This window comes from Kitasatospora sp. NPDC058243, assembly GCF_042882025.1.
GTDB lineage: Bacteria > Actinomycetota > Actinomycetes > Streptomycetales > Streptomycetaceae > Kitasatospora.
This window is the reverse complement of sequence record NZ_JBHVWW010000004.1, coordinates 47,739-101,947: the sequence shown is the minus strand read 5'-3', so window position 1 is coordinate 101,947 and position 54,209 is coordinate 47,739. Positions and strand designations below refer to the sequence as shown.

Here is a 54,209-nt window from a genome sequence, read left to right as displayed (position 1 = left end):
CACCCGCCTGTTGGTCCCCCGTGTCCACCTCCCCTACCCTTCACCTCCCCCCCCCCACCCCCACCTCCCATTCCCCCCGCTCTCCCTCCCCTCCCCCCTCCCCCCTTCCCCCCCCCCCCCGCGCCCAGGTGGGTGCTGGTCAGGCCGGGTGGGCCTCGACGACCTGGACGTCTTCCTCTGTGATCTCGCCGTCCACGATGCGGAACGAGCGGAACTGGAACGGGTCGTCCTCGCCGTTGCCGTCGGCGGTGGAGACCAGGACGTAGTGGGCGAACGGCTCGGAGGCGTAGCTCACGTCGGTGCGCGAGGGGTAGGCCTCGGTGGCGGTGTGCGAGTGGTAGACGATCACCGGCTCCTCGTCGCGGTCGTCCATCTCGCGGTAGAGCTTGAGCAGGTCGCCCGAGTCGAACTCGTAGAAGGTGGGCGAGCGGGCCGCGTTGAGCATCGGGATGAACCGTTCGGGCCGTCCGCTGCCGGCCGGTCCGGCGACCACGCCGCAGGCCTCGTCCGGGTGGTCGGCGCGGGCGTGGGCCACGATCCGGTCGCGGAGTTCTCGGGTGATGGTCAGCATGCGGTCAGGATAGCCACGCCCCGGCGGGTGTCCGCCGGGGCGTCCGGAGCGCGGTCACCGGGTGTCCGCCACCTGGGCGTGGCGGCCCGGCGCCGACGGTTCAGCCGCCGTTGCGCACGTGCAGGTGGTCGTGGGCGACGCCGTGGGCGGCCCTCGGGTTGCGGCGCTTGAGCACCTGGTAGCCGATCACCAGCAGGACGGCCCAGCCCGGGAAGACGTACAGCGAGATCCGGTTGACCGAGTCGAACGCGATCAGCACCACGACCAGGGCGAGGAAGGCGAGCGCGGTCCAGCTGGTCCAGGCGCCGCCGGGCGCCTTGAAGGTGGGCGGCGGCAGGTGGCCGGCCCGCCAGGCCTTGCGGTAGCGGATCTGGCAGATCAGGATCATCGCCCAGGTCCACAGGCCGCAGACGGTGGCGACGGAGGTGATGTACTCGAACGCCTTGGCCGGGACGAGGTAGTTGAGCACCACGCCGACGCCCATCAGCAGGCAGGAGAGGGTGATCGCGAAGGCCGGGGTGCGGTGGGAGTTGAGCTTGGTGAGCTGCCCGGGGGCCTGGCCGCGCAGGGCGAGGTCGCGCAGCATGCGGCCGGTGGAGTACATGCCGGAGTTGCAGGAGGAGAGCGCGGCGGTGAGCACCACGAAGTTGATGATGCCGGCCGCGGCCGGGATGCCGATCTTGCCGAAGGCGGCCACGAACGGGCTGACGCCGGGCTGGAACTCGGTCCACGGCACGAGCGAGAGGATGATCACCAGCGCGCCGATGTAGAACAGCATGATGCGCCAGGGCAGGGTGTTGATGGCGCGCGGCAGGGTCTTCTCGGGGTTCTCGCTCTCCCCGGCGGTGACGCCGACGAGTTCGACGCCCAGGTAGGCGAACATGACGATCTGCAGCGTCATCACGGTGGCGCCGATGCCCTTGGGGAAGAAGCCGCCGTCCTGCCACAGGTGGGTGATCGACGCGGTGTCACCGGCCTTGCTGAAGCCGAGGGTGAGCACCCCGATGCCGATCAGGATCATGCCGATGATGGCGGTGACCTTGACCATCGAGAACCAGAACTCGATCTCGCCGAACAGCTTCACCGAGATCAGGTTGGCCGCGTAGAGGATCACCAGGAAGGTCAGCGCACTGGCCCACTGCGGGATGTCGGGCGCCCAGAACCTCACGTACACGGCGGCGGCGGTGGTCTCCGCCATGCCGGTGACCACCCAGAACAGCCAGTACGTCCAGCCGGTCACGTAGCCGGCGAAGGGGCCGAGGAACTCGCGTGCGTACTCGGCGAAGCTGCCGGAGACCGGGCGGTAGGTGAGGAGTTCGCCGAGGGCGCGCATGATCACGAAGATCGCCACGCCGGCGACGGCGTAGGAGAGGATCAGGCTCGGGCCGGACCGGGAGATCGCGGTTCCCGCGCCGAGGAAGAGGCCGGTGCCGATGGCGCCGCCGATCGCGATCATCTGGATCTGGCGGCTTCCCAGCCCCCGGTGATAGCCCTCCTCGTCCGGTTTCGCGTCGACCACGTCGTCGTAGAGCTGCTCGGCCATGGTGCACCGTCCTGGGTGGGTCTCGTGGGGTGGAGAAGTCGTACCACGCAGGGTTCGGATAGCGGTGTTCATCTGAGCGTTATTTGAGCATGACCTGCTAGGGTTTGCCCGATTTAAAGAGAAATGCCCCGGCCATCCGTCCACATATTGGACGAATCGACCGGGGCCTGCCCGGAAGCGGGCAGGATCAGTCCGCGATCGCCTCCAGGAGCGTCTCCTGGAGCGCCCCCAGCCAGACGTACGCCATCACCAGCGGCTTGCGGTCGTCCTCGTCCGGCAGCTCGTAGAGCTCCTCGTCGTCCTCGCTGACCTCCAGCTGGACGCCCAGGGTCAGCCGCAGGTCGTTGAGCGCGCCCAGCCAGCGCAGGCCGTCCGCGGGGTCCAGCTTGACCACCCCGCCCTCGCCGCCGAGCCGGTCGAGCATCCGGACGACGTGCAGGGCGTCCTCACGCTTGCGGGTCCGCAGATCCACCTCGGTGTAGCGGCGGAACTCGCCCGAGGCGGCCCGGCTCTCCTGGTCCTCCGGCCCGGCAGGGTCGCCGTAGGCGTCCGGGAAGAGCCGGGCGAGCATCGGGTTGGCCGGCGCCTCGGTCGGGCCCTCGGCGAACAGCGCGGCCAGCGGATCGCCGCCGTCCCCGCCCGGGCCGGGCCCGATCAGCTGCAGGATCCCCACCTCCAGGGAGCGCAGGATGGAGGCCTCCAGCTCGTCCAGCGCGATCGTCGCGCTCCCGCCGCCGGCACTCTCGAACAACCCAGCCATGTCTATCGGTCAGCCCGTCTTCGTCGTCTCGGGTGGGGTACCGGCTCCGCGGCCGCGGCAACTCGCGCCGCGGCCGCCGCGCTGCGGTCGGTCGTGCTGCGGTCAGTCGTGCTGCAGCGTCGCCCAGAGGCCGTAGCCGTGCATCGCCTGGACGTCGCGTTCCATCTCCTCGCGGGAGCCGCTGGAGACCACCGTCCGGCCCTTGGTGTGCACCTCCATCATCAGCTTCCTGGCCTTGTCCTTCGGGTAGCCGAAGTAGGCCTGGAAGACGTACTGGACGTAGCTCATCAGGTTCACCGGGTCGTTGTGCACGATGGTCACCCAGGGCGTGTCCGGCTCCACCACCGGCAGTCCTTCGACCTCCGGGCGCTCGATCTCCACGGGCGCGACACTCACCGCCGGGTCCTCCTCGCTGCGCGGTCCGTCCACGCCTCTTCAGCCCCATGCTGCCATCCGGGGGACCCCCGGGCGATTCCGGCCCGGCTCGCAGCACGAGAAATCGTCACTCTGACGCTAAGTGGTAGTAGCATCATCCGCATGGACGCCACTTCAGTGCGCGCGGCCGGTTCGACCGCGCTCCTCACCGACCGCTACGAGCTCACCATGCTGCAGGCCGCCCTGCGCAGCGGGGCCGCGCACCGCCGCTCCGTGTTCGAGGTGTTCACCCGCCGCCTGCCCAGCGGCCGCCGCTACGGCGTCATGGCCGGCACCGGCCGGGTGCTCGACGCCATCGAGGACTTCCGCTTCGCCACCCCGCAGCTCGACTGGCTGGCCGGCCAGGGCGTGGTCGACGACGACACCCTGCGCTACCTCGCCGACTACCGCTTCGCCGGCGACATCCACGGCTACCCCGAGGGCGAGGTCTACTTCCCCGGCTCGCCGCTGCTCACCGTCGAGGGCAGCTTCGCCGAGGCCGTGATCCTGGAGACGGTGATCCTCTCGATCCTCAACCACGACTCCGCGATCGCGGCCGCCGCCTCCCGGATGACCGCCTCCGCCGGCGGCCGCCCGGTGATCGAGATGGGCGCCCGGCGCGCCCACGAGCAGGCCGCCGTCGCCGCCGCCCGGGCCGCGTACGTGGCCGGCTTCGCCGCCACCTCCGACCTGGAGGCCGGCTTCACCCACGGCATCCCGACCACCGGCACCGCCGCCCACGCCTTCACCCTCGTCCACGACAGCGAGCGGGACGCCTTCCGCGCGCAGATCGCCTCCATGGGCAAGGGCACCACGCTGCTGGTCGACACCTTCGACCTGCGCGAGGCCGTCCGCACCGCCGTCGAGGTGGCCGGCCCCGAACTGGGCGCCGTCCGGATCGACTCCGGCGACCTCACCCTGCTGGCCCACCGGGTCCGCCGCCAGCTGGACGACCTCGGCGCCACGAAGACCCGGATCATCGTCACCTCCGACCTCGACGAGTACGCCATCGCCGCACTCGCCGCCGCCCCGGTGGACGGCTACGGCGTCGGCACCAGCCTGGTCACCGGCAGCGGCCACCCGACCTGCGCGATGGTCTACAAGCTGGTCGCCCGCGCCGAGAGCGCGGACGGACCGCTGGTGCCGGTGGCCAAGCGCGCGGCCGGCGGCAAGACCAGCATCGGCGGCCGCAAGTGGGCCGCCCGCCGGCCCGACGCCGACGGCGTCGCCGAGGCCGAGGTGGTCGGCACCGGAGCGGTCCCCGCCGACCTGGAGCCGCACCTGATGCAGGTGCCGCTGGTGCGGGCCGGCCAGGCCGTCGGCCGCGAACCGCTCACCGCCGCGCGCGAACGGCACATCCGGGCCCGGGCCGCACTGCCGCTGTCGGCCACCCAGCTCTCCAAGGGCGACCCGGTCCTGCCGACCGAACTCGTGCTCTGACCCCGCCCCGGCCGACCGGCGCGGACCGGGAGCCGGCCCGGGGCCGTCCGGCGGTCCGGCGGTTCGGCGGTCCGCGCCGGGCGCCGGCCCGGGGTCCGCCCCAGGCCTTCCGCCCCCGCACGCCACTCCCTAGAGTCAACCGTAGAGTTCCCCCGGAGCTCCCCGAGAACCCCCGAGCCCCGCCGCGGGCCGAGTACTCCCGAGGGCTCCCCCCACCGGCGCGCCACCACGGCCGCCCCCCACATCCGAGGATGCGAGCCATGCACCGGGCACTGATCGTCGTCGACGTGCAGAACGACTTCTGCGAGGGCGGCAGCCTGGCCGTCGCCGGCGGCGCCGAGGTGGCCGCCGCCATCACCGACCTGATCGCCGAGTCCTCCCCCGGCTACCAGCACATCCTCGCCACCCGCGACCACCACATCGACCCGGGCGACCACTTCTCCACCGAGCCCGACTACGTCACCAGCTGGCCGGTGCACTGCGTGGCCGGCACCGAAGGCGTGGGCTTCCACCCCAACTTCGCCCCCTCCGTCATCTCCGGCGCGGTCGAGGCGGTCTTCGACAAGGGCGCCTACTCGGCGGCGTACAGCGGCTTCGAGGGGCTGGACGAGAACAACCGCGGCCTGGTGGAGTGGCTGCTCGAACGGCAGGTCGACGAGATCGACGTGGTCGGCATCGCCACCGACCACTGCGTCCGGGCCACCGCCCTGGACGCCGCCCGGGCCGGCTTCACCACCCGCGTCCTGCTCGACCTCACTGCCGGGGTCGCGCCGGCGACCACCGCCGCCGCGCTCGCCGAACTGCGGGCCGCCGGGGTCGAGTTGGTCGGCGCCCCGGTGGTTCGGGGGTAGCTCCGACTCCGGTTCGGGGGTAGCCACGGCTCCGGGTGCGGATGGATCCGATCCGGAGCTAACCGACCATCAACTCCACCACGTCCGAACCGCCCACCCGATGGGCCTCGCGCAGTTCGGCGCCGACCGCGTCCCGGTCGGCCGCGAGCCGGGCGCCGGAGACGTACACCACCCGGATCCCCAGGTATTCCATCCGGTGCTGGCCGCCGCGCACCCAGGCAGCCTCGCCCTCGCTGACGCAGCGCAGGTCCGAGTCCACCTCCACGGCAACGCCCTGCTCCGGCCAGTAGAGGTCCGGGACGGCGATGTACGTGCCGCCGCGCATCCGCAGCTCGGGGCCGACCAGCGGTACGGGCAGCAGGCACTCGTCCACCAGTTCGCCGACCCGGTCCAGGACGAAGTCCCGCTCACCGGCGAGCAGTTCGTCCAGCGCGGCGCGCACCCGGGGCTCGCCGGTCAGCCCGGACTCGGTCAGCTCGGACTCCAATTCCCTTACGGTGCACGGGCCGTCGGGCCTGGAGACGGCCTCGCGCAGCACCTCCCGCACCGGCATCGGGGCGCCACCCTCCTCCACGGTCCACTCGCACAGCGCGTCCGCGACCGCCCGGGCGACCGGCGCGCAGGCCAGGCCGTGCACCGAGCGGGCCACCAACTCCCGTTCGGTACGCAGGATCCGCACCTCCCCGGCGTCCTTCAGCCGGCGCTGGCGGGGCACCAGGACGTCCACCCCGATCACCGCCGGCAGCCGGGGCACCGCGGCGAAGCCGTACAGCGCGAGCGCGGCCGCACCGGTGATCACCGCGCCCTCGCGACGACCCTCCTCGCGACCGTTCTGCGCCGCGTACAGCAGGGCGGCCCACATCCGCTGCTCCGGGGTCGGCCCGTCGGACTGCAGCAGGTACACCCGGGGCAGCAGCCGCCGCCAGGGCCCGCCACTACGGCAGTGCTCGGTGATGACCCGGGCCGGCACGCCCCGGGCGCGCAACTGGCTCGCGGTGACGACGTTCTGTTGACGCTTCGCCAGCTCCTCCAGGGACGGCGGCGGCGTGGGAATCCGGTAGCTCATGCGGACACCATCCCCAACCGCTCCGACCCGCCACCGGCCACCTGACGCACTGTTACCCAACCGTCGCGAAACCGGGATCAGCTCGCACTAAAGTCCCCATACCCTCACTCAATCGGAGTAATTGACGGTCGTCAGGTTGTCATATCTGATCGAAAACGATCGCCCACCAGGCCGCCTGACCCAGAGTGACCAAAGGCATACGCCGGGAGACCCTCCAGGCGTCAAACCCGCCCCGGGAATTGCCTAGGCTTGCGTCATGTCACGTGACGAGACCGCCGGCCTCCGCGCGGCCCAGCTCCGCCTTGGCCGTCTGCCCGGATACGTCCGCCGCCCGGACCCGGCCCGCCGCAGCGGCGAACAGGGCCATACGTACAAGAAGGGCTGGGAGGTCCGCTTCACCGCCCGCAGCGAGGCCGAGATAGCCGAGATCCGCGACCTCGTGGTCGCCGCCGGGTTCGCCCCGGCCAGACCCTTCTTCAAAGGCCACCAGCTCATCCAACCGGTCTACGGCATGGCCGCCGTCCAGGCCTACCTGGCCGCGAGACAGGCGGCCGAGGAACACGCCGCCCGCACCGCACTCGGCCGCCGCCGACGAACCGCCGGCGGACACCCCGCCACCACCGGACACCCCGCCACCACCGGGCACCCCGCCGGGCACCCCACCGGCGCCGCACACCGGTGCGAACGCGAGGAAGCCGCCGCCGGAGCCGCTGCGGCCCAACTCGCCCGGCGGCGGGCCATCGAATCCTTCCCCGCCCAGGTCGAACGGAGCAGCGCCGTCGACGACCGCCTCTCCCCGACGGAGGCCCGACCGCAGCCCTGACCGCAGACCACCCCGCCCGCGCCTCGGCCCCCAGGCCGCCGAGGCGTGGCCGACGTACACGGTGGCGGCCAGCAGGCGCGGGACCACCCGGATCAACGCCTGCTCCGCCCCCTCGGCCACCCGGTGCGCCGCCGCCACGGCGAGCGCACCGTCCACCCACCACCCCTGCCGCCACGCCCCCGCCACACCCGCCTCGGCGCGCAGCGCACCCACCGCCCGCATCCACCGCCCGCATCCACCGCCCGCACCCGGGCTGCGCGCCCCCGGCGGAGGCATGCACGGCGGTGCCCATCCGGCCCGTCGCGCCACGCCGGTACGGGCGCGACCGAAGGTGTGGTTGCGCGGATGGTTGTGCGGCCGCAGCTTCGCGCCGTGGGCGTGGACGCCAGCCTCCATAAGCCCTACGGTGGCACATCAACCGTGTTGCAACCACGGCCCTTCTGCACCCCCTGACCAGCCGCGACGCGCTCGCAACTACACCCCCCGCACCACTGCGCCACCCTCCCCCACCGATCCTCCGCCCGGCCGCCCCACCACCGCTGCACCACCGCGCCCCACCGGTCGACACCGGAACCGGCCGAGCGGCGGCGGGTTCCGGGCATTCAATCCGATTGGTAACCCAGCGCACCGAGGGCATATCGTAGAGTGAGCGCAGATGATCGACCGTCAGCTATCCATCTCCCTTTCCGAGAAGTCGAGATGACCAACCGTCACGCGAGTTCCGCCGAGCCGCCCCCGAGGCCCGGTGAACCGGAGGACGTACCACTGGAGTTCGCCGCCTTCTGCGAACTCCACCGCCCCCGGTACCTCAGCTACGCCCGGGTGTGGCTGACCGAGCACAGCAGCGCGGCCACCGCCGTCCAACAGGCGTTCGCCGAAATCGCCGTCCAATGGCGCGAGTTGCTGGGCAGCTCCAACCCCACCGCGAACGCCTGGCAGATCCTGCGCAGCACCGTCGCCGACCACACCCGGCACGTGCCCGCCGCACCGGACCGCCACCCCGCCGACGACGACCTGGCGATCCTGCACTACGTCGTCGGCCTCGCCGCCCCCGAGATCGCCGACGTCATCGGCACCGACACCGCCAGCGTCGCCGGCCGACTCCGGCGCACCATGCTGTGGGAGGCCTCCGGCTGGTGAGCCCCCTCAGACCCGCTCGCCCGTCACGTCGAACAGGTGATGCACCGGGTCGTGGATCAGATAACGGGCGAACGACTCCACCGTGAACCGCGCCCCGTCACTACGGCCCCCGGTCCGCCCCCACTGCTCGCCCGCCACCCGCCCGAACGCCGCCGCCAGCACCTCCGCGGCCGCCGCCAACTCCCCGGCCACCACCGCCGGCACCTGCTCCCCGTACCGCTCGGCGACCGCCGTCTCATCCTGGTCCCAGTTCGGGAACAGCGGGGCTTCCTCGGCCAACATCAGGTCCAACCGGACCCGGAACAGCCGGAACACGTCCCGGACATGGCACGCGTACTCCAGCCCCGACCACACCCCCGGCCGCGGCCGCCGACGCAAACCCTCCTCGGCCCCGGCCAACAGCGCCACCCAGGCCTCCGCATTGGCCCGAACCATCCCCGCGACGTCCTCCCGCACCACCGCCGCAACATCCAGCCCACAATCCGGACACGGGCGTTCCAACACCCACGTCCAGTCCTTGCCGTCCGGAACGACCACACCCACCGGATCCACACCCCGCTCAGAAGCACTCATGGCCCCAGCATGGCCACCCCACCACCCACCCCACCAGCGGCAAGGACGCCAACCGCCACCAAAATGCTGCCACCCCGCCCGCCGCCCTCAGCCGCCCGCACCCCTGCGCCGCCGCACCCGCACCACCCACACCACGACCGCCACCACCCCGCCGACCAGCACCCCCCACAACGCCACCCCCACCGCAACCCCGACCCCGAACCAGCCGCCCCCGCCGGCCCCACCGGCCCCCGCCGCGGGCACCACGGCCTCGCCACCCGGCTCCTCCGTCACCCCACCCCCCGCAGCCCCCTGCGACTCCCCCCGCCCCACCAACGGATTCACCCGAGACCCGCCGTCCACCACCGGATCAGCCTCCAACGCCTTCGCCGGCGCCAGCACCCCGAAGCCGTACCTGCTCCCCGGCACCGCCGACCCGTCCCGCGGCGGCGTGGCAGTCCTGATCATCCGATTGATCACCTGCCCCGCCGAAAGCTCCGGATACTTCGCCCGGATCAACGCGGCGGTGGCGGAGACGTAGGCGGTGGCATCGGAGGTGCCGTTGCCCACGCCGTAGCCGGCAGAGGTCTTCGCACTGGCCCGGTAGATCTCCGCCCCGGGGGCGACCAGTGTGGTCTCCGGTCCGTAGCTCGACTTCTCCCACAGTCGCCCCTGCCGGTCCACCGCGCCGACCGCCACCACTCCGGGGAAGGCCGCCGGGTACTGGACACCGCTCAGGCTGTCGCCGTTGTTCCCGGTGGCGGCAACCAGCACGACGTCCTTGGAGACCGCGTAGTTGACGGCTTCACGTGCCGGGGAGTCGAACCTCGACGTCCCCCCTACCGACATGTTGACGACCTTCGCACCGTGATCCACAGCAAAGCGGATCGCCTCGGCGAGGCCGTTCTGCTGGAGATCCCGATTCTCGCCGTCGGTCCGTACCTTCACCGGCAGGATCTTCGCCTTCGGCGCCAAGCCCATGATCCCCGCCTGCGCACCGTGCCCGTGCCCTGCGATCAGGCTCGCCATCCCGGTGCCATGGCCGTCGCCGTCGGTACGGCCGTCCGTGTTCGTACCGGAGAAGTCACCCCCCGCAAGCACCTGTCCGGTGAGGTCCTGATGGTCCTGGTTGACCCCACTGTCGACCACACCGACGATCACCCCCTCGCCCTGGTTGACAGTCCAGACTTTCGTCTCGGCCTCGAAGGTCTTCAGAGCCCACTGCTCGTCTCTGATCTGATCCGCCGATGCCGTTGGTGCCGCGACACTCCAGATCAATGCCCCGGCGGCAAGGGCCGCTGTACCACGCGCCAACCGACGGCTCGTCAAGCCTGGTCACCCCACTCAGCGAGGCGTCCCGCAGATCACCGATCTGCGGGACGCGATCAGATCACCCATCCGTTTCAGGACCGGGCTCATTCCACCACGTTCGGATTGGCCGGCTTGTCCGCCGCCCAGGTCTCCTCGTCCTCGACGAGGTAGTCGGGCCGCCGCCCCTTCTCCCGGTCCTCCTTGTGCCGTTGCGCGCCGGTGAGCGGCAGGCCAGGGGCCATGCCGCCTGGGCCGCCAGCGCCGGGTTCGCCCCAGGGCCGGTTCCGAGCTCCCAGGCCGGAACCGCCTTCCGTGAACGCCTGCTTGCCGCGCATTCCCTCGACCGGCCCTGCGGCCCCACCGACGATCCCACCAGGTCGTCCTGCAGACCCACCCATCGGCCGGGCACCAGAGCCACCTCGGCCCCCGATGCCCCCGCCCGGTCCGGGGCCGCCCATCGGATACGCGCCGTCCGGGAGTCTCCGACCGCCGAATCCGACCCCGGCCTCGCCGATGCCGGAACCGACAGGTAGACCAGCCGCCGCCGGGCCTGCGGGATTGGAGATCCCCTGCCCGCCGTTGCTTCCCGGGAGGCTGCCCGCAGCGCCACCAGGCGGCACAACACCAGCCCCGGACACCTCAGTTCCCGGGGCGACGGTGGTGACCACGGTCCTGTTGGGGACGACCGCCGGCGTGCCCGCGATGCCCGTGCCCAGGCCGCAGTTCACCGAGCCCAGAGGCTTCGGCGGAGTCTGCGCCGTGCCACCCCTGATCCCCGAATCGGTCGGAACAGACGCACTCCTCGACGTGGAGCGGGCTGGCATCTCCGGTCCGGAGGTCTTCGGACTCTGTGGTAGTGGGCTGGTCGTCACCCGCCCTGATGTTCCCGCGACGCCCATCGAGGTTCCCGACATCATCGCGCTCGCCACCGCCGCCCCGGCCGGATCATCCTGTGGTGTCACATCGCGTGTCTCATCCGACTTCTGCAGCGCCGGCAGGTTCGGCGGCGGCTTCAGGGTAGGGGTGGCGATGCGGTAGTGCATGGCGAGGGTTTGCATGACGGTGGCGGCTTCGGCTTTTCGGCGGTCGGCGACGGGGATGTGTTCGTCGTCGCCGCCGAAGACGGAGGAGACGCCGTCGCCGACGGTGTCCTTGACCTTTTCCCAGGTGCTGGGTTCCTCGGGCATGTCGCGTTTGGCCTTGGCGATGGCCTCGGACATGTTGTGGAGGGTGTTGGCCGCGTCGTTGGCGTAGGAGGCGGCGTTGTTGATGCTGTCGGCGAGGTGGAGCATGCGGGTATGGAAGGCGTCGCTGGTGGCGCCTTCCCAGGTGACGGCGGCTTCGGTGCTGGCGCGGGTGAGGGTGGTGCGGATGGCCTTGAGGGTGTCGGCGGCGTGGCGCCAGGGGTCGCCGGCGGCCATGACTTCGCCGGGGTTGAGGGCCTGGGCCATGGTGCGGAGTTGGGCGTGACTGTAGGTGGTGAAGTCGGTGTAGGCCATGGGGGGTTCGCCTCCGTTCGGGCTCGGCCGGGGGTGGCCGGGGGTCAGGGGGCGGGTGGGGCGACGGTGTGCTCGTAGGCGGCCTTGCTGTCGGCGGAGGGGTTGGCGACGGACCAGCCGTCGTCGCCGAGTTCGAGTTTCTTCGCGGTGTGCTGGTCGTGTTCTTCGTAGGTGGTGGCGGTGAGTTCGGCGTTCTTCTGGGCTTCGTCGACGGCTTGTTGGAGTTGGTTGAGGACGTCGCGCAGGCCGTCGCGCATGGTGTTGTAGCGGTTGTGGATCTCGGTGGCTTCGGCGAAGGTGCCGAAGGCGGTTCTGCCGATGCCGCTGCGCCCGTGGGTGCCGGTGCCGTCGGCGTGGTGCTGGAATTCGGCGAGGAGGAGCCGGACTTGGGCGGCGAAGGCGCGGAGTTGTTCGACCTCGACGCGGTAGCCCTGGCCGGCGCCTCTGGTCGTGCCGGTTCCTGTTGCCACTTCGGCGCCTCCCCCGTGCGTCCGTGGGTCGCTGCCGGGGTTGGGCCCCGGTGTCTCATGTCTAACACACGGGGCCCGAATTCCGCCTGGTACCTGGTCAGTTCGCAGGCGTCCTCGTGTGGAGGGCGTCGGCGAGGGCGCGGCGGCAGAGGGAGTCGGCGTGCCGGGTGGTTTCGGGGAGCCGGTAGTGGGGGGCGAGTTGGAGGGTGGTGCGGACGGCGGTGTCGAGGCTGATGCGGTGGCCGATGGAGACGTAGACGGGTTTGACGCCGGGCCGGGTGCGGAGGGCGCGGCCGACTTCTTCGCCGGTGGCGGGGTCGGTGAGCGGGGTGGTGGAGCCGCGGGGGGTGTCGGGGTCGTGGTGGTGGAAGGTGAACGGGGTTTTGGCGACGCCGAGGGTGCGCAGGCCGGTGAGGACGCCGAGGTGGCTGGCGAGGCCGAGGCGGCGGGGGTGGGCGAGGCCGTAGCCGTCGCAGACGACGGTGTCGGGGGTGTGGGTGAGGGCGGCGAGGGCGTCGAGGACGGCGGGGAGTTCGCGGAAGGCGAGCAGTCCGGGGGTGTAGGGGAAGGGGATGCGGCCGACGGCGGTGGACTGTTCGACGACGGCGAGGGTGTCGTGGTCGAGGAGGACGGCTGCGGCGGCGACGAGGTCGTGTTCGTCGTCGTAGGCGACGTCGACGCCGGCGATGAGCCGCCCGACCCCGCTGCTGGAGCCGGAACCGTCGGAGCCCCCGGAACCGTAGGCGTCGTCGGGGTCGTGGGTCTGGACGAGGGGGCGCAGGCGTTCCTGTTCGGCGAGTGCCTGGGCTTCGGTGGTGGGCCAGTCGGCGGGGATGGGCACGGGTGTTCCCCCGGGTGGGTGGGGCGGGCGCGGTCGGGTTCACCGTACCGAGGGGCGGACGACCCCGGGGTGAGCCTGTGCGCCCCCCGTGCTCCCGGTCCGGCGGGTTAGCCTGGACTTACCGAACTCCCTTGCCGGGCAGCACTTCTGGGACCGGCACGATTCCCGCTCGTTCCCCCCGACGCGCGAAGGACCCCCCGCCATGCCTCGTCCGTCCGCTGCCCAGTACTGCCTCGGTTCGTTCACCGTCGTCGCCGCCACGGTGGCACTGCTGGCCGTTTCGGACGCCTCGGGCGTCCTGGAGGTCGTGGTGCTGGAGGGGTTCGCGCTGGCGCTCGGCACCGTGGTGACGGTGTTGTCGCTCGCCGTGTCCGGCCGGTCGGCGGCGAGGGCGGGAACGACCTCCCCGGCCCCGGCCGGACACGAGTACGCCCGGCAGCGCTAGCAACGCTAGGTCCTGTCCGCCGCCGGGCGTCGCGGCCCCGCCCGGCCGGTCAGTCGGTGGTGACCACCACGGTCTTCGCGGCCTTGTCGTGGATGCACTGCCGGTAGGGCTTGTCGAAGACGCCGAACATCCCGTCGATGATCCACCAGAAGGCGGCGCAGCAGATCACGGCGGGGAGGATGTAGACGGCCGCTCGGGTCCAGGCGGCGCTCTGGGTGGGCTTGTTGCCGTCGATCAGCATGGCGACACGGACGTGCATCGCCTTCTTGCCGAGGGTCTGGCCGTCCCGGCCGAGCATCAGGCCTTCGTAGAGGAGGTAGATGCCGCAGCCGAGCCAGAATGCGCCGACCTCGCCGGAGCGGTTGTTGAAGTCGGCGAAGGGGGCCACCAGGATCACGGCGACGGCCTGGACGAGGAGGTAGTCGATCAGGCGGGCGAGGATGCGCCTGGGCCAGCTGCCGATCGGCGGCATGCCGGGAACGGGCCCGGCGCCGGGGGTTCCGTAGCCGGTGGGGCCGTAGCCGGGCGGGGGCTGGTCGTAGGGGTTCTGGCCGTAGGGATTCTCGCCGGGCGGGCTCTGGCCGCCGGTCGGGCCGCCGTAGGTGCCGCCGTACGCGCCGGGGCCTTCGGGCGGGATACTGGGGGTGCCGTCGGACGGGCCGCCGGTGGGCGGCGGGGCGGGCGACGGGTTCGGGTCCGACGGCCGGTCTTCCGGCGTGCCGCCGCCCGGCTGCGGGGACTGCTTGTCGAAGGAGGGCTGGCCGCCCCCCTCCGGCTGGGAGCCTGAGGGGTCGTGAGTGCTCATCCGTCGAGTAGAACATCACACATTCTCGCGGTTTGGGACATTCTGTCCGTTTTGCCGCCAGGGCCGGATGGTGCCTCCGCGTCAGATGGCGCCTCCGCGCCCGGAGCCGGCCGCCACGCCGGGAGGCCTCAGACGCGGACCACCCGGGTGCGGGCGGCCCGGTCCTGCCAGCCACGCCGGGCCGGGCGGTCGAACACGGGCCAGACCAGGCCGAGGAGCAGCAGCAGGCCGAGCTGCCTGACGGCCCATCGGAGCAGCGAGCGGCCGAGGCTCAGCCTGGTCCGGGCGCCGGGGGCGGCGGCGTCCGCCACCCGGATCCGGGCCAGTCGCTTGCCGAAGGTCTGGCCGGTGCGGGCGGTCGGCAGCACCTCGTAGAGCAGGCTGACGAAGAGCAGGATTCCGAGCAGGACCGCGACCTTGCCCAGCACCACGTCGTCCACCAGCCAGACCTGGACCTGGCGCCGGGTGAGGGAACTGGCCATCCGGGCCTGGTCGAGCTTCTGCTGGAGGTGCTCGGACGCCGAGCGGCCGAGCGGGATTCCGGCGGCGACGGCGACCACGAGGAGTACGACGGTGTCCACGGCGCGCGCGGCCAGCCGACGTCCGAGTCCGGCGGGCGTCGCGGAGGCGGGCACGGTGGGGGCAGGCGTCGTCGGGGCGGGTCGGCGCCGCGCGACGGCCTCCCGGGCCGGGCGCGCGACCGGCAGCGACGCGGCGGGCGTGGCGGGCCGGCCCTGGGCTCGGGCCGGAACCGCTCCGGCGGCGACCGGCGCGGCCGGGGCCGGCACGGCGGGCTCGGACGCGGGCTCGACGGCACGCCCGGCCCCGCGCACAGCCGCCGGAACGGACACCGCGACGGGCGACGCAACTGGCGACGGCGCCTCCCGCACGGCCACCGCCGCCGGGACGGTCGCGGGTGCTCCGGAGACGGCGGCCACTTCCACCCCGACCGAAGCGGCGGCCGGCATGCCGGCCGAAGCCCGGACCGGAACAGCAACCGAAGCGCGGACCTCCCTCACGCGCCCCTCCTCCCCGTCGGGCGCCCCCGAAAGCACCCCCCAGGAGACCCGGTGCGGCTCGCCATCCGCCTCCATCAGCCCCCGCTGCGCCTGCGGAACGACCTGCCAGCCGGGCTCCTCCGCCTCACCCTGGCCCGCCGCACCCCCCACCGCCGAAACCTCGACCACCGAAACCTCGACCACCGAAACCTCGACCACCGGCTCGCCCAGGACCGCTTCGTCGAGGACCACTTCGTCGAAGACCGGCACCTCGACCGCTGCCATCTCCAGTCCAGACACCTCAGGGCTCTCGGACGCCCCCGGCTCCCCGACCGTCCGGAACACCGGCCCGCCGATCACCTCCGCCGCCCGCGACCCGAGGACGAACTTCGCCCCGCCCGTGGTCTGGTCGAGGTACACCGGCCCGGTGTCCCCGCCCCGGCCCCCACCGTGCGCGGCCCCGCCCCAGGACGGCTCCGGGGCCGCCGCCTCCGGAACGGCCGGCTCCGGCAGCACCGGTGGCGGCACCACCCGCGCCGTCCCGGCCGCGCCGGCGGCGGGCCGCCGGGACGCGAACCGGGGCGGCTCCATCACCTCGCCCTCGGCGGGTGCGAGCCGGCTGGTGCCCGGCACCCAGGCCGAGCCGCCCCAGTACCGGACGAAGCCGGGGATGGAGGGGTCGGGGTAGTAGCCCGGCTCGGGTCCGACGGCCGGGTCGCCGGCGTCGGCGAAGGGGCGGTCCGTCATGGGGGTCTTCTCTCCTGGCGGGTCCTGGCGGGGCCGACACGGCACGCCCGCCCGGCGCACCCGCGAGCCGCCCGGCGCGCGTGGGTGGGGGCACCGCTGATAGGCGGACAGTCGCCGGGTAGTCACAAAGGGTAGTGCCTCGTCGTGGCGTCGACGGAAAGTTGGTCAATCACCTGACAGCGGCGGGCCCTCCGAGGTAAGGGCGGCCGAACCGTCCCGGCGTGCGGCGGGTGTCCGCGCGCCGCGGTCCCCACCGGTCACCACCCCTCGCCTCACCCCCCTCGTCGAACTTCCCGAAGAAATCCCGGAAACGTGTGTAAGAGCCGGCGTGGACCGCCCTCTCAAAGGTCACCGGGCCCGGAACCGGGCAGGAATCGAAGGCAGAGAGGAAGACGATCATGGAGCGCCCCACCAGCGTGGTCGAGCACGAACTGGAGCTGAACCTGGTGCTCTCCCCCGAGCACAGCGTCCCCGTCCCGGCCCGGCTGTCCTACGGCAGCCACGACCCGTACGCGGTGCACATCACCTTCCACCTGGACACCGGCTCCCCGGTGACCTGGGTGTTCGCCCGCGAGCTGCTGGTCGAGGGCACCTTCCGGCCGTGCGGCCAGGGCGACGTGCGGATCTGGCCGACCCGCTCGGGCCGGCGCAGCGTGCTCTGCCTGGCGCTGAGCTCCCCGGCCGGGGACGCCCTGCTGGAGGCGCCGCTGCCGGTCGTCGCGGCCTGGCTGGAGCGGGCCCACCGGCTGGTCCCGCCGGGCAGCGAGATGGCCGCGCTGGACATGGACGGATCGCTCGCGGACCTGCTTGCGTGAGCACGCGCACGCCCGCGAACGGGCACAAAGCCTCGGCCGCGCACCCGGCCGGGACCGCGCGACGCGACGGGAGCCGCGCCCCCGCCGGCTCAGCGGGCCGCGGGGGCCTGCTGACGGCCGCGGGTGGCGTCCGGGCCACCGCCGTCGCGCTGTCCGGGCAGTCGGACCAGCGGTGCCCCGGCGGAGCGTCGCCGGGCCCTTATCCGGATGGCGGCGGCGAGCAGGAAGCAGAGCCCGACCCACGGGTAGACCGAGGTCGGCAGCTGGCGCAGCGGCGCCATGTGGAGGACGGCCGGCCCGAGCGGCTTGGCGGCCCACATCGCGAAGGAGAGGAACGCGAGCAGCGTCGCCCAGAAGGCGGCCCGCCAGCGCAGCCGACGGACGCCGGCCGGGCGGGCGTGCTCGACGGAGGCCTCGGTGGCGAGCAGGACGAGCACCGGCACGCACCAGACCCAGTGGTGGGTCCAGCTGATCGGTGAGATCAGCACGGCGGTGACGGCGGCGCAGCAGACGCCCCAGGCCTCGGCCCGGGGCAGCCAGCGGGCGCTGCGGTGGGCCCAGGCGGCGACGGCGAGGCCGGCCACCGCGACGAGGCCGGCCGCGAGGGTGGCGAGGGTGCCGGGGTCGGCGGTGTGCAGCAGCCGGGCGAGGGCGCCGCGCAGCGACTGGTTGTCGACGATCTCGGTCTTGCCGACCCGGGAGGAGTCGTAGAGGTACTTGGTCCAGAAGCCCCAGGTGGCGTCGGGCAGGACGACGGCGCCGATCAGGAAGGTGCCGAGGAAGGTGAGGCCGGCCACGAAGGCGGCCCGGACCCGGCCGGTGATCAGCAGGTAGACGGCGAAGAGGCCGGGGGTGAGCTTGAGGCCGGCGGCGATGCCGATCGCCATGCCCTTGCTGCGGCGGGCGTCCGAACGGGTGAGGTCCCAGAGGATCAGGCAGGCGAGCGCGAGGTTGATCTGGCCGTACCGGAGCGTGGTGAAGACGGGTTCGAGCCAGACGCCGAGGCCGGTCACCAGGATGACGCCGATCGGCCGCAGTTCGCGGCGCGGCCAGCCGACCAGCTTGAAGGACAGGTGGGTCAGCAGGGCGAGCAGCCCGAGGTTGCCGAGAGTGATCGCCACTCGGAGGAACGGGACCGGGAACCAGGTGGTGGGCACGAACAGCATGGCCGCGAACGGGGGGTAGGTCGCGGGCAGGTTCCACTCGGTGACGCGCAGTGCGTACAGGTCGGTGCCGTTGGCCACGGCGGCGCCCTCGGCCCGGTAGACGATCATGTCGACCATCGAGGTGTTGACGAAGTGGCGGACCACCGCGTACACGACCAGGGACAGGAGCGCCAGGGCCGAGGCGGCCAGCAGCGGTCGGCGGGGGGCCTCGCGCAGCGCGCGGACGGGGGCGCCGAGCGCGGTCCGCAGCCGGTCCGACAGGGGGGCGGGCGCGGGGTCGGGTGCGGTCCGCACCGGGCTGCGCTCGTCTTGCACCGCTGTCACCAGTCCACTCCGTCCACCACTCGACCAATCGCCGACGATACCGGATGCGGGCCGACCGGGCCTGGGCACGGATGATCACGCAGGGTGACGAATGGGCCCCGACCGGCCGTACTCCGTTGCGGGCGGAGCACGGACGGCCGGGGCCACCGGGGGGAAGGCTCAGAGCCTCAGCGGCCCCGCAGCTCAGCCGGTGTAGGCGCCGAGGGCCCGGGTGAAGTCCAGCGGCTGCTGGACGATGCTGCTGCAGCTGGCGTCGGCGTAGGCCTTGGCCCCGCCGTCGCAGGCCTTGTCGCGGGTGCCGGACCACATCGCCAGCCAGGCGAGGTGCCTGGACGCCGCGAAGTCGGCGAGCTGCTTGGCGTCGGCGACGGTGAAGACCTCGCTGGCGACGTCGTTGACGCCGATCATCGGGGTGACGGCGACCTTGCGCCAGGCGGCCGCGTCGTCCAGTCCGAGCACGCTCTTGACCTGGGCCTGGGTGGCGGTGGCCGCGGCGATCGCGTACTTGCCCATCTGGCCCTGCGGGTTCGGGGCGACGCCGTCGCCGAAGTCCATGGCCATGATGTTGACCGCGCCGATCGCGACGCCGTTGTTCTTGGCGTCGGCGACCAGGTTGACGCCCTCCTGGGTCAGGCCGGAGGGCAGCGCGGGCAGCGTGAAGGAGACGTCGAGCGCCTTGCCCTGGGCGGCGGCGTTCTTCTGCAGCTGGGCGATGGCCTGGGCGCGGCGGGTGTTGGCGGCGGTGTTGGCGATCGCGCCGCCCTCGACGTCGAAGTCGAGCCTGGTCAGACCGTAGGCGTCGACGGTCTTCTGGTAGGCGGCGGCCAGGTCGGCGGTGGAGCCGCAGGCGAGGGCCAGTTCGCTGCCGTTGGCGCCGCCGAAGGAGACCCGGACGTCGCCGCCGATCGCCCGCAGGGCGCCGATCTGGGCGGCCACCGCGTCGGCGGACAGATCGCTGACGCCGCCCCACTTGGGCTGGCAGCCGCCGCCGGACACCACGAAGGCGAGGGTGTAGTTCTTGACCCCGGTGGCCTTGGCGGTGGCGACCAGGTCGTACGGCGGGTAGAGCGAGGTGTCGACGTACGGGGCGAAGCCGGCCCCGGCGCCGGCCGGGGGTACGGGCACACCGGTCGCCGTGGGGGTGGCGGTCGGGGTGCGGGTCGGCGTCGGGGTGGTCGGCTTCGCGGTGGCCGTCGCCGTAGGGGCCGGGGTGCCGGTCCCGGTCCGGGTCGGCACGGGAGTGGTCGGCACGGGGCTGGTCGACACCGGACTGGTCGGCGCGGTGGTGGGCGTCGCCGTCGCGGTCGGGCGGCCCGAGGGGGTGGGCGCGGTGCCGTCGCCGGCCTTGCAGGAGGTGTTGTTGATCAGGCAGTTGCCGGGCTCGGCCTGCGCGGCGCCGGCGCCCTGGGCGACGAAGCCGACCACCACGCTCTTGCCGGGCTCCAGCCGCTTGCTCCACGCCTCCGGCTTGACGGTGACGTGCTGGCCGGCGGCGGTGAAGGTGGCGTTCCAGAGCGAGTCGATCTTCGCCCCGGCCGGGAGGTCGAAGCTGAGCGTCCAGTCCTCGATCGGGCCGCTGTCCGGGTTGGTGACCAGGTACTGGCCGGTGTAGCCGGAGTCCCAGCTGCTGGTCCGGCTGTAGACGGCGCCGAGCGAGGCGGCGCTGGCCGAGGAGGCGAGGACGACGACACCGCCCGCGACCAGGGCGGCGGCGACCGCCGAGGCCCCGGCGATCGCGCCCTTGCGGCTGCGCCTGCGGCGGCCTGGGCGGCGGTTGGGCTGGGTGGTCATGGCGCGTTACCTCCGGGGTGCCGTCGGTCGGCCGCGGTCCGGGCGCGGGTGCGTGCGGACGTCCGGGCGGCCGGCCCGGCTCGGTCGGGTGACCGGCGCGACCGACGCTAGCGGCGGCCGGGGGGCCGAACCGGCGGGCTGAGCGAGGGGAAGAACTCCCTTAGGCCGCGCTTAAGGAAGATCCGGAAACTGGCGGGGCGTCAGGCGCGTGCGAAACCGGCCACCGCGGTTCCCCCCGGGCCTCGGCCGAGGCCGAAGCCGAAGCCGAAGCCGAAGGAGGGAAGGAGGGAAAGAGACCGAGGAAGCGGCCGAGGAAGCGGTCACTTCTGGAACAGCGCGCCCCGGCTGCGCCGCCGCCCCGCCCGCGCGGGGGTGCCGTCCGGGCGGGTCCGCAGCCGCAGCCGGATCTCGGCGCCGCCGAGCACGGCGGAGCGGCCGAGCGCCAGGTCGCCGCCGGTGGACTCGGCGAGTTTGCGGACGATGTCGAGGCCGAGCCCGGTGGAGCCCTCGCCGCCGTGGCCCTCGCCGCGCTTGAGGGCGGCGGCCGGGTCGCTGAAGCCGGGGCCGGCGTCGCCGACCAGGACGATCACCGAGGTCTCGGTGGCGAGCACGTCCACCGAGAAGGCGGTGCCGACGGCGGTGTGCCGGAAGACGTTGCCGAGCAGCGCGTCGACGGTGGCGGCCAGGTCGGCGCGTTGGACGGGGACGGGCGTCGCCCGGTCGGCGCCGGCCAGTTGCCAACGGCGCCCCTCGTCCTCGGCCAGCGCGGACCAGAAGCCGACCCGTTCGCGGACCACCTCGGCGACGTCGCAGCCGACCGCGACGGCGGGCACGTCCTCGGAGTCGCGGCGGGCCGAGCGGATGATCTGGTCGACCTCGCGCTCCAGTTGGGAGACCGCGTGCCGGGTGGCGTCGGCGGCGTCGCCCTCGCCGAGCGAGGCGGCGTTGAGCCGCAGCACGGTCAGCGGGGTGCGCAGCCGGTGGGACAGGTCGGCGGCCAGTTCCCGTTCGGCGGCGAGGAGTTGGACCACCCGGTCGGCCATGGTGTTGAACGCGTGGGCGGCTTCGCGCAGTTCTTCGGGGCTGCCGGCGGCCTGCTTGCCGTCCACGGGGACCCGTACGGCGAGGTTGCCGGCGCCGAGCGAGCGGGCGGCGCCGGCGAGCCGCCGGGCGGAGGCCACGATCCGGCCGCCCATCCGGTCGGCGACCAGGACCGAGATGGCGACCAGGCCGAGCGCGACGCCCGAGAGCACCAGCCAGGCGGTGGAGACGCCCCGGGTGAGGTCGCCGTCGGCGACGAACACCTCGACCACGGCGGTGCGCCCGGTGTCCACCGCGACCGGCTGGAGCAGCGCGTAGCCGCCGGGCACCTCGACGGTGAAGGAGCGGCCCTGGCCGCCGGCGGTGGACACGTCGCCGGCGGCGGCCCGGGCCTCGCCGATGGTGGGCCCGCCGGGGCCGCCCGCGCCGGGGAGTGCGTCCGGGGCGGCCGGGGCGGGCAGGTGGACCGCCATCCGGCCCTGCCCGCCGGCGTCGGTGCTGGCCAGGGCGCGGTCGATGGCGATCTGGTCGGTGGTGATGGCGAGGGCCGGGCCGAGCGCGGCGGCCTGCCGCTCGGCGGCGGTGAAGGCGTGGTCCCGGGCGGTCTGCTGGACCATCAGGCCGAGCGGGATGAGGAAGGCCAGCGCGACCATGGTGGTCCCGGCGACGGCGGCCTTGATCAGGGCCCAGCGCAGCGAGCGCCCGAACCTCCTCATGTCCGGTGCTCCGCCAGTCCCCCGGCGGCCTCCAGCCGGACCCCGACTCCCCGGACGGTGTGCAGGTAGCGGGGGCTGGAGGCGGTCTCGCCGAGCTTGCGGCGCAGCCAGGACAGGTGGACGTCGATGGTCTGGTCGCCGCCGTAGGTCTGCTGCCAGACCTCGGCCAGGATCTCCTTGCGCGGCACCACCACGCCGGGGCGCCCGGCCAGGAAGGCCAGCAGGTCGAACTCACGGCGGGTCAGGTCGAGCAGCCGCCCGTCCAGCGAGGCCTCGCGGCGCTGGAGGTCGATGGCGAGGCCGCCGACCCGCAGCACCTGGGCGACGGGTGCGGCGCCGCCGCCGAGCCGGCGCAGCACGGCGGCCATCCGGGCGCTGAGGTGTTCCCCGGAGAAAGGTTTCACCAGATAGTCGTCGGCGCCGTCGTTGAGCAGCCGGACGATCTCGGCCTCGTCGTCACGGGCGGTCGAGATGATCACCGGCACATTGGTCAGGCCCCGGATCATCTTGAGCGCCTCGCTGCCGTCCAGGTCCGGCAGGCCCAGGTCGAGGATCACCAGGTCACAGCCGACCTGGGCGACCTCCCGCAGCGCCTCAAGTGCCGTGCCCACGCTGCGGACCGCATGACCGGTGTCGGTCAGGTGCCGGATGAGGGCGGATCGTACGAAGGGGTCGTCCTCGACCACGAGCACTGTTGCCATGGCCCTGCACGGTACGCCATCGACGGGCAGTGGTCTGTACCTCGGGGTGGCCTCCGGACATTGTGCAACTCCCCTGACTAATAACGGGGCTGCCCGGCTGCGCAGGCCCGGAATACGGCAGGATGAGCGGACGATGCGGAACGGACTGGTACAGCTCGGCGCCTGGGCGGCGGCCACCGGGGCGGCGGTGGCGCTGTCCTGGCTCGGCGTGCACGCGGTGCTGACCGGCGCCGCGTTCGAGCAGCCCACGGCCCTGCCGCTGCCCTCGCCGAGGGCCGACGGCACGCCGCACACCGCGACCGTCACCCCCGAGCAGCCGCGGTCGGCCACCCAGACCGGGGCCCCGGCCCCACCACCGGCCTCCCCGACCGCCGCCACGACGACGACGCGCGGGCCGGCCCCCGCCACCACCCTCTCCGCCGCCTCCCCGCCGGCCACCCGCCGCCCCACCCCCGCCACCACCACGGCGACGTCCTCCGTGACGTCCTCCGTGAAGAGCTACCCGGTGCCGGGCGGCAAGGTCGCCCTGGACATCCGCCCCGACAAGGCCTCGCTGGTCTCCGCCACCCCCGACCCGGGCTGGCAGATGCAGGTGTGGAACGGCGACCAGTGGATGCGGGTGGACTTCACCAAGGGCGAGCAGGCCAACTCGGTCTTCGTCTACTGGAACGGCCACCCGCCGGTGGTCGAGACGGCCATCCGCTGAGCCCCCCTCACCAGGTCTCGAACGGCAGGTACCCCGGCAGGTACGGCCCGGCGTAGCCGGACCGGTCGACCAGGGTGTGCCTGGTCCCGCCCGGCACCCCGATCGTCGCGAGCACCACCGTGCCGAAGCGGTCCCGTGCCTCGTACGGCTCGGCCAGCGACAGGGCGCCCCGGTCCACCGCGTAGTCGTACGCGTAGAAGACGTCCGGCACGCTCACCGCGAGGTCCAGCACCCCGTCCCCGTGCCGGGCGAGGTGCGCGGCCAGCTCCCGGCCGCGCGGGCCGATCACCTGGACCAGCGAGGTGAGCACGATCCTGGTCCCGGGCGCGTCCAGCACGTACGAGACCGTCTCCGGCTCCCCGGTCTCCGGCCCGGCGTACGCGGTACAGCGCAGCCCGAGCGCGGCGGTGTAGCGGCGGGCGGCCCGCTCGGCGTCGCCGACCGCGAAGACCACCGCGTCGGCGCGGCCCATCGGGAGGGGGGCGGACTCTCCAAGTCCTGCGGCGAGCAGGACGGGTTCGGCGGCGGTGTCGGTCATGACGGCCCTCCCGGTAGGCGTGCGGACCACGGCGGGTGCGACCGTGCGCCGGTGTGGGGCCCGGCGCACGGCGTTGTGGCTGGAGGGTGGCGCCGAGCCGACCGGCGCGCAACTGTTCCGTTTCCTCCTGGTCAAGCTGTGCGCCGGGGCGGGAGAATCGGCGGCGCCGCTGTACACAATGCCCACCGGAGGACGGAGCCGCGATGCCCCACGCCCAGTCCCCGAGCTCCCCCGGCTCGCCCAACTCCCCCGCTCCGCCGGGCGCTTCGGCCGCCCCCGGGACAAGCGGCGGGAACGACTCGATCGACACACTGGACGGCCGGCTGATCCGGCTGCTCGCCGAGGAGCCCCGGATCGGGGTGCTGGAGTGCTCGCGCCGGCTCCAGGTCGCCCGGGGCACCGTGCAGGCCCGGCTGGACCGGTTGCAGGCCAAGGGGGTGATCGGCGGCTTCGGCCCGGAGGTCGACCCGGCGGCGCTCGGCTACCCGGTGACGGCCTTCGCCACCCTGGAGATCTCCCAGGGCCAGGGCGCCGACGTCCGGGCGCACCTGGCGAGCGTGCCGGAGGTGCTGGAACTGCACACCATCACCGGGGCCGGGGACATGATGGTGCGGATCGTGGCCCGCTCCAACGCCGATCTGCAACGGGTGATCGACCGGGTGGTGGGCTTCGACGGGATCGTCCGCTCGGCCACCGCGATCGCGCTGGAGAACCCGGTGCCGTACCGCATCCTGCCGCTGGTGGACCAGGCCGCCGCCGAGTAGGGCCCGCGCCCGGCGGCAGCGGCCTGCGCCCCGGTCAGCAGCTGGGGACGCTGCCGCCGCTCTTCAGCGCCTCCAGTGCCGAGACCGCCTCGCCGAGCGTGCCGACCGGCACCAGGCGCAGCGCCTTGGGCGTGTTGACCTTGGCGTCCGTGCACTCGTCCTTGGGCAGCAGGAACACCGTCGCGCCGTCCCGGGCGGCCGCCTGGGTCTTGAGCGGGACGCCGCCGACCGCGCCGACGACGCCCTGGTCGTCGATGGTGCCGGTGCCCGCGATCGTGAGCCCGCCGGTGAGGTCGCCGCCCTTGCCGTCGCCGGCGAGCTTGTCGATGATGCCCAGCGCCAGCATCTGCCCGGCGCTCGGGCCGCCGACGTCACCCAGGTCGACCTTCACCTTGACCTGGTCCGGCGAGAGGTGGAGGTAGCCGAGCGCGGCGGCGGTGGCGCTGTTCTGCGACTCGGCCATCTGCTGGGCGGTCTGCTCCTCGGCCTTGGTCGGGTCGCCCGGCTGGTAGACCGTGTCGGTCGGGCGCACCGCCTCGTCCTGGTCGAACCAGGCCTGGAGCGCGCGCCAGAAGGTGGTCTTCTCGCCCGGGTTGGTGGCCGAGATGGTGACCATCCGCAGCTCGCCCTCGGTGGTGCGCAGCGGCGCCCCGGTCACGGTGAGGACCGGCTTGTCCTTGTACGTGCCGAGGGTGTCCGCGGTCAGGCCCGGCCAGGTCAGCGTGTACGGCAGCGGGACGAAGGCGGCCACGCCGAACAGCGCGGCGACCAGCACCCCGCAGAGCGTGAGCGCGCGGGTCCGCGGGGAGGTGAGGGCCTTGGGCAGCTTGGTGTCGGACACAAGGGGAATCCAAACACACCGGGGCCCGTGCCGGCCTACCGCAGCGCGTCGGCCACCTCGGTCGCCGCCTCCACCACCCGGGGGCCGACCCGCTCGGGGACCATCCCGTTCAGCATCACCACGCCGACGCTGCCCTCGATGCCGCTCAGTCCGATCAGCGCGGCGGCCGCGCCGCAGGCCCCGGACTGCTCCTCCGCACGGGTGATGACGAAGCCCTGCTCCGGCCGGCGCTGGCTGGGGAAGGTGCGCGCCTCCAGGATGGCCCGGCCGGCGGCGCTCTCGCCGAGCGGGTGGCGCAGCCCGGTGCGGTAGGCGACGTGGAAGTCGGTCCAGCTCGGCTCGACCACGGCGACGGCCAGCGCCTCGTTGCCGTCCACCAGGGTGAGGTGGGCGGTGGCGCCGAGGTCCTCGGCCAGGCTGCGCAGGGCCGGCAGCGCGGCCTCGCGCAGCAGCGGGTGCACCCGGTGGGCCAAGCGCAGGACGCCCAGGCCGACCCGGGCGCGGCCGCCGATGTCCCGGCGGACCAGGCCGTGCTGTTCCAGGGTGGCCAGCAGCCGGTAGACGACGGTGCGGTTGACGGCCAGTCGGGCGGCCAGCTCGGTGACGGTGAGCCCGCGCTCGGAGTCGGCGAGGAGTTTGAGGACCCGGACGCCACGGTCCAGGGTCTGGGAGGTCTCGGCAGTCACGACGGGCATCCTTTCCGCGGCGCTCGCGGGGGCAGGCGGCGCCGGACCGGGTTCGGTGTCGCGCGCAGGTGGGGTGGCCGCGCTCGGACCGCTCGCGGTGTCGTCCTTGACGTGCGTGCGGTCCTGCGGCGCCCGTCCTGTGGGGGTTGCCCGGTGGAAGAGCGTGGGGGAAAGGTAGTGAAGGAAATGTCGTGACGGAAGTGGTTGTCCAAAATTCGGGCGTGATCGTTCTCAACAGCGCGACGGAACCGGGACAAATGCCCGCATTTCTCCGGGCCCGTCAGCGCGCGGGTCCGGCCGCGCTCCGGAGTCCGGACACACAGGAGCGGGGCGGCCGGCCCGCGGCCGCGCGCCGTGCCGTTCCCGCGACTGATTCCGCGGCTACTTCGCCCACTCGCGGATCTTGGCGATCCGCGCCTTCAGCTGGTTCGCGGTGGCCTGCGCGGTCAGCGGGCCGCCGCACTGGCGGCGCAGCTCGTTGTGGACGGTGCCGTGCGGCTGGTCGGTGCGGTGGTGCCAGGCCGCCACCAGCGCGTTCAGCTCCTTGCGCAGCTCCCGGAGTTCCTGGTGGGTGACGACCGGCCGCTGTTCGGCCGGCAGCTCCAGCAGGTCGGCCTCCTCGGCGGGCTTGCCCTTGCTGCGCTGGATCTGCCGGTGCTGGCGCTTCTGCAGCAGCATCTGCACCTGGTCCGGCTCCAGCAGGCCCGGGATGCCAAGGTAGTCGTCCTCCTCCTCGCTCCCCGGGTGGGCCTGCATGCCGAACTCCATGGAGTTGTACAGCACCCGGTCGAAGACCGCGTCGGAGCCGATCGCCTCGTAGGAGAACTCGTCGCCGCCCGCGCCGTCCGGCCCGTCGTTGGCCCGCTCGGCCTCGGCGAGCAGCCGGTCCTCCTCGTCGAAGAGGCCCTCGCCCTCCTTCTTCGGCCGGTCCAGCACGTGGTCGCGCTGGACCTCCATCTCGTTGGCGAAGCCGAGCAGCGTCGGGATGGTCGGCAGGAACACCGAGGCGGTCTCGCCGCGCTTGCGGGCTCGTACGAAGCGGCCGACGGCCTGGGCGAAGAACAGCGGGGTGGAGATCGAGGTGGCGTACACCCCGACGCACAGCCGGGGCACGTCGACGCCTTCGGACACCATCCGGACCGCGACCATCCAGCGCGAGTCCCCGGCCGCGTAGTCGGAGATCCGCTGGGAGGCCTCGGTCTCGTCGGAGAGCACGACGGTGGCCTTCTCGCCGGAGATCTCGCGCAGGATCTTGGCGTAGGCGCGCGCGGTGTTCTGGTCGGTGGCGATGACCAGCCCGCCGGCGTCCGGGATCGCCTTGCGGACCTCGGACAGCCGCCGGTCGGCGGCCTGCAGCACGGACGGGATCCACTCGCCCTGCGGGGCCAGCGCGGTGCGCCAGGCCTGGGCGATCAGGTCCTTGGTCATCGGCTCGCCGAGCCGGGCCTCCAGCTCGTCACCGGACTTGGTGCGCCAGCGCATGTTGCCGCTGTAGCTGAGGAAGATCACCGGGCGGACGACGTGGTCGGCGAGCGCGTGCCCGTAGCCGTAGGTGTAGTCGGCGACGGACTTGCGGATGCCGTCGCCGCCGGCCTCGTACTGGACGAACGGGATCGGGTTGGTGTCGGAGCGGAACGGCGTCCCGGTCAGCGCCAGGCGGCGGGTGGCCGGTTCGAAGGCCTCGAAGCAGGCCTCGCCCCAGGACTTGGAGTCGCCGGCGTGGTGGATCTCGTCCATGATCACGAGGGTCTTGCGCGCCTCGGTCCGGTTGCGGTGCAGCATCGGGTTGACCCCGACGCCCGCGTAGGTGACCACGATGCCGTGGTAGTCCCGGGAGAGCGGGCCGGAGGAGTAGGCCGGGTCGAGCCGGATGCCTATCCGTGCGGCGGCCTCGGCCCACTGCTTCTTCAGGTGCTCGGTCGGCGCGACGACGGTCACCTGCTGCACCAGGTGGTTGTGCAGCAGGTACGAGGCCAGGGTGAGCGCGAAGGTGGTCTTACCGGCGCCCGGGGTGGCGACCGCGAGGAAGTCGCGCGGCTGCGTCTCGATGTACCTGTCCAGCGCGCCCTGCTGCCAGGCCCGCAGCTTGCCCGCGGTGCCCCAGGGGGCGCGGCCGGGGAAGGCCGGCGAGAGGTGGTGCGAGGCGGCGGACGCGGCGGGTCCGGCACCCCGGGCGGGCGCCTGCGGCTCCGACACGTCGGAGAACAGCGGCATCGAGGAGGCGGCGGCAGTACTCACGGTCTCCGAGGGGGGATCATCGCAGGTCAGGGGCGGTTTCTCAGCCCCGCCCCGCGGAAGGGCGGCGATCGGACAACCCGCCCAGCGTACCGGCCCGGCGCCGTCGGGGCGGCCAGGCGAGGCTCCGCGCCGGGCCCGGGCGGCCGGAAATCGACGTGACCCGGATCACATCCGATCGGTTCCGAAACCGAGTAATCACGGCCGGTCCCGGGACTCTCACCAGGGTGAGGCCGCCCCAACCCTCCCCCTTGTCGACCGGCCTCACACCGACCCGAAGGGACTCGCCGTGCACACCGCCGCCGAAGAGACCGTCCAGGCCCGTCTGATCCTCTCGCTCCACCGCTCCGTCCGGCTGCGGGTGGTCCTGAGCTACCTGCCGGAGGACCCGCTCGCCGTCCGGATGGCCTTCCCCGCCGAGTTCTCGCTGGACGAACCGGCGGACGGCGGCGCGGGCGCGGGCGCGGACGGCGCCGACGACATCGTCTGGGTCTTCGCCCGCCAGCTGCTCTCGGCCGGCCTGGAGCTGCCGGCCGGCGTCGGCGACGTCCACGTCCGGCCCGCGGTCGGCCGGCGCACCATGGTCGAACTGCGGGCGCCGGAGGGCACCGCGCTGCTCCAGTTCGACACCACCGACCTGCGCCGCTTCCTGTGGCGCAGCCGGCTGCTCGTCCCCGAGGGCGAGGAGCACCTGCACCTGGACGCCGACCGCGCGCTCGCCGAACTGCTCGGCTGAGCGGCGCGCGGGGCCGGCGTCCGGGGGCGCCACCGCGCTTCCGGCCGTCACCCGGGTCCGGGGCCCGGGGCGCCTCAGCCCGACAGCCTGCGCATCAGCCGGACGCCCTGTGCCGGCGTCAGGTGCGGCAGGTACGCCTTGCCGATCGCCCGGGTGATGCTCGGCAGCGCGGCGGGGTCGGGGTAGGCCATGTACATCGGCCGGTACTCCGGCTGGAACTTCGACTTGAACGCGAGCAGCGAGCGGAAGCCGTACACCGGCTCCAGCACCCGTCCCATCCAGTCCAGCATCCGCTGCAGGCCGGAGGGCTCCTCGTCCTGCCCGGAGCGGGCCAGCGGCGCGCCGGACAGCGACAGGAAGCGCGCACCCTCCTCCTTGAAGCCCAGCGCGGCCGAGGCGATCAGGAACTCGTTGACGCCGCGGAAGCCGTCCGAGCGCCGGCGCATGAAGTCCAGCGTCCAGCCGACTGGCACGCCGTTCTCGTACACCGGCATCCAGCTGGTCAGCCCGTGCACGACGCGCTGCTCGTCCACCGCGATCAGCACCCGCACGTCCGGGTCGTCCAGCTCCTCCAGTCCGCCGAGCGTGAAGCCCATCTCGGGCAGGCCCTTCTCGGAGACCCACTCCTCGGAGATCGCCCGGATCTGGTCCCGCAGCGCGCGCGGCGCCTCGTGGTGGGACCACCACTCGGCGGTGATGCCCTGCTTGCCGGCCTTGTTCAGCGCGGTCCGGATGTCCTGCCACTTGCGGCCGGTGAAGGCCAGCTCGGGCAGCGCCACCACGGTGTCCTCGGCGACCTGCACCGAGCGCCAGCCGAGCTGCGCGGTGGCCTCCCGGGTCTGCGGGGAGACGCTGTAGAAGCACGGGGTCCAGCCGCGTTGGTCGCAGAACCGGGCGAACCCGGCCACTGCCCGGGCCCGGGCCTCCGGCGCGCCGAACGGGTCGCCGGTGGTCAGCGCCACCGTGTTGTGCACCCGGTAGGCGACGGCCGCCCGGCCCTCCTCGTCGAACCAGTAGTGGTTGCCGTCCCAGGTGGTGATGAAGGACAGCGTCCCGCCGCCGTACGCGGTGAGCAGCGCCCTGGCCCGGGCGGCCGCCTCCGCGTCGGTGTGCAGCACCGGCCGGCGGAAGGCCAGCAGCAGCGCGGTCAGCGCGACCACCCAGAAGGCCAGCCCGCAGTACGTCTCCAGGAACAGCGCCACCGGGCCGACCGCGATCGGGTAGTCCGGCAGCAGGTCGTTGTAGGCGGGCGGCAGGAACTGCGCGGGCAGCCCGTGCAGCAGCCGGCGGATGTTCGCCCCCGGCTCGAACTGGTCGGCCGCGAGGCGCCCGAGCCCCACGTACGCGGCCGAGGCCGCCAGGGCGGCGCCGCCGAGCAGCGCGCCCAGCCGCAGCACCGCCCGGCCGGCCAGCCGCAGCCGGAAGCGCTGCCGGGTGGCCAGCAGCAGGCCCAGGGTGAGCAGCGGCAGCAGCAGCGCCTCGACGAAGTACTGGACCACGTCGCCGCTGACCGGGCCGGAGTCGAGGTACAGCCAGCCCAGCAGCGCCGCCCAGAGCAGCTCGGTGGCGACGGTGATCCGCCAGGCGAGCCGCAGCCCCCGGCGCAGCCCCTCGGCCAGGACCAGCAGCAGCGCCGGGAACAGCGCGGCCATCAGCCGGCCCGGGGTGTCGAAGATCCGCTCGACGGCGTGCGCGCGGGCGCAGTCGTGCGCCGACAGCGCGCAGAAGTCGGCCACCTCCTCCGGGCTGAGCCGGTGCGAGAAGTACAGCTCGGAGAAGGTGTTGAACGGCCCGCTGGCGTTGTCGTACAGCGAGGCGATCAGCGGCCCGAGGGCGGCGGCGACCAGGCAGAGCGCCACCAGCACCCGGGTCTCGGAGTGCGAGGAGCGGTGGGTGCGCAGGTGCAGCCCGCCCCGGGCGAGCAGCGCGCCGGCGCCCAGCCCGACGAACGCGGCGGCGCACCGCTGGACGCTCTGCAGGTGGCCCACGTAGAGCGTCATGACCAGCGGGGCGAGCAGCACCAGCAGGTGCAGCCGGCGGCGCCAGAGCACGGTGAGCCGGTAGCCGAGCACCCCGGCCAGCGCGAACAGGCCGACGCCGGGGCCGACCGAGGTCTGGTCGGCCACCGAGACGGTCCACTGCTCGCCGACCCGGGAGCCGACCGCGATCAGCCCGGTGCCGAGCAGGGTGCCCGCCAGCTGCCCGCCGACCAGTACCGCGAGCGTGCGCAGCCACCCGAGCCGGTGCTCGGCGGCCGGGCCGACCAGGACCAGCAGCAGGCTGGTGAACACGTACGAGCCCAGGCCGGAGCACCAGAACAGCGAGGTGAACGGCGTCCACCAGTGGCCCTCGGCGAGCGTGGGCACGCCGACGCCGATCCGGTCGAGCAGCCGCTCGGACGGCCCGTGGGCCAGGCTGCCGGTGGCCGCGCCGAGCGCCCAGAGCCCGGCCAGCAGCACCAGGGTGAGCGGCGCCGAGCGCAGCCACACGCCGAACGTCCGGGTGGCTCGCCAGGCCCGCTGCGGGCGCGGCTCCGGCGTTCCGGCGACCGGCGCGCGGTCCGACGGCCACTCCTGCTCCTTGGCCGGCGCGGGGGCCGCGGGGAGCCGGATCACCGGATCAGTCCGGTCTGCTGGGAGAGCCAGGTCAGATTCTGTTCGAAGGCCTGGCGGAACACCACCCAGCTGTGCCAGCCGGGGATGGTCTGGTAGCCGACCTTCATTCCGGCCGCCTGTGCCGCCGCATAGGCCTTCTCCTGCATGGGTCGGAAGTCCGGGTCGTTGGCGCCGACCACGAACATGCCTGCGGTGTCGGGGAACTTCTGCCGGGCCATGACGTGCACCGGGTCGACGGCGTCGAACGCGGCCTCGTCACCGCCGAAGGCCTTGTCGACGGTCTCGCCGCGGTCGCCCAGGGTCGGCTCGTCCTGGCCGGAGATGTCCAGGAAGGTGCCGTAGACCCCGGGCGCGTTGACGGCCAGCTGGAGCGAGCAGGTGCCGCCGAGCGAGAGCCCGCCGATGGCGAAGGCGCCCCGGCCGGTGGCGGTCTGCAGGTTGTGGTGGATCCAGTCCGGGACGTCGGTGGCCAGGTAGGTGTGCGCCTTGGCGATCCGGGAGTCCATGCAGAGCGTGTTGGTGAACGGGCTGCCGGTGGGGTCGGCGACCACCACGATCGGGGCCAGGCCCTGGTGGTCGGCGGCGAAGGCGTCCAGGGTCTCCTGGATGGCCCCGGAGGTGATCCAGTCCACCGGGGCGCCGGGCTGGCCGGGCAGCAGCACCACGACGGGCAGCAGCGGCCGGGGGTTGGCCTGGTAGGCGGGCGGCAGGTAGACGTACCCGTCGCGGGCCGTGAAGCCGGACTTGGCCCCGGGGATGGTCACGGTGGAGAGGGTGCCCTTCGCGGGCAGGCCGGGCGGCGCGTGCCAGAGCTCCTCGACGGGCTTGCCGGGCGAGGCGGCGACGGTGCTGGCCACCTTGCCCGTGGTCAGCGCCTGGATCTCGGGCACCAGCATGGCCCGGGCGGTCGGGTACTGGTCGAAGCCCCGGTTGACCTGCGAGGCGGCCATCAGCAGCACCAGGACGGCGGCTCCGGTCGCCAGCAGCCGCCGGCGGACGGCGAGCAGCGGCGCGCGGAAGCAGACCAGGGATATCGCGAACAGCGCGACGGCTATCCAGCGCAGGACGAAGTCCGGTGTGCCCTCCGGGAAGGGGTGCCACCAGCCGTCGACGCCGAGCTTCACCAGGGCGGTGAGCGTTCCGGCCAGCATCAGGGCGCCGAAGAGGCGCGGGGCCCGCCAGCGTTCGTGGCGGGAGAACGCGAGCAGGACCAGCGACCCCCAGCCCGCGGCGAGCACGGCGTACGGGATCGGGCCGTGGGTGAGCGGCCAGTCGATCGGGTTCCAGCGGGTGGCGAGGGTCAGCGTGGTCATGCGGCTTTGCCCGGCCGGGTGGTGTCGGCCAGGAAGCCGTAGGCGACGACGTTGCCCTCGTAGCCGTGCTCGGCGCTGTACGCGCCGCCGCAGGTGATGACCCGCAGCTGAGCGTCGGCGGCCTGGCGGTAGACCCGGTCGTCCGGGAAGTCCTTTCGGTCGTGCACTTCGATGGCGTACAGCTGGTAGACGGCGACGGCGCCGTCCGCGCGGGCGATCTCGATCCGGTCTCCGCGCCGGAGCGCCCCCAGGTTGTAGAAGACGGCCGGGCCGGCCTTGTTGTCGACGTGCCCGGCCAGGATGGCGGTGCCGCGCTGCCCGGGGCTGGCCCCGCCGCGGTACCAGCCCGCCAGGTTGCGGTCCGCCTCGGGCGGGGCCTGGAGGTGGCCGTCGGGGTCGAGGCCGAGCGCGGTGACCGGGGCGTCCAGCCGGACGGCCGGGATGCGGATGCGGGTGGGGTCGGACGGGCCCAGTGGCGGGGCGACGGAGACCGGGGCGAAGCCGGACAGCGTCTGCGTGCTGCCGGGGGCGGGCGGCAGCGCGCCCTGCCCGCCGTCGTGCAGCAGCCAGGCGCCGAGTACCAGCGCGGCACCGGCCGCCAGGGTGCCCGGCCACGGGCTCCTGCTCTGCTGGACGCCCACGGGCGCTCCCCTCTACCGACGGATTCCCGATCCTGGGAGTTTCCTGGGAAACAATTCAATCGGATCGGACCTTAAAGCACGTCCACACGATGGGCGTAATGACACCCCCCGTTCGGCAGGGCAATCGCCCGAATCCGTGCGCCCAGTGGGCACCCGGTGACGGAACGCGACGGCCGTTTCCCAGGTGACGGCGCCACCGGAACGCCTCGGTACGAGCTTCGACGGCGCGGGGGGCCTGTCCGGTTGCGTCAATCGGGCGATCGATGACGACCGCGGGTGGCGCCTCGTCGACCGATCGGGCCCAGCTGGCATGCTGACCCGGTCACGGGTTCTATCACCCCACTTGTCCGACCGGATTTCCGCACGCCTGTACGCCTGCCGAACGCCTCATGAACGGAGTGACCATGGCCGCTCTCTCCCGCCGCACCCTGCTGGCCGCCGGTGCGGCCTCCGCCGCCACCCTGGCGACCGGCTGTGGAAGCAACAGCGCCGACAAGCCGATGATCGGCTCGGCCGTCCCCCCCACCGGCGCGGCCGTCGACCAGAGTGCCGGCCCCACGGACACCGCCGAGCCGCAGGCCGTCCTGATCGGCGACGGCTCCACCTCCGACACCGGGGCCCAGCCCCACCAGCCCACCCCCGAGCGGCTCAAGGCCGGCGAGAGGCCGCCGCAGTTCGTGGTCTTCTCCTGGGACGGCGCCGGCGAACTCGACAACGGCCTGTTCGCCCGCTTCCGCCGGCTGGCGCAGGAGCACAACGCCTCGATGACCTTCTTCCTCAGCGGTCTCTACCTGCTGCCCGAGTCCAAGAAGGACCTCTACCGCCCCCCGCAGCACAAGGTCGGCGCCTCCGAGATCGGCTACCTCACCGACCAGCACATCCACGACACCCTGGAGAACGTGCACGCGGCCTGGCTGGAGGGCCACGAGATCGGCACCCACTTCAACGGCCACTTCTGCGGCTCCACCGGCGTCGGCAAGTGGTCCCCGGAGGAGTGGGACAGCGAGATCCAGCAGGCCATGGACTTCGTGACGAACTGGCGCACCAACACCGGCTTCACCGACCTGCCGGCGCTGCCCTTCGACTACCACAGGGAGCTGATCGGCAGCCGCACCCCCTGCCTGGAGGGCCAGCGCAACCTGCTGCCCACCGCGGTCAAGCGCGGCTGGCGCTACGACAGCAGCGGCAACGGCACCCAGGTGTGGCCGCAGAAGATCCAGGGCGGCGCGCTCTGGGACCTCCCGCTGCAGTCCATCCCCTTCCCCGGGCACACCTTCCAGGTGCTGTCGATGGACTACAACATCATGTACAACCAGTGCGGCCCCAACACCAAGGCCGACCCGGCGCTCTACCCGGGCTTCCAGGCCCAGGCCCGCGACTCCTACCTGCTGGGCTTCGACCGCACCTACAACGGCAACCGGGCGCCCTACGTCATCGGCAACCACTTCGAGGAGTGGAACGGCGGCATCTACATGAACGCCGTCGAGGACGTGCTCCGGACGATCGCGGACAAGCCGGAGGTCCGGCTGGTCTCGTTCCGCCAACTGGTGGACTGGCTGGACGCCCAGGACCCGGCGGTGCTGCGCAAGCTCCAGGGCCTCGCCCCGGGCCAGGCGCCGACCGGCGGCTGGGAGGCCTTCCTCGGCACCCCCGGGGCACCGCCGGTGCCCGCCGCCGGCGGCTGACCCTCAGGACCTGGTCCGGACCCGGCCGGAGAGCAGCGCCCCCAGCAGCGCCACGCCGGCCATGGCCAGCAGGATCACCGCGAACGCCAAGGGCGACCCGGCGGCACCGGACGAGCCGGCGGCCCCGGCACCCTCGTGGGCGGCGGCGAGCGAACCGCCGCCAAGCACCGCGAACATCACCCCCGCCAGGCCCGTCAGCAGGACGTTGCCCAGCGCGTCGCTCATCTGCAGGGCCGCCGAGTTCACCCCGGCGTCCTCCGGCGCGGAGAGCTTCATCATCAGCACGCTGACGCTCGCGACTGTCAGTCCCATCCCGATGCCGCCGACTCCCCAGGCCACCGCCGCCACCCAGGCCGGCACCGCCGGGACCAGCACCAGCGCGGCGCCCGCGATCGCCACTGCGGTCAGCACGAACCCGCCCCGGATCATCGCCTCGCGGTAGCGCTCGGCCCCCGGCCGCCCCTGCAGCCAGGAGCCCAGCGCCCAGGTGAGCCCGCCGCTGGTCAGGGTGAGCCCCGACATCGTCGGCGAGAGGCCGCGCTCGGTGGTCATCATCAGCGGGACGAAGGCCTCGGCCCCGAGGAACGCCCCGGCCGCCAGTCCGCGCAGCAGGATCACCGCCGGCAGCCCCCGACCGGCCCGCAGGGTCCGCTCGGGCAACAGCCCCAGGACGGCCGGCACCAGCAGCGCCGCCCCGACGGTCCCGGGGAGCAGCCCGATCAGGTCGTGCCGCCCGCCCGCGTACTGCAGCAGGCCGGCACCGAGCGCCGCCATCGCGGCCAGCAGGGTGCGCCGGCGGTCGAAGTCCGCGCCCCTGGCCACCGGGTGTTCCCGCTCGGAGCGGGTCAGCGCGGGGCCCATCACGGCCAGCGGCAGCAGGATCAGCACCGGCACGGCCAGGAACACCCAGCGCCAGCCGAGGTGCTGGGTGATCGCGCCGGAGACCAGCGGCCCGATGATCGAGGGCAGCACCCAGGCCGAGGAGAAGGCCGCGAACACCGCCGGCCGCAGCCGCTCCGGGTAGGCCCGGCCGACCACCACGTACAGCGCGACGATCACCAGCCCGCCGCCCAGGCCCTGGACCGCCCGCCCGGCCACGAACACCCACATGCCCGGCGCCGTCCCGGCCACCACCAGGCCCACGCCGAACACCGCGATGCCGGTGAACAGCGGCTGCAACGGCCCGCGCCGGTCGCACCACTGCCCGGAGACGACCAGCGCGAACAGCGTGGTGGTGAAGTAGCCGGAGAAGGCGAAGGCGTACAGCCCGATGCCGTTCAGCTGGCGGGCCGCGGTCGGCATCGCGGTGTTGACGGCGGTCGCCTCGAAGGCGATCACCAGGACCACCGACACGATCCCCAGCGTCAGAGCGCGGTAGCGGCCACTGAGGACCCCGCCACCGGGGTCGGGTTCGGAGGGTATCGGGGCGGAGTCGACCGAGGTGGGGGAGGCAGTGGTCATACGTAACATCGTAAGGGCCGTCTGGCTTCATGACCCCTGACCCGAGTCGGTGATCAGCTAGTCCGCAGGGCTTAGGACCAGGGTCAGGGGGAAGCTCAGCCGGCGGTCAGTGGAGCACCTTCAGGCCGACCACGCCGGAGACGATGAGCAGCAGGCAGCCGATCCGGGCCGCCGTCACCGCGTCCCCCAGGACGGCCATGCCGTAGAGCGCGGTGCCGACCGCGCCGATGCCGACCCAGACCGCGTAGCCGGTGCCGATCGGAATGGTGCGCATCGCGTACGCCAGCCCGCCCATGCTCAGCAGCAGGGTCACACCGAAGACGAGGCTGGGGGTGAGCCGGGAAAAGCCCTTGGACGACTCCAGGGCCACCGCCCACACGGTCTCCAGGACACCCGAGATGATCAGAACGAGCCATGCCATGACGGCCTACCTCCGCAGTCCACAGCGGCCGGATTGCCGCTGAACTGCGCCGTCTTGTCGTCACCGGGTACGACGCGCTCGTCCGGGGCGGCCGGGCAACCGACCACCTGGTTCCGACCGTAGCACAAGCCGCCATACAGAATTTACATTCCACCGTTGACGGCCCCCCGCGCATTCCGCCACTATGAATTCACTGGCCGTGTGCCCGAGTGGCTTAGGGAACCGTCTGCAAAGCGGTGTACACGGGTTCGATTCCCGTCATGGCCTCGCCGGAAATGGAATTGCCGGTCGACATTCCGTCGACCGGCAATTCCTGTTTCCGCCATTTCCGGGGCGGTCGGCCGAAACCGCCGCCCCCGCCCGTCAGACCGCGACCGCGTCCTCCGGCCGGATCGGCAGCCGGCCGACCGGCAGACCGGTGGCCGCCCGGACGGCGGCGGCCACGGCCGCCGGGGCGACCACCGCGGGGGCGGCGCTGACCGCCTTGGCCCCGAAGGTGGCGACCACGTCCCGCTCCTCCAGCAGGGCGGCGATCCGCACCTGCGGGGTGTCCAGCGCAGTGGGCAGCCGGTAGCCGGTGAGCGAGGGGTTCAGCAGCACGCCGCCCTCGGTGCGCAGGTCCTCCAGCAGCGCCAGGCCGACGCCCTGGGCCACGCCCGCCTCGATCCGGTCCTCGATCTGCCGCGGGTTCAGCGCCCGGCCGACGTCCTGGGCGACCGTCATCTCGACCACCCGGACGGCGCCCAGTTCGATGTCCACGTCCACCACCGCGCGCATCGCGCAGAACGCGATCGACACGAAGGCGTCGCCCTGCCCGGACTCGTCCAGCGGCTCGGTAGGGTGCGGGCGGCACTGGGCCGTCGCCCAGAGCTCCTTGCCCTCCAGCGCCTCGGCGACCGGCATGCCGAGCACCCCGTCGTACGAGGTGATCTTGCCGTCGGCGATCTGCAGCAGTTCCACCGACATCCCGAAGTTGGCGGCGATCGGCTGCAGCAGCTGGTGGCGGACCATCAGCGCGGCGCGCTCGACGGCGCCGCCGGAGACCCAGGTGTGCCGGCCGCGGGCGGAGGGACCGGCGATCGACTGGTCGCTGTCGGCCGGCGCGATGTACACCTCGCTGACGCCCAGCACGGTCTGCACGATCTGCCGGGCCAGCGTGGCGAAGCCCTGTCCGGAGTCGACGGCCGCGCAGATCACCGTGGCGTGGTCGCCGCTGACCCGCACGGTGGCGGTGGAGACCTCGTCCTCGCCCTCGGCGCCGAGCATGTGCACCATGCCGACGGCGTAGCCGATCCCGCGCCGCACCGCCGCCGGGTCGCCGGCGCCACCGGGCCCGCCCGGCAGCAGCCACTCGGCGTCCGGGTCGTCCACCGGCAGGGCCGGCAGCGGCTCGGCCGCGACGGCCTCCAGCAGCGCGCCGACCGGCGCCGGGCAGGTGACGGCCTGTCCGGTGGGCATCGGGTCGCCGGTGGCCATCGCGTTGCGGCGGCGGATCTCCACCGGGTCCACGCCGATCCGGGCGGCCAGCTGGTCCAGCTGCGACTCGTAGGCGAAGCAGGCCTGCAACGCGCCCTCGCCGCGCATCCGCCCGGCCGGCGGGTTGTTGGTGCGCACCGCCCAGGCGTCCACGAAGACGTTCGGGCAGACGTACGGGCCGACCGAGAACGCGGTGGCGGCGGCCAGCGCCTCGGCGGAGACGTCCGCGTACGCGCCGCCGTCCAGCAGGATCTGCGCCTCGACCTTCACCAGGGTGCCCTCGGCGTCGGCGTGGTGGCGGTAGCGCAGCAGCGCGGGGTGGCGCGAGGGGTGGGTGTGGAAGGACTCCTCGCGGGTGAGGGTCATCTTCACCGGGCGGCCGGTGCGCAGCGCCAGCAGCGCCAGGGTGACCTGGAAGGAGAGGTCCTCGCGGTCGGTGGTGGCCCCGGGCACGCCGGTGACCACCAGCCGGACCCGGTCGGGCTCCAGGCCGAGGCAGGCGGCGGTGCGGTCGCGGTCGCCGTGCGGGTCGGTGGAGGACAGGTGAAGTTCGACGCCGCCGTCCGGGCGCGGCACGGCCAGCCCGGCCTCGGCGCCGAGCGGGGCCGGGTCCTGACGGCCGACCTGGTAGAGGCCCTCGATGATGATCTCGCCGGCCGCGTCCGGGTCCCCGGTGCGCAGCGGCAGGTGGCGGAACAGGTTGCCGTCCGGGTGCAGCGACGGGGCGGTGAAGGCCTGCTCGGGGTCGGTGACGGCCTCCAGCGGCTCGTAGTCGACCGCGATCAGACCGACCGCCAGCCGGGCGGTGTCCGGGTGGTCGGCGGCCACCGCGGCGATCGGCTCGCCGTGGTGGCGCACCACGCCCGCGGCCAGCACCGGCCGGTCGGCGACGATCGGCCCGGCCGGGGCGCCGTCCGGGGCTCCGTCCGGGCCGGGCGGCAGGTCGGCGGCGGTGACCACGGCGTGCACGCCGGGCAGCGCGAGCGCGGCCGCGGTGTCGATGCCCCTGATCCGGGCGTGCGGGTGCGGCGAGCGCAGCACCGCGCCCCAGAGCAGCCCCTCGGCCCACAGGTCGGCCGCGTACGGGTAGATGCCGAGCGCCTTGGGCAGCGCGTCGCTGCGCAGCGGTGAGCTGCCCAGGCCGAACGGCTCCGGTGCGCCGCCCTCGCCGCCGTCCTGCTGGAGTGCTGCGCCGATGTCGGTAGGCGACGTCATGATGCGTGGTCGTCCTCGGGGAGCCGGATGCCGTGGGCGGGGGTGGCGCCGTACGGGACGCCGGCCGGGGCGGTGCCGCCGGCCGGATCGCCGTGCGGGGGCGTGGCGACGTAGGGCGTGCCGTGCGGGGGCGTGCCGTCGAAGGCGGCCCCGGGCAGCGGCGTGCCGTGCGCGGGGGTGGGTTCGTAGACCGGGGCGTCGTACCCGGCGTCGTAGCCGTTCTGCTGCGGGTAGCCGCCGGGCACGTAGGTGCCGTGGGCGGGGGTGCCCTGGTACGGCTGCTCGGGGTAGCCCTGCGGCGGGTAGTACACCTGGTCGTCGGCGGTCTGGGCGGGGATGCCCTGGACCGGCGTCAGGACGGCGGTGTCGTACACGCCGGTGTCGTAGCCGCCCTGGCCGTCGCCGTACGGCTGGTCGGCGCCGGCCGGGGGCTGCTCGGCGGGCGGCTGCGGGACGTGCTCGATCCAGGCGTCGGCGTCGGCGTAGACCGGCGGTTCGGCGGCCTGCTGCGGTCCGGCGGCCGCTTCCCCGGCGGGCTGGTCGGCGGGCTGGTCGGTGGCCGGTGAGGCGGCCTGGGCGGCGGTCGCGGCGGCCGTCTCCTCCGCCTCCTCGACGTCCTCGGCGCGCGCGTCGGCGATGCTCTGGACGGCGGCCAGCACGCCGCGGTAGCCGGTGCAGCGGCAGAGGTTGCCGCAGAGCGCCTGGCGGGCCTCGACCTCGGTCGGGCGGTGGTTGCGCTGGAGCAGGTCGTGCACCGCCATCGCCATGCCGGGGGTGCAGTAGCCGCACTGCACCGCGCCGGACTCGGCCAGCGCCTGCTGGACGTCGCTCGCGCCGCCGGCGGCCGACAGGCCCTCGACGGTGTTGATCTCGCTGTCGGCGGCCAGCGCGGCGGGCACCAGGCAGCCGGCCACCAGCTGGCCGTCCACCTGCACCGAGCAGGCCCCGCACTCGCCCTGCTCGCAGCCGTCCTTGGCGCCGGCCAGGCCGAGCCGCTCGCGCAGCACGTAGAGCAGGCTCTCGCCGATCCAGGCGTCGGTGACGGGCCGTTCGAAACCGTTGACCCGCAAGGTGTACGAGGCGCACGGGCGCAGCTCGCGGCTGACCTGCGGGGTGAGGCCGAGCGGGTCGGCGTCGAGGGTCTCGATGGGGTCTGTGGTCACTTCAGCGCCCTTCCCAGTGCCCGTCGGGCCAGCACCGATACGGTACGCCGCAGCCGAACGGCGGCCGCGCTCGGCCCCTCGGTCGCGGCCTCCCAGGCGCCTTCGGCGCCGTAGCTGTCGGGGACGCAGGCGGCGGCCACGTACTCGCCGAAGGCGGCGGTCGCGGCCGGGTCGATCTCCCGGCTGCCGTCCCAGTCGATGCAGCCGGCGACCCAGGCCTCGGCCTCCAGCGGGCGCAGCGGCACGGGCGCGACGGCGCCGACCGCGCAGCGCACGGCGCGCCGGGCGGGGTCGAGGACCAGCGCGACGGAGGCGGTGGCGCGGGCCGGGCCGCTGCGGCCGGTGGCCTTGAGGAAGACCTGCGGGGCGTGCAGCAGCGGGACGCGCACCCAGGTGAGGAGTTCGCCGGGGCGCACCGGGTCGAGGCCGGTGAGCAGGTGACTGACCGGCACCTCGCGGCTGGCGCCGGCCCGGGCGAGGGTGACGCTGGCCTCCAGGGCGGTGAGCACCGGGAGGGTGTCGCCGGCCGGGGCGGCGGTGACGATGTTGCCGCCGAGGGTGCCGACGTTGCGGACCTGCGGCGGGCCGGCGGTGCGGGCGGCGTCCGCGAGCGCGGGGATGAGCGCGGCGAAGTCGGGGCGGTCCATCCGGGCGTGGGTGAGTCCGGCGCCGAGGACGGCGGTGCCGCCGTCCTCGTAGCGCCAGCCGCGCAGTTCGGTGATCCGGCCGAGGCCGACCAGGGCGGCGGGGCGTAGCCGTCCGGCGTTGACGGCTTCCATCAGGTCGGTGGCGCCGGCCACCGGTACCGCGGCCGGGGTGGCGGCCAGCGCGTCGACGGCCTCGTCGAGGGAGGCCGGCAGCATGATCGTCCGGTTCACCTGGGTCCCACCGTGCTCCACTTGCTCATCGATCGGCTGCCGCCCGCGGCCTTCGGCCGTGGTGTCCGCGTCAGCAGCCCGGCCTGGCCCGTAGGGTACGGGCGATCGGGCCGGGTTGGGCAACTCTGGCACACAATGCTCGATGATCATTTCGGGGCAGGTGAACGGGACTGCCCGATTGGGACGGATACCGGGCGGTATCTGCCCAGGCCCGAACCGGACCTGGGCAGATGTTCATCTGTTCTTGACGTCAGATGACCACTCAGAAGTTCCCGCAAGGGCAAGTCCGTCGCGCTCAGCGCACCGGCGGCGGGCCCTCGATCGGCCGGCCGGCCACCCCGGGCCAGCGCTGCCAGGGGTGCGGGCCGTCCGCCGGGCGGTACTCCACGCCGAGCGCGTCCAGCACCTTCAGGTGCGCCTCCAGCCGGTGCTGGAAGCCGGCGTAGTCGCGCTCGGCCGGATCGGTGGGCAGGTCGGACCAGGCGACCTCGGCGAAGGCCACCAGCCGGGGGAAGGCCCGGTAGTCGATGTCCCGGGCGCTGTCCATGAACTCGCTCCACAGGTTGGCCTGGGTGCCGATCACGTGCCGGGCGGCCGTCTCGTCCAGTTGCCCGGGCACCGGCTCGAAGCGGTACACGTCCTCCAGCGTGCGCACGAACCCGACCGGGATCGGCTCGTCCGGGCCGTCGGCCTGCCGGTGGTCGAAGTAGACGTGCTGCTCGGGGCACATCACCACGTCGTGCCCGGCCTTGGCCGCGGCGATCCCGCCGCCGAACCCGCGCCAGGAGGAGACGGCGGCGCCCGGGGCGAGCCCGCCCTCCAGGATCTCGTCCCAGCCGATCAGCCGGCGGCCGCGCTCGGCCAGCCAGCGGTCGAAGTGCCGGATCACGAAGCTCTGCAGCTCGTCCTCGTTGGCCAGGCCGAGCTCGCGGATCCGCGCCTGGGCGGCCGCGCTGTCCTTCCACTGCTCCTTGGGGCACTCGTCGCCGCCGAGGTGGATGAACTCGGACGGGAAGAGCTCCAGGACCTCCTCCAGCACGCCCTCGAAGAAGCGCAGGGTGTCCTCGGAGGCGTTGAGCACGTTGTGGCTGACGCCCCAGTCCGTCCAGACGCCTAGCGCCGCGGTGTCCACCACGTCGGTGTTGCCCAACTCGGGGTAGGCCGCGACGGCGGCCTGGGTGTGCCCGGGCAGGTCGACCTCCGGGACGACGGTGACCCCGCGCGCGGCCGCGTAGGCGACGATCTCGCGCAGGTCGTCCTGGGTGTAGTAGCCGCCGTGCGGGCGGTCGTCGCGGCGCTGGCCGGCCCGGTAGCCGACCATCGAGCGGTCCCGCCAGGCGCCGCGCCCGGTCAGGCCGGGGTAGCGCTTGATCTCCACCCGCCAGCCCTGGTCGTCGGTCAGGTGCAGGTGCAGCACGTTGAGCTTGTGCGCGGCCAGCAGGTCGACGAAGCGCAGCACGTCCGACTTGGGCAGGAAGTGCCGGGCGACGTCGAGCAGCGCGCCGCGCCAGCCGAACCGGGGGGCGTCCTCGATGTCCGCGCCGGGCAGCACCCATCCGGTGCCGCGCAGCGGGGACCGGCGGAAGGCGTCCGGGCCGAGCAGCTGCCGCAGGGTCTGCGCGCCCCACAGCGCACCGGCCGGCCCGCCCGCGGCCACCAGGGCGTGGCCGGGGCGCACCGTGATCCGGTACGCCTCGGCGGCCAGCGCGTCGTCCTGGACCAGTTCGATGCCCGTGCCCGGCCGGCCCGGGCCGAGCGGCAGCCCGGTGGCCGCGGTCAGCGTGGTGCGCAGCCACCGCTCGGCGTCGGCCAGCCCGGGCGGCGCGGTCAGCGTGGTGGCGTCGTCGAGGGGGAAGTCCTCGTCCGGGCGGCGGACGGCACTCGAAGGCACGGGAATGAGGTCCATTCCGACATCCTGCCCCCGCCCCGGACGACTGGCATAGACCACTTCGGAAACTCGGCACTATGCAAAACGGCACTGTGCACAACCACACCGTGCACAACGGCGCCGGGCACCGGCCCGCGGCGGCCGGTGCTACTTGCCGCCGTTGTTGTCGTCGCCGCCCTGCGGCTTGCCGATGCCGTCGTAGATCTCCTTGCACATCGGGCAGACCGGGTACTTCTTCGGGTCGCGCCCGGGCACCCAGACCTTGCCGCAGAGCGCCACCACGGGCGAGCCGGAGAGCGCGCTCTCCATGATCTTGTCCTTCTGGACGTAGTGCGCGAAGCGCTCGTGGTCGCCGTCCCCGTGGGACACCTGGGGGACGGGCTCGACCAGGGTGCCGGTGCCGAGGCCGCGCTCGGGCTCAAGAGTGCTCATAGGTGCCAAGTCTATGGGCGCCCCGCGAAACCCGGCCAGTATCGCGACGGCGGCCCGTACGTCAGTTCAGCGTCGGGTCGTCCGGATAGGTCGCGAGCAGCGCCAGCGGGCCGCGCTGGCGGCGCAGCACCGAGCGCCACAGCCGCTCCGGTTCCGGGCTGGAGATGTCCCCCGGCTCGCAGTCCACCAGGTACCAGGCGCCGCTCCCCAGCTCCGTCTCCAGCTGGCCCGGCGACCAGCCGGCGTACCCGGCGAAGATCCGCAGCGCGCCCAGCTCGCCGGCCAGCACCTCGGGCGGCGCCTCCAGGTCCACCAGGCCGATCGCGCCGTGCACCCGCCGCCAGCCGAGCGGCTCGCCGGTGCCCGGCTCCCCCGGCGCCACGGCGAGGCCGAGCGCCGAGTCCAGCGCCACCGGTCCGCCCTGGAACACCACGGCGGGCTGCCCGACCAGCCGCCCCCAGCCGTCCAGGACGCTGCCCACCTCGACCGGCGTCGGCCGGTTGAGGACCACACCGAGCGCCCCCTCGACGTCGTGGTCGAGGAGCAGCACCACCGCCCGGGCGAAGTTCGGGTCGGTGAGCAGGGGCGTCGCGACGAGCAGACGGCCGGTGTGGGACCGTCCTGCGTGCGAGTGGGCCGCCGTCATGCCCACATGATCCCGCAGAACGGCCGGGGTCGGACACCTCGACGATCGAAACCCCGCCACGCCGGACAAACACCCGAACGGCCCCTCCGGCGGGCGGGAGCGAGCCCGGAGAGAGGACCATCACGGGAGAGGCTCACGGGAACCATCGGCACGCCCACTACCATCTACGGATGGTGGACGCCCTTCTACGGTGCCGACTCGGTTTTGCCGGGGGCCCGAGCGCGCCCGTACCAACCGGTCCACCACCGGCTCTCTACCGGAGCCTTCCCACCCCTCTGGCACCCCGGATTGCGAGAACGATGACCGACGACGTCCTGCTGGTCCACGGCGGAAACCCGCTCGAAGGCGAGATCCGCGTCCGCGGTGCGAAGAACCTGGTGCCCAAGGCCATGGTCGCCGCCCTCCTCGGCCAGGGCCCCAGCAGACTGCGCAACGTCCCGGACATCCGCGACGTCAAGGTGGTCCGCGGCCTGCTCCAGCTGCACGGGGTCACCGTGCGGACCGGCGACGAGGACGGCGAGCTGATCCTCGACCCGTCGCACGTGGAGAGTGCGAACGTCGCCGACATCGACGCGCACGCGGGCTCCTCGCGGATCCCGATCCTGTTCTGCGGCCCGCTGCTGCACCGCCTCGGCCACGCCTTCATCCCGGGCCTGGGCGGCTGCGACATCGGCGGCCGCCCGGTCGACTTCCACTTCGAGGTGCTGCGCCAGTTCGGCGCCACCATCGAGAAGCACCCGCAGGGCACCTACCTGGTCGCCCAGCAGCGCCTGCGCGGCACCAAGATCGAGCTGCCCTACCCCTCGGTCGGCGCGACCGAGCAGGTGCTGCTCACCGCCGTCCTCGCCGAGGGCGTCACCGAGCTGCGCAACGCGGCCATCGAGCCGGAGATCGTCGACCTGATCTGCGTGCTGCAGAAGATGGGCGCGATCATCACCCTGGGCACCGACCGGACCATCCTGATCACCGGCGTCGACGAGCTGGGCGGCTACACCCACCGCGCGCTGCCGGACCGCCTGGAGGCCGCTTCCTGGGCCTGCGCGGCGCTGGCCACCAGGGGCGACATCTACGTCCGCGGCGCCCGCCAGCTGGAGATGATGACCTTCCTGAACACCTTCCGGAAGGTCGGCGGCGCCTTCGAGGTGGAGGACGAGGGCATCCGCTTCTGGCACCCGGGCGGCGAGCTCAAGGCGATCGCCCTGGAGACCGACGTGCACCCGGGCTTCCAGACCGACTGGCAGCAGCCGCTGGTCGTCGCCCTGACCCAGGCCACCGGCCTGTCCATCGTCCACGAGACGGTGTACGAGTCGCGGCTCGGCTTCACCGGCGCGCTCAACCAGATGGGTGCGCACATCCAGCTGTACCGCGAGTGCCTGGGCGCCACCCCGTGCCGCTTCGGCGCGCGCAACTTCCTGCACTCGGCGGTCGTCTCCGGCCCGTCCAAGCTGATGGGCGCCGAGCTGGTCATCCCCGACCTGCGCGGCGGCTTCTCGTACCTGATCGCGGCGCTGGCGGCCGAGGGCACCTCGACCGTGCACGGCATCGACCTGATCAACCGCGGCTACGAGAACTTCATGGACAAGCTGCGCGACCTGGGCGCCCACGTCGAGCTGCCGTCCGAGCAGCTGGTCGACGCCTGACCCGCAGGGCCCGTAGGCCTACGGGCCTACGGGCCTACGGGCCTACGACGAGAGGCCGGGCTCCCCAGACGGGGAGCCCGGCCTCTCGGGCGTTCAAGGGGTGGTTCAGGCGCCCTTGGCGGCTTCCTTCAGCTTGGAGCCCGCGCTCACCTTGGCGCTGTAGCCGGCCGCGATCTGGATCGGCTCACCGGTCTGCGGGTTGCGGGCGGTGCGGGCGGCGCGGTGGGTGCGCTCGAAGGTCAGGAAACCGGGGATGGTGACCTTCTCGTCGCCCTTGGCGACGACCTCGCCGACGATCTCGGCGAAGGCGGCCAGAACGGCGTCGGCGTCCTTGCGGGTCACCTCGGCGCGCTCGGACAGCGCGGCCACCAGCTCACTGCGGTTCATGTGTACTCCTGTGGTCTGTTCGCTTGCGGTGTGCGGGGGCCCATCGGTACTCCCACCGGGGGGCACCCGGATAGGCCGCAGGTCCGCACACTGTGCTCATGCAGGCAATGCGTGGTCGCAGGCCGGGTCCGTACCCGATGCCGCGCGCCGGTGCCGTCGAAGGCCCGTCCGCCTGCCTGGATACGAATCCTGCCCCGACCGGCCCCGAGAAAGCCAATCGGGCCCCGGCCACGACACCCGAACGAACCCCGCCCGTTGGAGGTGTGACGCTCCGTCGGCTCCGGCGGACCGGGCCCGGGCGGCGGTCGGGACGACGCGCCGGAAGACCAGGGGGACGTTCCGTACTTGTCGGACACGCCTGCCCCGTGCAGGGCTACCGTACGCCCTAGGCACGACAAGCCCAAACACGCCCCTCGCCCTTGTGTCGCAAGGGTTCGGGGCGGACTCGGACGGGTAAGGCCGCTATTCGGACATTTGACCGATCAGCGACACGTCGGCCGCCTCGCCGGTCAGAGCTTGACGGTGGGGAAGGAGGAGGCGTCGAGCGTGCCGACGATGCCCGGGGTCGGACGGGCCGGCTCCGTGCTCTCCTGGACGCCCGCCAGCGCCGCCTCGCGCACCGCCGAGGCGACCGTCTTGGCGACGTCCTTGTGGAAGACGCTCGGGATGATGTAGTTGGCGTTCAGCTCGTCGTCGGCGACGGTGGTGGCCAGCGCCCGGGCGGCGGCGATCATCATCTCGGTGTTGACGGTGCGGCTCTGGGCGTCCAGGAGGCCGCGGAAGACACCCGGGAAGACCAGCACGTTGTTGATCTGGTTGGGGAAGTCGCTGCGGCCGGTGGCGACCACGGCGGCGGTCTGCCGGGCGATGGCCGGGTCGACCTCCGGGTCCGGGTTGGCCAGCGCGAAGACGATCGAGTCCTCGGCCATGGTGGCCAGGTCGTCGCCGTCCAGGACGTTCGGGGCCGAGACGCCGATGAAGACGTCGGCGTCCGCCACGGCCTCCTTGAGGCTGCCGGTGCGGCCCGAGCGGTTGGTGTGCTCGGCGATCCAGCGCAGGCTGTCGTTGAGGTCCTCCCGGCCCTGGTGGACCACACCGCGCACGTCCGCCACGGTGGCGTGCTCGACGCCGGCCGCCAGCAGCAGCTTGAGGATCGCGGTGCCGGCGGCGCCGGCGCCCGACATCACCACCCGGATGTCGCTGATCTCCTTGCCGACCACCTTCAGCGCGTTGGTGAGGGCGGCCAGCACCACGATCGCGGTGCCGTGCTGGTCGTCGTGGAAGACCGGGATGTCCAGGGCCTCGCGCAGCCGGGCCTCGATCTCGAAGCAGCGCGGCGCGGAGATGTCCTCCAGGTTGATGCCCGCGAAGCCGGGGGCGATCGCCTTGACGATGGCCACGATCTCGTCGGTGTCCTGGGTGTCCAGGCAGATCGGCCAGGCGTCGATCCCGGCGAAGCGCTTGAACAGGGCCGCCTTGCCCTCCATGACCGGCAGCGCGGCGGCCGGGCCGATGTTGCCCAGGCCCAGCACCGCCGAGCCGTCGGTGACCACGGCGACGCTGTTGCGCTTGATGGTGAGGCGGCGGGCGTCCTCGGGGTTCTCGGCGATCGCCATGCAGACCCGGGCGACGCCCGGGGTGTAGATCATGCTGAGGTCGTCACGGTTGCGGATCGGGAGCTTGGACGACATCTCGATCTTGCCGCCGAGGTGCATCAGGAAGGTGCGGTCCGAGACCTTGCCGATCGACACGCCGTCGATCGCCCGCAGCTTCTCGACGATCTCCTCGCCGTGCGCGACCGAGGAGGCCGCCACCGTGACGTCGATCCGCAGCGCCTCCAGGCCGGAGGCGGTGACGTCGAGACCGGTCACCGAACCGCCGGAGGACTCCACGGCCGTGGTGATCGCACTGACGGCGTTGCCCCGGGCCGGGACCTCCAGCCGCACCGTGATCGAGTTGGAGACACTGGGCACCGTCGCCATCGACGCTTCCTTCTTCCGTCCGTGCGGCAGGTTCAACATTTTGTTGAAGGCATCGCCTGCGCATGCTAGACCTCGATCGTCGCACCTTCCAAGGGGTAGCCAGAAATAACGTTCATTGAGTGTGTGGACCCGACAACTTCTTGCCTCTCCGGGCCGATGCGTTACATTGGACGGGACACCGGCTCGATCCAAGCCCCCGGGCCCAACCTTCGTCCCTTCGAGGGACCACTTGCCGCGAGGCGAGCATGGCGGGTCGGTGTCACTAACGTCTGAAGGCCCCTCACCATCCGGTGAGGGGCCTTCTTCGTCCGGCGGACCGGCCGTCAGCCGTGCAGCAGCGCGGGCACGCCGGCCGCGTCCGGCAGGTCGTCCGGACCGGACAGCACGGTCAGCCGCTGGGTCGCCCGGGTGAGCGCCACGTACAGCACCCGCAGGCCGGCCTCCGACTCGCCGGCGATGCCGGTCGGGTCGGCCACCACGGTCGCGTCGTACTCCAGGCCCTTCGCCTCCAGGCTGCCCAGCACCACCGCCCGCTCGCCCAGGCCCTCGGCCCAGCCGGCCGCCTCGGCCCGGCGGTCCATCGGCACCACGATCGCCACGGTGCCGTCCACCTCGCCCAGCAGCCGCTCCAGCTCCGCCCGGGCCGCCGCGCCGAAGGCCTCCGGGGCGGGATCCACGACGGCCGCGAAGCGCGGCTCGACGCCGACCCGGCGCACCGCGGTCGGCGACGGGGTGCCCGGCGCGGCCAGCGCCAGCACCTTGGCCGCGACCTCGGCGATCTCGGCCGGGTTGCGGTAGTTGACGGTCAGCGTGAAGCGGCGGCGCGGCTTGCCGGACAGCACCTCGTCCAGTGCGGCCTGCGCCTCCTGCGGGAACGGCCAGGAGGACTGCGCCGGGTCGCCGACGATCGTCCAGGTCGCCATCCGGGCCCGGCGGCCGATCATGCGCCACTGCATCGGGGTGAGGTCCTGCGCCTCGTCCACGATCACGTGCGCGTACTCGGTGCGCTCGACGGGGACGCGCTCGCGCTGACGGGAGCTGCGGTCGGCGAAGGTGGTGACCTCCTCCAGCCCGCTCAGCAGGTCCACCGCGTTCACCTCGCGCACCTTCGGCCGGGCCGCCTCGCCGAGCAGCACCTGGAGCTCGTCCACCAGCGCGACGTCGTGCGCGGACAGCGCGCCCTCGCCGTTCGGGGACAGCTGGCGCCAGGACGCCGCCAGCAGCCTCGCCTCGTCCGGGGAGACGGCGCGGCGGGCGATCCGGTTGATGTGCCGGTGCTGCTTGAGCGTGCCGAGCACCCGGCGCGGGGTCACGGCGGGCCACCAGGCGTCCAGGAAGTCCAGGAACGGCGCCTCGTCCGAGACGTACTCGTCGAAGGACTCCTTCTCCTCCTGGCGCTGCTCGCGGGCGTAGTGGTCGGTCGGCTTCGGCAGGTGCCGGGTGAGCTCCTGCCACAGGGCGTCCAGCAGCATCCGGCGGGCGCGCGGGCGCAGCAGGTTCAGCGGGGTGCCGCCGGCGCCGATCACGTTGCCGCGCACGGCCTTGAGCCGGCCCGCGTCCAGCTTGAGCACCTCGCCGCGGGCGACCACCTTCAGCTCCTGCGGCGCGCCCAGCTCCAGCGCGGCCCGAGCCGCCCGGCGCAGCAGCTGCACCATCCGGCCCGAGCCCTTGACCCGGGCCGCCTCCGGACTGTCGTAGGTGCCCGCCTCGATGCCGTCCACCAGCGAGCCGACCGCGCGGATGGCGACCTGCCCCTCCTCACCGAGCGAGGGCAGCACGCCCTCGGTGTAGGAGACCAGCAGCGGGGTCGGCGAGACCACCAGGATGCCCCCGGCGTAGCGGCGGCGGTCCTGGTACAGCAGGTACGCGGCGCGGTGCAGGGCGACGGCGGTCTTGCCGGTGCCCGGGCCGCCGGTGACGAGCGTGGCGCCGGCGGCGGCCGCCCGGATCACCTCGTCCTGCTCCTTCTGGATGGAGGAGACGATGTCGCGCATCGAGTGGCTGCGGGCGCGGCCGAGCGAGGCCATCAGTGCGCCGTCGCCGACCACCGCCAGCTCCCGGCCGTTCAGGGTCGGGGTGAGGTCGGGACGCAGCAGGTCGTCCTCGACGCCGATCACCCTGCGCCCCTTGGAGCGGATCACCCGGCGGCGGACCACCCGGCCCGGCTCGACCGGGGTGGCGCGGTAGAACGGCGCGGCGGCGGGCGCCCGCCAGTCGATCACCAGCGGCCCGTACTCGGCGTCCAGCACACCGAGACGGCCGATGTGCAGGGTCTCGGCGACGGCCGGGTCGGCCGGGTCGAGCGGCGTGTCGGAGGGGATGCCGTGTTCCTCCGGGGCGTCCGCCCGCTGGAGGTCGATCCGGCCGAACAGGAAGTCCTCGAACTCGTTGTTCAGGCGCTGGAGGTGGGCGCCGGCCCGGTAGACCTGGGCGTCGCGCTCGGCGAGCGCGCCGGGGGTGCCGACGTGGACCCGCTTGGCGGCGTCCTCCAGGATGTACTCGGCCTCGGCAAGCTTCTCCTCCAGCCGGTGGTAGACGGTGTCGAGGTGCTGCTGCTCACCGGCGATCTCGCGCTCGCGTACGGTCTCGCGGTCGGTGGCGGCGGTGGTGTCCGTGTTGCTCTGCATGGCCTCGGTGGTAGCGGCGGAATCCGGCTCCGGAAAACGAGCGGACGGATGATCCTACGCCCCAACCGGGGTAAACGTGAAGGCCGCCCACCGCAAAGCGGTGGACGGCCTCCACTGTCAACATGGGGTGGTGGAGATGCCGGGAATCGAACCCGGGTCCAGTGGAGTTAATTCAGGGCTTCTCCGAGCGCAGTCCGCTGTGATTTTCTCGGCCCTGGCAGTCACACGGACAAGCCGCCAACAGGCCCAGCTGCTGTTTGATTTCCCATCCGCCCTCGCAGCCCGGGCGGACGGTTGAGTTCCCTAGATTATGCCAGGGTCCGGGTCGGGAACTCCCCGGTCTGACACCCAAGCGCTATCGGTGCTTATTAGGCAGCGAGAGCGAACTGCTGGGAATCGCGCTTAGAGTTGGCGATTATTTTTTTGCGACACGTGGTTAACGAGATCATTGCCGCGTTCCTCGGCTCGCTTCCCCTGTTTCAACATCCCCTGTCGAAACCGATCATCCCCATGTTTTGTTGAGAAACAGCCGGACGGTGACCGTCCGTGTTGCTGACGCCATAGTACGCGAGGCGGCGGGTGAGGGTCCAGCGGATTAACTCTGGCGCCGCCGGGCGGCCGCCACCGCGCGGGCCGTCTCGCGGGTGTCCTGCTTCTCGCGCAGCGTCTGCCGCTTGTCGTAGAGCTTCTTGCCGACCGCGAGCGCCAGTTCGAGCTTCACCCGGCCGTCCTTGAAGTACAGCGAGAGCGGGACGAGCGTGTGGCCCGCGTCGCGGACCGTGCTCTCGATCTTGCGGATCTCCAGCCGGTGCAGCAGCAGCTTGCGCTTGCGCCGGGCCGCGTGGTTGGTCCACGTCCCCTGGGTGTACTCGGGGATGAACACGTTGTCGATCCAGGCCTCGTGGTTCTGGATGTAGGCGTAGCCGTCGACCAGGTTGGCCCGCCCCTCGCGCAGTGACTTCACCTCCGTGCCGGTGAGCACGAGGCCGCACTCATAGGTGTCGAGGATCGTGTACTCGTGTCGCGCCTTCTTGTTCTGCGCGATCAGCTTCTGTCCGGTTTCCTTTGCCATAGCGCGGCCATTCTCGCACTTCGGCCGGTTCGGGGCAGCCCCTTTAGGCGCGGGTGCCGAGCCCGGCCAGCACCCGCAGGGCGAGCGCGTCGGCGTCCTCGCCGGCCGCCGCCGGGACGTCCGGGGTCAGGCCGGAGCCCTCCGGGGAGCGGCCGGCCGGGGTGTAGTAGCGGCCGACGGTCAGCTCCAGCACGGCGCCGTCGGCGAGCCGGCTGGGCTGCTGGACGGTGCCCTTGCCGAAGGTCCGGGAGCCCACCACCACGGCGCGGCTGCGGTCCTGGAGCGCGCCGGTGAGCAGTTCGGCGGCGCTCATCGTGCCGCCGTCGACCAGCACCACCAGCGGGGTGCGCTGGTCGCCCCCGGGCGGGGCGGTCAACTCCCTGGTCTCGCCGCGCTCCTGGTACGAGCCGACCGGGCCGCCGTCCAGGAAGATCCCGGCGGTGCCGGCCGCCTCCTCGACCAACCCGCCCGAGTTGCCGCGCAGATCGAGCACCACACCGGCGTGCGGGGCGCGCAGAGCGGCGCGCACCTGATCGGTCACACCGCTGGTGAAGGCCCGTACGGCGATCCGCAGCACGCCCTTCTCCAGCTGCTCGGCGGTGACCTGTCGGCTGTCCAACAGGGCGCGCCGCAGCCGCAGTTCGCGGACCTCGCCGGCACCGCGCCGCACGGCGAGGGTGACCTCGGAGCCCACCCCGCGCTCGCCGTCGCGCCCGCGCAGCCGGGCCACCACCTCGGTGACCGGCAGGTGGTCGGCCTGGTCCTGGTCGATCCGCAGCAGCCGGTCGCCGGCCTCGATCCCGGCCGTGGCGGCGGGCCCGGCGGGCGCGACCTGGGAGACCGCGGTGGCGCCGTCCTCGCCGCGGCCGACCGAGAGCCCGACGCCCAGGTAGCGGCCGTCCAGTCCCTGGCTGAACGCGGCGTACTCCTGGGCGCTGTAGTACGCGCCCCAGCGGTCGCCGTTGGCCCCGAGCAGGTGCTCGGCCTGCTGCTCGGACAGCGCGGTGCCGGCCGGGTCCGCCGGGAGGCCCGGGGCGGCGCCCGCGACCGGGGCGGCGCCGGCGGCCGGGTGCCGTGGCGGGTCGCCCCAGGCGCCGGTGGCGGCCCCGGCGATCAGCACGACGCCGAACACCAGGCTGAGGGTGGCCACCTGACGTGCCCTGCGCGGAGTTTCCAGCATGGCACCGGAGTGTAGACACCGTGTCGGGCGCGACGGGCCACAACGGCGGGCGAAACGACGGCGGGACCAGAAGGGGCAGTGTCCTCCGGGGCCGCCCGGGACGGAGGTGGTTGGAACCTTACGTAGCCCCTCCGAGTGGCGAAAACCCCCA

At 73.2% G+C, this 54,209-nt stretch carries 47 protein-coding genes, 1 tRNA gene, 1 other RNA gene and 1 riboswitch; of the genes, 12 read left to right on the top strand and 37 right to left on the bottom strand.

All coding sequences use genetic code 11. The features are described 5' to 3' along the window. Positions 1-139: 139 nt before the first annotated feature. From ACFVX9_RS04680 to clpS, 4 genes are all read right to left on the bottom strand, one after another. Positions 140-571, bottom strand: coding sequence for a Mov34/MPN/PAD-1 family protein (locus tag ACFVX9_RS04680; protein WP_063349211.1), 432 nt, complete (start codon positions 569-571; stop codon positions 140-142). A gap of 100 nt (positions 572-671) precedes the next feature. After that, positions 672-2,114 (bottom strand): amino acid permease, encoded by a 1,443-nt coding sequence (locus ACFVX9_RS04675; RefSeq protein WP_363370278.1) that lies wholly within the window; start codon positions 2,112-2,114, stop codon positions 672-674. Between the two features lie 187 nt (positions 2,115-2,301). Next, positions 2,302-2,874, bottom strand: a complete 573-nt coding sequence (locus ACFVX9_RS04670) for a DUF2017 domain-containing protein (RefSeq protein WP_380335166.1) — start codon at positions 2,872-2,874, stop codon at positions 2,302-2,304. A 102-nt stretch (positions 2,875-2,976) separates the two neighbouring features. Then, positions 2,977-3,270 carry an ATP-dependent Clp protease adapter ClpS gene (clpS, locus tag ACFVX9_RS04665; RefSeq protein WP_063351371.1) on the bottom strand — a complete coding sequence of 98 codons (294 nt, stop codon included), beginning with the start codon at positions 3,268-3,270 and terminating at the stop codon, positions 2,977-2,979. Between the two features lie 141 nt (positions 3,271-3,411). Between clpS and ACFVX9_RS04660 the strand changes: the two genes are divergently transcribed. Further along, positions 3,412-4,728 carry a nicotinate phosphoribosyltransferase gene (locus tag ACFVX9_RS04660; RefSeq protein ID WP_387980379.1) on the top strand — a complete coding sequence of 439 codons (1,317 nt, stop codon included), beginning with the start codon at positions 3,412-3,414 and terminating at the stop codon, positions 4,726-4,728. Positions 4,729-4,988: 260 nt separating this feature from the next. Beyond that, positions 4,989-5,579, top strand: coding sequence for an isochorismatase family protein (locus ACFVX9_RS04655; protein WP_380479605.1), 591 nt, complete (start codon positions 4,989-4,991; stop codon positions 5,577-5,579). Between the two features lie 58 nt (positions 5,580-5,637). Here the strand turns inward: ACFVX9_RS04655 and ACFVX9_RS04650 are convergent, their stop codons facing one another. Further along, complete coding sequence (locus ACFVX9_RS04650; protein WP_387980377.1) at positions 5,638-6,645, bottom strand: hypothetical protein; 1,008 nt, start codon at positions 6,643-6,645, stop codon at positions 5,638-5,640. 256 nt (positions 6,646-6,901) lie between these two features. On the opposite strand from ACFVX9_RS04650, the gene ACFVX9_RS04645 reads away from it, so the two are divergent. Both ACFVX9_RS04645 and ACFVX9_RS04640 read left to right on the top strand, forming a co-directional pair. After that, a complete protein-coding gene (locus ACFVX9_RS04645; RefSeq protein ID WP_387980375.1) occupies positions 6,902-7,468 on the top strand; it encodes a hypothetical protein in 567 nt (188 codons plus the stop codon). 699 nt (positions 7,469-8,167) lie between these two features. Continuing rightward, positions 8,168-8,608, top strand: a complete 441-nt coding sequence (locus ACFVX9_RS04640) for a hypothetical protein (RefSeq protein ID WP_063349204.1) — start codon at positions 8,168-8,170, stop codon at positions 8,606-8,608. A 6-nt stretch (positions 8,609-8,614) separates the two neighbouring features. Here ACFVX9_RS04640 and ACFVX9_RS04635 read toward each other — a convergent pair whose 3' ends face one another. The 5 genes from ACFVX9_RS04635 to ACFVX9_RS04615 all read right to left on the bottom strand — a co-directional run bounded on the left by ACFVX9_RS04635 (position 8,615) and on the right by ACFVX9_RS04615 (position 13,281). Next, a complete protein-coding gene (locus ACFVX9_RS04635; protein WP_380557442.1) occupies positions 8,615-9,151 on the bottom strand; it encodes a DinB family protein in 537 nt (178 codons plus the stop codon). A 117-nt stretch (positions 9,152-9,268) separates the two neighbouring features. Continuing rightward, positions 9,269-10,489: a S8 family serine peptidase gene (locus ACFVX9_RS04630; protein ID WP_380479600.1), complete on the bottom strand. Its 1,221-nt coding sequence runs from the start codon at positions 10,487-10,489 to the stop codon at positions 9,269-9,271. A gap of 86 nt (positions 10,490-10,575) precedes the next feature. Beyond that, positions 10,576-11,970: a WXG100 family type VII secretion target gene (locus tag ACFVX9_RS04625; protein WP_380479598.1), complete on the bottom strand. Its 1,395-nt coding sequence runs from the start codon at positions 11,968-11,970 to the stop codon at positions 10,576-10,578. A gap of 44 nt (positions 11,971-12,014) precedes the next feature. Then, complete coding sequence (locus ACFVX9_RS04620) at positions 12,015-12,440, bottom strand: hypothetical protein (protein WP_380479596.1); 426 nt, start codon at positions 12,438-12,440, stop codon at positions 12,015-12,017. Between the two features lie 97 nt (positions 12,441-12,537). Next, on the bottom strand, positions 12,538-13,281 hold the full coding sequence (locus ACFVX9_RS04615; protein WP_380425617.1) for an endonuclease V: 744 nt from the start codon (positions 13,279-13,281) through the stop codon (positions 12,538-12,540). A gap of 202 nt (positions 13,282-13,483) precedes the next feature. Between ACFVX9_RS04615 and ACFVX9_RS04610 the strand changes: the two genes are divergently transcribed. Then, the gene (locus ACFVX9_RS04610; protein ID WP_380479594.1) at positions 13,484-13,726 is read left to right on the top strand and encodes a hypothetical protein; all 243 of its coding nucleotides are present in this window, start codon (positions 13,484-13,486) and stop codon (positions 13,724-13,726) included. A 49-nt stretch (positions 13,727-13,775) separates the two neighbouring features. Here ACFVX9_RS04610 and ACFVX9_RS04605 read toward each other — a convergent pair whose 3' ends face one another. Together ACFVX9_RS04605 and ACFVX9_RS04600 are read right to left on the bottom strand one after the other, a co-directional pair. After that, a complete protein-coding gene (locus ACFVX9_RS04605) occupies positions 13,776-14,531 on the bottom strand; it encodes an RDD family protein (RefSeq protein ID WP_380479592.1) in 756 nt (251 codons plus the stop codon). 128 nt (positions 14,532-14,659) lie between these two features. After that, positions 14,660-16,276 carry an RDD family protein gene (locus tag ACFVX9_RS04600; protein WP_380479590.1) on the bottom strand — a complete coding sequence of 539 codons (1,617 nt, stop codon included), beginning with the start codon at positions 16,274-16,276 and terminating at the stop codon, positions 14,660-14,662. Positions 16,277-16,674: 398 nt separating this feature from the next. Between ACFVX9_RS04600 and ACFVX9_RS04595 the strand changes: the two genes are divergently transcribed. Continuing rightward, entirely contained in the window at positions 16,675-17,091 is a 417-nt protein-coding gene (locus ACFVX9_RS04595; protein WP_063349195.1) for an SsgA family sporulation/cell division regulator, read from the top strand. Positions 17,092-17,180: 89 nt separating this feature from the next. Here ACFVX9_RS04595 and ACFVX9_RS04590 read toward each other — a convergent pair whose 3' ends face one another. From ACFVX9_RS04590 to ACFVX9_RS04575, 4 genes are all read right to left on the bottom strand, one after another. Continuing rightward, entirely contained in the window at positions 17,181-18,581 is a 1,401-nt protein-coding gene (locus ACFVX9_RS04590; RefSeq protein WP_363620096.1) for a glycosyltransferase 87 family protein, read from the bottom strand. A gap of 183 nt (positions 18,582-18,764) precedes the next feature. Further along, positions 18,765-20,372, bottom strand: coding sequence for a cellulose binding domain-containing protein (locus tag ACFVX9_RS04585; RefSeq protein WP_387980370.1), 1,608 nt, complete (start codon positions 20,370-20,372; stop codon positions 18,765-18,767). 320 nt (positions 20,373-20,692) lie between these two features. After that, complete coding sequence (locus ACFVX9_RS04580; protein ID WP_387980368.1) at positions 20,693-22,129, bottom strand: sensor histidine kinase; 1,437 nt, start codon at positions 22,127-22,129, stop codon at positions 20,693-20,695. After that, the gene (locus tag ACFVX9_RS04575; RefSeq protein WP_350881149.1) at positions 22,126-22,830 is read right to left on the bottom strand and encodes a response regulator transcription factor; all 705 of its coding nucleotides are present in this window, start codon (positions 22,828-22,830) and stop codon (positions 22,126-22,128) included. The genes ACFVX9_RS04580 and ACFVX9_RS04575 overlap by 4 nt, the downstream gene beginning before the upstream one ends. Positions 22,831-22,963: 133 nt before the next feature. Here ACFVX9_RS04575 and ACFVX9_RS04570 point away from each other — a divergent pair, with 133 nt between their 5' ends. Beyond that, positions 22,964-23,536, top strand: a complete 573-nt coding sequence (locus ACFVX9_RS04570) for a hypothetical protein (RefSeq protein WP_063349192.1) — start codon at positions 22,964-22,966, stop codon at positions 23,534-23,536. 7 nt (positions 23,537-23,543) lie between these two features. Here the strand turns inward: ACFVX9_RS04570 and ACFVX9_RS04565 are convergent, their stop codons facing one another. Then, on the bottom strand, positions 23,544-24,074 hold the full coding sequence (locus tag ACFVX9_RS04565) for a VOC family protein (protein WP_063349191.1): 531 nt from the start codon (positions 24,072-24,074) through the stop codon (positions 23,544-23,546). A 203-nt stretch (positions 24,075-24,277) separates the two neighbouring features. On the opposite strand from ACFVX9_RS04565, the gene ACFVX9_RS04560 reads away from it, so the two are divergent. Then, the gene (locus ACFVX9_RS04560) at positions 24,278-24,838 is read left to right on the top strand and encodes an Lrp/AsnC family transcriptional regulator (RefSeq protein WP_380479585.1); all 561 of its coding nucleotides are present in this window, start codon (positions 24,278-24,280) and stop codon (positions 24,836-24,838) included. A 34-nt stretch (positions 24,839-24,872) separates the two neighbouring features. Here the strand turns inward: ACFVX9_RS04560 and ACFVX9_RS04555 are convergent, their stop codons facing one another. The 3 genes from ACFVX9_RS04555 to ACFVX9_RS04545 form a co-directional block, all read right to left on the bottom strand. Beyond that, complete coding sequence (locus tag ACFVX9_RS04555) at positions 24,873-25,679, bottom strand: S16 family serine protease (protein WP_380479583.1); 807 nt, start codon at positions 25,677-25,679, stop codon at positions 24,873-24,875. Between the two features lie 35 nt (positions 25,680-25,714). After that, positions 25,715-26,365: an IclR family transcriptional regulator gene (locus ACFVX9_RS04550; protein WP_063349190.1), complete on the bottom strand. Its 651-nt coding sequence runs from the start codon at positions 26,363-26,365 to the stop codon at positions 25,715-25,717. Between the two features lie 381 nt (positions 26,366-26,746). Beyond that, positions 26,747-28,579 (bottom strand): DEAD/DEAH box helicase, encoded by a 1,833-nt coding sequence (locus ACFVX9_RS04545; protein ID WP_063349189.1) that lies wholly within the window; start codon positions 28,577-28,579, stop codon positions 26,747-26,749. Positions 28,580-28,889: 310 nt separating this feature from the next. Here ACFVX9_RS04545 and ACFVX9_RS04540 point away from each other — a divergent pair, with 310 nt between their 5' ends. Beyond that, positions 28,890-29,336 (top strand): SsgA family sporulation/cell division regulator, encoded by a 447-nt coding sequence (locus ACFVX9_RS04540; protein ID WP_380378159.1) that lies wholly within the window; start codon positions 28,890-28,892, stop codon positions 29,334-29,336. A gap of 74 nt (positions 29,337-29,410) precedes the next feature. On the opposite strand, the gene ACFVX9_RS04535 is transcribed toward ACFVX9_RS04540, so the two are convergent. Genes ACFVX9_RS04535 through ACFVX9_RS04525 form a run of 3 tightly spaced genes read right to left on the bottom strand, consistent with a single transcriptional unit; the run spans position 29,411 to position 33,905 of the window. Beyond that, positions 29,411-31,951, bottom strand: coding sequence for a phosphatidylglycerol lysyltransferase domain-containing protein (locus ACFVX9_RS04535; protein ID WP_380479581.1), 2,541 nt, complete (start codon positions 31,949-31,951; stop codon positions 29,411-29,413). Continuing rightward, positions 31,948-33,264, bottom strand: coding sequence for an alpha/beta hydrolase family protein (locus ACFVX9_RS04530; protein WP_063349187.1), 1,317 nt, complete (start codon positions 33,262-33,264; stop codon positions 31,948-31,950). The genes ACFVX9_RS04535 and ACFVX9_RS04530 overlap by 4 nt, the downstream gene beginning before the upstream one ends. Beyond that, positions 33,261-33,905, bottom strand: coding sequence for a class F sortase (locus tag ACFVX9_RS04525; protein ID WP_063349186.1), 645 nt, complete (start codon positions 33,903-33,905; stop codon positions 33,261-33,263). The genes ACFVX9_RS04530 and ACFVX9_RS04525 overlap by 4 nt, the downstream gene beginning before the upstream one ends. Positions 33,906-34,309: 404 nt before the next feature. On the opposite strand from ACFVX9_RS04525, the gene ACFVX9_RS04520 reads away from it, so the two are divergent. After that, entirely contained in the window at positions 34,310-35,590 is a 1,281-nt protein-coding gene (locus ACFVX9_RS04520; protein ID WP_380493904.1) for a hypothetical protein, read from the top strand. 3 nt (positions 35,591-35,593) lie between these two features. Here ACFVX9_RS04520 and ACFVX9_RS04515 read toward each other — a convergent pair whose 3' ends face one another. Then, entirely contained in the window at positions 35,594-37,051 is a 1,458-nt protein-coding gene (locus ACFVX9_RS04515; protein WP_387980363.1) for an MFS transporter, read from the bottom strand. Between the two features lie 106 nt (positions 37,052-37,157). After that, on the bottom strand, positions 37,158-37,472 hold the full coding sequence (locus tag ACFVX9_RS04510) for a multidrug efflux SMR transporter (RefSeq protein WP_063349183.1): 315 nt from the start codon (positions 37,470-37,472) through the stop codon (positions 37,158-37,160). A 43-nt stretch (positions 37,473-37,515) separates the two neighbouring features. Further along, a riboswitch (guanidine-III (ykkC-III) riboswitch) is annotated at positions 37,516-37,582 on the bottom strand. An 85-nt stretch (positions 37,583-37,667) separates the two neighbouring features. Here ACFVX9_RS04510 and ACFVX9_RS04505 point away from each other — a divergent pair. Next, a tRNA-Cys gene (locus ACFVX9_RS04505) sits at positions 37,668-37,739 on the top strand. Positions 37,740-37,835: 96 nt separating this feature from the next. Here ACFVX9_RS04505 and ACFVX9_RS04500 read toward each other — a convergent pair. The 6 genes from ACFVX9_RS04500 to ACFVX9_RS04475 form a co-directional block, all read right to left on the bottom strand. After that, positions 37,836-40,163 carry a xanthine dehydrogenase family protein molybdopterin-binding subunit gene (locus tag ACFVX9_RS04500; RefSeq protein WP_363370322.1) on the bottom strand — a complete coding sequence of 776 codons (2,328 nt, stop codon included), beginning with the start codon at positions 40,161-40,163 and terminating at the stop codon, positions 37,836-37,838. Beyond that, complete coding sequence (locus tag ACFVX9_RS04495) at positions 40,160-41,326, bottom strand: 2Fe-2S iron-sulfur cluster-binding protein (RefSeq protein ID WP_380479575.1); 1,167 nt, start codon at positions 41,324-41,326, stop codon at positions 40,160-40,162. Before ACFVX9_RS04495 ends, ACFVX9_RS04500 begins: the two co-directional genes overlap by 4 nt. Beyond that, the gene (locus tag ACFVX9_RS04490; protein WP_363370383.1) at positions 41,323-42,189 is read right to left on the bottom strand and encodes an FAD binding domain-containing protein; all 867 of its coding nucleotides are present in this window, start codon (positions 42,187-42,189) and stop codon (positions 41,323-41,325) included. Before ACFVX9_RS04490 ends, ACFVX9_RS04495 begins: the two co-directional genes overlap by 4 nt. A gap of 310 nt (positions 42,190-42,499) precedes the next feature. Next, positions 42,500-44,110, bottom strand: a complete 1,611-nt coding sequence (locus ACFVX9_RS04485) for a beta-N-acetylhexosaminidase (protein ID WP_387980360.1) — start codon at positions 44,108-44,110, stop codon at positions 42,500-42,502. 129 nt (positions 44,111-44,239) lie between these two features. Continuing rightward, entirely contained in the window at positions 44,240-44,524 is a 285-nt protein-coding gene (locus ACFVX9_RS04480; RefSeq protein ID WP_063349181.1) for a DUF3039 domain-containing protein, read from the bottom strand. 61 nt (positions 44,525-44,585) lie between these two features. Continuing rightward, complete coding sequence (locus ACFVX9_RS04475) at positions 44,586-45,170, bottom strand: YqgE/AlgH family protein (protein WP_063349180.1); 585 nt, start codon at positions 45,168-45,170, stop codon at positions 44,586-44,588. A gap of 299 nt (positions 45,171-45,469) precedes the next feature. Between ACFVX9_RS04475 and murA the strand changes: the two genes are divergently transcribed. Continuing rightward, positions 45,470-46,810: a UDP-N-acetylglucosamine 1-carboxyvinyltransferase gene (murA, locus tag ACFVX9_RS04470; protein WP_063349179.1), complete on the top strand. Its 1,341-nt coding sequence runs from the start codon at positions 45,470-45,472 to the stop codon at positions 46,808-46,810. Positions 46,811-46,915: 105 nt separating this feature from the next. Here murA and ACFVX9_RS04465 read toward each other — a convergent pair whose 3' ends face one another. From ACFVX9_RS04465 to ACFVX9_RS04440, 6 genes are all read right to left on the bottom strand, one after another. Next, positions 46,916-47,197 (bottom strand): HU family DNA-binding protein, encoded by a 282-nt coding sequence (locus ACFVX9_RS04465; RefSeq protein ID WP_030059737.1) that lies wholly within the window; start codon positions 47,195-47,197, stop codon positions 46,916-46,918. Between the two features lie 509 nt (positions 47,198-47,706). After that, positions 47,707-49,179 (bottom strand): NAD-dependent malic enzyme, encoded by a 1,473-nt coding sequence (locus tag ACFVX9_RS04460; protein WP_063349178.1) that lies wholly within the window; start codon positions 49,177-49,179, stop codon positions 47,707-47,709. Positions 49,180-49,502: 323 nt separating this feature from the next. Next, positions 49,503-51,806: a HelD family protein gene (locus tag ACFVX9_RS04455; RefSeq protein ID WP_380479570.1), complete on the bottom strand. Its 2,304-nt coding sequence runs from the start codon at positions 51,804-51,806 to the stop codon at positions 49,503-49,505. Positions 51,807-51,934: 128 nt separating this feature from the next. Further along, positions 51,935-52,316: a transfer-messenger RNA gene (ssrA, locus tag ACFVX9_RS04450) on the bottom strand. An 85-nt stretch (positions 52,317-52,401) separates the two neighbouring features. Beyond that, positions 52,402-52,878: an SsrA-binding protein SmpB gene (gene smpB / locus ACFVX9_RS04445; RefSeq protein WP_380380781.1), complete on the bottom strand. Its 477-nt coding sequence runs from the start codon at positions 52,876-52,878 to the stop codon at positions 52,402-52,404. Positions 52,879-52,921: 43 nt separating this feature from the next. Then, positions 52,922-54,058 carry a S41 family peptidase gene (locus ACFVX9_RS04440; RefSeq protein ID WP_063349175.1) on the bottom strand — a complete coding sequence of 379 codons (1,137 nt, stop codon included), beginning with the start codon at positions 54,056-54,058 and terminating at the stop codon, positions 52,922-52,924. Positions 54,059-54,209 lie beyond the last annotated feature (151 nt).

Coding starts and splice junctions, on each gene's coding strand:
- ACFVX9_RS04645 (WP_387980375.1), top strand. CDS start 6,902: ATGTCACGTGACGAGACCGCCGGCCTCCGCGCGGCCCAGCTCCGCCTT.
- ACFVX9_RS04670 (WP_380335166.1), bottom strand. CDS start 2,874: ATGGCTGGGTTGTTCGAGAGTGCCGGCGGCGGGAGCGCGACGATCGCG.
- ACFVX9_RS04465 (WP_030059737.1), bottom strand. CDS start 47,197: ATGAACCGCAGTGAGCTGGTGGCCGCGCTGTCCGAGCGCGCCGAGGTG.
- ACFVX9_RS04510 (WP_063349183.1), bottom strand. CDS start 37,472: ATGGCATGGCTCGTTCTGATCATCTCGGGTGTCCTGGAGACCGTGTGG.
- ACFVX9_RS04545 (WP_063349189.1), bottom strand. CDS start 28,579: ATGCCGCTGTTCTCCGACGTGTCGGAGCCGCAGGCGCCCGCCCGGGGT.
- ACFVX9_RS04490 (WP_363370383.1), bottom strand. CDS start 42,189: ATGCTGCCGGCCTCCCTCGACGAGGCCGTCGACGCGCTGGCCGCCACC.
- ACFVX9_RS04655 (WP_380479605.1), top strand. CDS start 4,989: ATGCACCGGGCACTGATCGTCGTCGACGTGCAGAACGACTTCTGCGAG.
- ACFVX9_RS04485 (WP_387980360.1), bottom strand. CDS start 44,110: ATGGACCTCATTCCCGTGCCTTCGAGTGCCGTCCGCCGCCCGGACGAG.
- ACFVX9_RS04500 (WP_363370322.1), bottom strand. CDS start 40,163: ATGACGTCGCCTACCGACATCGGCGCAGCACTCCAGCAGGACGGCGGC.
- ACFVX9_RS04585 (WP_387980370.1), bottom strand. CDS start 20,372: ATGACCACCCAGCCCAACCGCCGCCCAGGCCGCCGCAGGCGCAGCCGC.
- ACFVX9_RS04460 (WP_063349178.1), bottom strand. CDS start 49,179: ATGGCGACGGTGCCCAGTGTCTCCAACTCGATCACGGTGCGGCTGGAG.
- ACFVX9_RS04475 (WP_063349180.1), bottom strand. CDS start 45,170: ATGACGGCGGCCCACTCGCACGCAGGACGGTCCCACACCGGCCGTCTG.
- ACFVX9_RS04640 (WP_063349204.1), top strand. CDS start 8,168: ATGACCAACCGTCACGCGAGTTCCGCCGAGCCGCCCCCGAGGCCCGGT.
- ACFVX9_RS04580 (WP_387980368.1), bottom strand. CDS start 22,129: ATGAGGAGGTTCGGGCGCTCGCTGCGCTGGGCCCTGATCAAGGCCGCC.
- ACFVX9_RS04570 (WP_063349192.1), top strand. CDS start 22,964: ATGCGGAACGGACTGGTACAGCTCGGCGCCTGGGCGGCGGCCACCGGG.
- ACFVX9_RS04480 (WP_063349181.1), bottom strand. CDS start 44,524: ATGAGCACTCTTGAGCCCGAGCGCGGCCTCGGCACCGGCACCCTGGTC.
- ACFVX9_RS04455 (WP_380479570.1), bottom strand. CDS start 51,806: ATGCAGAGCAACACGGACACCACCGCCGCCACCGACCGCGAGACCGTA.
- ACFVX9_RS04440 (WP_063349175.1), bottom strand. CDS start 54,058: ATGCTGGAAACTCCGCGCAGGGCACGTCAGGTGGCCACCCTCAGCCTG.
- ACFVX9_RS04515 (WP_387980363.1), bottom strand. CDS start 37,051: ATGACCACTGCCTCCCCCACCTCGGTCGACTCCGCCCCGATACCCTCC.
- murA (WP_063349179.1), top strand. CDS start 45,470: ATGACCGACGACGTCCTGCTGGTCCACGGCGGAAACCCGCTCGAAGGC.
- smpB (WP_380380781.1), bottom strand. CDS start 52,878: ATGGCAAAGGAAACCGGACAGAAGCTGATCGCGCAGAACAAGAAGGCG.
- ACFVX9_RS04605 (WP_380479592.1), bottom strand. CDS start 14,531: ATGAGCACTCACGACCCCTCAGGCTCCCAGCCGGAGGGGGGCGGCCAG.
- ACFVX9_RS04680 (WP_063349211.1), bottom strand. CDS start 571: ATGCTGACCATCACCCGAGAACTCCGCGACCGGATCGTGGCCCACGCC.
- ACFVX9_RS04610 (WP_380479594.1), top strand. CDS start 13,484: ATGCCTCGTCCGTCCGCTGCCCAGTACTGCCTCGGTTCGTTCACCGTC.
- ACFVX9_RS04530 (WP_063349187.1), bottom strand. CDS start 33,264: ATGACCACGCTGACCCTCGCCACCCGCTGGAACCCGATCGACTGGCCG.
- ACFVX9_RS04600 (WP_380479590.1), bottom strand. CDS start 16,276: ATGACGGACCGCCCCTTCGCCGACGCCGGCGACCCGGCCGTCGGACCC.
- ACFVX9_RS04650 (WP_387980377.1), bottom strand. CDS start 6,645: ATGAGCTACCGGATTCCCACGCCGCCGCCGTCCCTGGAGGAGCTGGCG.
- ACFVX9_RS04660 (WP_387980379.1), top strand. CDS start 3,412: ATGGACGCCACTTCAGTGCGCGCGGCCGGTTCGACCGCGCTCCTCACC.
- ACFVX9_RS04675 (WP_363370278.1), bottom strand. CDS start 2,114: ATGGCCGAGCAGCTCTACGACGACGTGGTCGACGCGAAACCGGACGAG.
- ACFVX9_RS04560 (WP_380479585.1), top strand. CDS start 24,278: ATGCCCCACGCCCAGTCCCCGAGCTCCCCCGGCTCGCCCAACTCCCCC.
- ACFVX9_RS04520 (WP_380493904.1), top strand. CDS start 34,310: ATGGCCGCTCTCTCCCGCCGCACCCTGCTGGCCGCCGGTGCGGCCTCC.
- ACFVX9_RS04575 (WP_350881149.1), bottom strand. CDS start 22,830: ATGGCAACAGTGCTCGTGGTCGAGGACGACCCCTTCGTACGATCCGCC.
- ACFVX9_RS04565 (WP_063349191.1), bottom strand. CDS start 24,074: ATGACCGACACCGCCGCCGAACCCGTCCTGCTCGCCGCAGGACTTGGA.
- ACFVX9_RS04625 (WP_380479598.1), bottom strand. CDS start 11,970: ATGGCCTACACCGACTTCACCACCTACAGTCACGCCCAACTCCGCACC.
- ACFVX9_RS04595 (WP_063349195.1), top strand. CDS start 16,675: ATGGAGCGCCCCACCAGCGTGGTCGAGCACGAACTGGAGCTGAACCTG.